The following is a 56,549-nucleotide window of genomic DNA, read 5'->3' as shown; positions in this document are numbered from 1 at the left end:
AGCCGGTCTTCTTCGTTCGTCGTTTTCTTCGCGTCTTCGCTCAAAAGCTGCGAAAATCCGAGGATGGTCCGCACCGGCCCCGCAAGGTCGTGCGACACGATGTAGGCGAAATCGCGAAATTCTTCGGCCGGGTCAGCTTGCGCTTGCGCGGTGACCTGCTTGGTTTCCTGCATTTCTTTTCTCCGCCGCTCAGTCATAGGCCGCCACCGGCAATACAGCCAGTTCCAGATAGAAACGTTCGATAATGTCTATGGCGGTCCGATACTGAGTAAGGTCTCCAGGTTTGATCAGGTAGGCGTTCGCATAGTTGCGGTAACATGTCATGATGGTGTCCGATGCGCCCGTACCCGACATTACAATTACCGGTATATGCTTGAAGCGAGGATCGCCCTTGATGAGATTTAAGACGTCCATGCCACTCATACGCGGAAGTCTAAGATCCAGAAGGATAATATCCGGTAACACAGAGTCGCTATATTCACCCTGACGGCGTAAAATATCCATCGCCATTTCGCCAGTTGACGCAATTGTCACCACGGCGTCCATCCGGCTCTCGCCCAGCGCCTTGCGCGCCAGCATCGCATCACCGCGACTATCGTCAATCAGGAGAATGTTGGCCGCCCGGCCAAGTCGCCCTGCGACGCCCTTCCCTGGCGATAAATTGGCGCCCGAGTCCGCCGGTTCCTGCAAAACATGGGGTTGTTCCATGGAAACCTCATCCGCCGGCCCTGACCCGGCGCCTCGCCCGGACGACTCGTCCGGGCTACCCATGGTAGCATCCTCAATCCCGCCCTGCCATCGTAAAGCGATTTTGCAAAAACGATATGGCGAAAAGGCGTCAGGCGCCGTCAAAGCTGTGAGATGTTTTTGGCTGCCCGTCCGCGATCATCCGCAGGCGACGGACTTGATGATGCCCGTATCTGTATCGAAAACGATCGTCTGGCGGTCGGCACGGTATTCCTGGGTGACGACGCAAGACGAACAGACCACACGGCGGCGGTCCGGATAGAGCGGCACAGGAATATCGGTACGCGGCTTGCCGACCAGGCGCTGCAACTGTTGCGCGCCGCAGGTGTCGTTGGCCAGTGGCTTATACTCCGGTGCGCGCGGCGGCGCCGGACGGGGCGCGGGCACCGGCGTCGGGGATGGCACGGCGACGGCAGGCGGCGTGGTCCGTGCCGGCGGCTTCGGAGCCTCTTCAGGACCCGAAGCGCAACCATAAAGCCCGGCTGTAATCAAACCGAGCGCCACTACTTTCTTCAGCGTCATTGCATCTTCTCCCAACGTCCGGTGTCCGACTGCTTCCAATAGGCCAGGGACAGTCCTTCACCCTTCAGTTTTTTCCATTGCGCCCGTGCCCACGACAGGTGCTCCGCGTCCCGGTCCTCGAAGACGATCAGGGCGCGTTCGGCGCCACCGAGGTCCGGAATATCGGTGGGGCTGACCGAGACATAGACCTGGGCGCCGTTGACCCGGTTACCGCTCTTGCCGAGCAGGATGGGCTGGCGTTCGGCGAACGGCTCGTCCTCACGGCCATGGGCCAGGAAGGATGTCGGGCTGTAACTCCACAGGTGCGAGTCTAACCCGGCAATCGTGTCATCCTCAAGACCGTGGACATAGGCGCGCCAGCCCCGGCCCATCACCTTTTCGAGCAGTTCCGGCAGGGCCTGCTCCAGCGACGTGCGCTCAAGATGATAGAACCAGATATCGGTCATCGGTTACTGTTCGTAGAACTTCGAAACCAGGGCATCGAGCGTGCGCACGCCAAAGCCGGTAGCGCCCTCCGGCACGGACGGAATGCGCTGCTCGGTCGTCCAGGCGGTCGGTGCGATGTCGAGGTGCGCCCACGGAACATTATTGACGAAGCGTTGCAGGAACAGGGCGGCGGTGATCGACCCCGCCGGACGGCCGCCGATATTGCGGATATCCGCGATCTTCGAGTCGATCTGCTTTTCGTACTGTGCCGGCAGAGGCATGCGCCACAGGTTCTCGGAGACCGACTTCGATGCTTCACCCAGACGTTCAGAAAGTTCGTCGTTATTGCTGAAAACACCGGCATAATCCATGCCGAGCGCGATGATCATGGCGCCGGTCAGGGTGGCCAGATCGACCATGAACTGTGGCTTGAAGCGATCCTGGCAGTACCAGAGCGCGTCGGCCAGGACCAGGCGGCCCTCGGCGTCGGTATTGATGACCTCGATCGTCGTGCCCGACATCGCCTTGACGACGTCGCCGGGGCGCTGGGCGTTACCGTCTGGCATGTTTTCAACCAGGCCGACGATGCCGACAGCATTGACCTTCGCCTTGCGCGTAGCCAGTGCGATCATGGCGCCGACGACCGCAGCCGAACCGCCCATGTCGAACTTCATGTCCTCCATGCCTTCGGCCGGCTTGATCGAGATGCCGCCCGTGTCGAAGGTCACGCCCTTGCCGACAAAAGCAACGGGCTGGGCGTCGGCGGCCGCGCCATTCCATTGCATGATGACGAGCTGGGACTCTTTGCGCGATCCCAGGCCCACGCCCAGCAGCGAATGCATGCCAAGCTCGGCCATTTCCTTTTCGCCCAGCACCTCGACCTTGAGGCCGGTACCGGTCAGGCCCCGGATGCGTTCGGCATAGGATTCCGGATAGAGCACATTGGCGGGCTCCGACACTAGATCGCGGGCGAACAGCACGCCGTCGCGGATGGCCGAAAGCGGCTGCCAGGCGGCCTCGGCAGCGGCGACCTTGTCGCAGACGACAGTGATGCTTTTAAGCGTCGGCGCCTTGTCGGCCTTGGCCGGGCCGAAATATTTGGCAAAGCGGTAGGAGGCCAGGTGCAGGCCCAGCAGCGCCCGCGCCACCAGTTCGGGGCCATAGCCCGTCAGATCCAGGCTCAAGGCTTCGATACCGGCGGATTTTACCGCATGATAAAGCGTAGCGGCGGCGTGTTCGATGCCGGCGGCATCCAGGGCATTGAGATCACCAACGCCGACAAAGGCCAGTGCCGCGCCATCAAAGCCCGTGGGGGCCGCGACGATCTGGGTCTTGCCCTTGGCTGCCTTGAAGCCGGTGACGCCCAACGCCCGGCGGACGTGGTCGGCGACCGCCGCATCGAAGGCATCAAAGCCCGGGCTCGCCGCATCTCCTTCGCCGAGGATCACGGCATGGATGGCGTTGGCGGGGGCTTGGGCTGCGAGTTCGATCTGCATGGAGGTCTCCGGTAAAGCACTCAGATAGGCACTTGGGCACAGGTATGCGACCCGATCTATGCGCTTTTTCGCCCGACGCAATACGCTTTTTTCGCAAGGCCGGTGTTATGCGCCATATTTTGCCGTAAAGGCCGCTTAGTTACTTGTAATTAACCGTCTATGCGGTCAAAAGGAAGCGATGAAACCGGTGGGTTTGGCGCCCCGCCCTTGCCCAAAACGGACAGCCTCCCCGACCGCATGCGCATTCTCGACCGTTATATATTCCGCCAGTTGATCGTACCGGTGCTGGGCGCCGTTGCGGCGCTCACGGCGATCGCGCTGCTCAGCCAGTCGCTCAGCCAGTTCGACCTGATCGTGGAACGCGGTCAGAGCGCGTGGACCTTTCTCCGCGTCACGCTCCTGTCCCTGCCTCAGCTGGCCGGGCTGATCTTCCCAATCGCGATCTTCGTCGGCTCTTTGATTGCGCTGACGCGCCTGCAGGGCGAACACGAAATCACCGCGATGCGGGCGTCGGGCATGTCGCTGATGCGCCTGGCCTCGCCGATGATTCGCATCGGTGTCTGGTTCGCGCTGATCAGCCTGATGTCCAACCTGTTCCTGCAACCGCTGACGGCGCGCGCCATGCGTGGCGAGATGTTTCGCATCCGCAATGACCTGATTTCCAGCCTGGTCAAGGAAGGCGCGTTTTCGACCGCGTCGTCGGGGCTGACCATCTACGTCCAGCGCATCGACCAGAACGGCCTGCTGCGCCAGATATTCATTCGCACGCCCGAGACCAACGGCAAGGACCGGACTTACGTCGCCAGTGAAGGCCGCATTCGCAATATCGATGGCGCCAACATCCTGGTCATGCGCCGGGGCTCGACCCAGCAGGTAAACGACGACGGCGCCGTGACCAATGCGACCTTCGATGAGACCAGTTTCGATGTCTCGCGCTATTTCTCCAACGACGACTTCCTGCAATTCAAGGAAAGCGACCGCTATATCCACGAGCTGTTCTTCCCGAACATGGCGCTCGACTGGGAACGCGGCAGCTGGCAAAAGCTCCAGGCCGAGGGGCACGCGCGCATAGCCGGGCCGCTGTACAGCCTGACCTTCATGCTGCTGGCTATCGTCGCCGTTCTGGGCGGGCAGTTCAGCCGTGGCGGCTACGGCCGGCGCATAGCCACGGTCGCCGGCATCGCCGCCATTGTGCGCATCCTCGGGATAGCCGCGGAAACGGCCTCTGCCGGAAGCGTCTTCATGAACATCTTCCAATACGCCGTGCCGCTTGTGCCGATCGTCATCTGCCTGCGCCTGATCTACAAGCGCGACAGCAAGCGTGGCGCAACGACCAGCAATATCGTATCGCGGCTCGAGCCTCTGAGGCCCGTCGCATGACCTGGCTAAACGCACTCAGCTATCTCAATCCGTGGCGCCGCAGCCGTATCGAAACCTATGTGCTCAAGGCGTGCATCTCGATGTTCGCCTCTGCCCTGGTGGTCGTGTCCAGCCTGATCCTCCTGATGGACTATATCGGCGTGTCCAAGCTGGGCGCCGAGGGCGACCTGTCCGGTGTCGATGTCCTGCTGCTGATCCTGCAGAAGTCGCCCAGCCTGATCCTTGTGCTTCTGCCCTTCGCGTTCCTGTTTGGCGCGATCTTCGCCTTTATCGGACTGAACCGCCGCAGCGAACTGATCGCCATGCGCGCTGCCGGCATGTCGGCGTGGCGCTTTGTGACGCCCGCTGCGGCCACAGCCTTCGGCTTCGGTTTGCTGACCATCACCGCCTTCAATCCGATAGCGTCGCAGATGCAGGAAAACTATGACCGCAAGGTGCTGAGCATCCAGCAGGCTGCGCCCGACGCCGAACCCGGAGGCATCTATATCCGCCAGGGCGGCAGCCGCAAGCAGACCGTGATCCGTGCCGAGGAAGGCTCCCCGGCCGAGGGACGTCTGCAGAAGGCGACCTTCTGGACCTATGAACTGGATGCGCGCGACGTGCCCGTTTTCGCCAGCCGGGTCGATGCCCAGTCCGCCGTGCTTATTCCGGGCTTCTGGCAGCTACGCAATGCGCGTGAAACCAAGCCGGGCGAACCGCCGCTTTATTACGAACGCCTGTCGATCCCATCGAATCTCGACGCGCAGGCGGCCTTCCGCAAGCGCGCCTCGACCCAGTCCGTGCCCTTCTGGGAGTTGCCTGGCCTGATCCGGCGCAATGCCATTGCCGGCCTGCCGACGACCGTCTATCGCCTCAAGCTGCACCAGCTCCTGTCGACGCCCCTGATGTTCGCAGCCATGACCATGCTGGGGGCGGTGTTCTCGCTCAGGCTGATGCGGCTGGGCGGGTTGACGGCCCTGGTCGTCTCGGGCGTCAGCCTGGGATTCGTCATCTTCTTCGTCAACCAGTTGTTTTCCAGCCTGGGCATGGCGGACCTGATCCCGGTCGAGCTGGCCGGCTGGTCGCCGGCGGTGCTGGCCATGCTGGGCGCCATGACCCTGCTTGTTTATACAGAGGACGGCTAAGGGGGGATGTAAGGATTGTTCCGGGGGTGGCCGGGACAAATTTTGTGCTATAGAACCGTGACTGCGAACAATAAGGCCGTGATGAATCGCAATTCTTTCAAGCTGGGTGTTGGACTGATGTCCCTGGCCATCGGCGCCGGGATCGGACCGGTCGCGGGTGCGCAGGGCCGCGAGTCTTCGCCTGCGCGCATGGCTACCGGATCACAGCTGGCTTTTGAACTGGCCATGGCCCAGGTGGGAGCTGCCCAGGCTGCCGCTGCACCGCAGCCGGCGGCATCCGTGGCCACCGAGACGACTCCTGGGCCCGACGGCCTGACCAAGGACGCGGCCTTTATCCAGTCCGAAACCCTGACGACGACAGATAAGGACACGATCGTTGCCCGCGGCAATGTCGAAATGCGCCAGAACGACCGGCTCATCCGCGCCGAAACGGTCACGCACAATTCCAGGACCGGGGTGACGACCGCCGAAGGCCATACCCAGACGATCAACGCCGACGGTTCGGTGCAATATTCCGACCGCATAACCTATGACGACGAAAACCAGTCTGGCGTCAGCGAGAACTTCGCCGCGATCGCCTCCGACAACACCAAGGTGTTCGCGCGGCGTGTTGAGCGCGTAAACGATTTCACGACGCGTCTGACCAATATCATCTATACGCCCTGCCAGCTGTGCCAGAAGAATGGCGTCACACAGGCGCCGTCGTGGTCGATCCAGGCCAGTGAGATCACGCAGCGCAAAGACAAGAAGATGGTGTACTACAACAACGCCGTCGTGAAGCTGAAGGGCGTGCCGGTCCTGTACATGCCCTATATGTGGTCGCCGGACCCGGAGCTTGAGCGTGCCTCCGGCTTCCTGCAGCCCGACGTCCAGTTTACGCGCAAGCGTGGCGGATTTTCGTACCAGCAACCCTATCTGTGGTCGATCTCGCCCTCGTCCTACCTCATCGTTAGTCCGCAACTGAATGCCGGCATCAATCCGCTTATCGCCCTGGAATACGCACGACACTTCTATTCCGGAAAGCTGCGCGCCCGCTTCGGTTTCACCAACGAAGCCTTTTTCGACAATGCCGGCGAACGTATCGGCGACGCCGAGACGCGTGACTACCTGATGGCCGACGGGGAGTTCACCATCAACCCCGACTGGCGCTGGAATTTCACGGCCCAGCACGTCAAGGACAAGAGCGGGTTCGTTGACGGTAACGGCCGTCCCTACGATAACGCCAACTTCTTCGAGCGTTACAATGTCGATGACGTGTATGAGGAGAATGTTGGTGAATGGCAGGCCGAGCACCGGCAACTGGTCAACCAGGCGCACCTGATCCGCCAGACGCCGAACAGCTACCTCCAGTTCTCGATCGCCAACTATCAGAGCCTGGCGGTAGGCGGCTATATCGACCCGATAACCGGCGGGACGCCCGATCCGGTGCGCTATCCCAACGGCATCAGCGACTATCCCATTGCGGTCAATTCAGACTTCTACCCCGCCATCGCTCCCATGCTTCAGGGCTATTGGTCGCCCGGACAGCGGGTCCTGGGTGGCCAGCTGACGCTCAGCGTCAACGCCCTGGCGCTGCAGCACAAGCTGTATACCGGCGCCGGCGCACCGGCCTTCTTCCAGCAGCCCGGCGTCCTGCCTGCGCCTTACGATACTGCCCGCGTCAGCGGCGGTGCGTCGTGGTATGGCAATATGACGACGCGCGGCGGATTGCGCTGGGGACCGTTCTTCGACTACCGGCACGACCAATACACGGTTTCGCATCTGGACGCCGCCGGCCGCGAGGAATCGATCTCGCGCGATCTCGGCACGGTCGGCTTCAACTTCAGCTACCCCATGGTGCGCAAGTTCGAGCACTTTACCGCCGTGCTGGAACCTGTCGCGCAACTGGCTGCCTCACCTGAGCACCAGACCAGCCCTTACCTGCCCAGCGAGGACAGCCAGTCGTTCGAATTCGACGCGACGACGCTTTTACAGGCCAACAAGTCGCCGGGTTTCGACGTCTATGAGGGCGGTACCCGCCTCAGCCTGGGACTGCGTTCGCAGTTGCAGTTCAGCTCGGGCTTCAAGGCCCAGGCCATGGTTGGGCGCGTCCTGCGCGACGCGCCGGAAAACCAGTTCCTTAATACGGTCCAGGCGAGGTTCAACGGCACGACCAATGCCTACGAACAATACAGCTACTTCAACGGCGTGCCGGAAGCCGCGCCGCCGGCCGGCTATATCCAGCGCAGCTATGACATATCCGGCCTGGGCAGCAAGTCGTCCGACTGGGTGGTCGATGCCAGCTTCGATACCAGCAAGGGCATGTATGGCTATACGCGTCTGCGGCTGGATACCGACAGTTTCCGTCTCGCCCAGGGCGAAGTCGGCCTGAGCGCCTTTACGACCAATACCACGGCCACCCTGCGCTATGTCTTCAATGACGTCATGATCCAGCCGACCCTGGACGCCGACGGCAAGCTCAAGCGCTTTGGTGACAACTATCGTAACCTGCAACTCTACGCCCGCCACTTCTTCACCAAGAACTGGGGCGTGGCGGCGCGGCTCGATCGCGACCTGGTCGAAAACCAGTGGCGGCGTTCGACCGTCAGCGCCATCTATCGCGACGACTGTATCTGGTATGAGCTGGTCTACCAGCGCAACGATACGGTCCTGACGCGATTGAACGGCAAGCCGCAATCTTCGTTATTCTTCCGCCTTAACCTTGCCACATTGGGAAAGTCTGGTGCAGACTTCTCCAATGTCCGCTAATCACCGGGTTCTTAGTCCATCCATGCCGATCATGTCCTCGTTCCGAACCGCGCTGAAACTCCATACGGCGGTGGCCTGTCTTGGTTTTGCGGCGCTCGTTGGCCCTGCTTTTGCGCAGGAAGCCCGGCCCGACACGGGGGATGCGGCACTGGCTTCCGCCCCGGCGCTCGGTCATGACGCACAGGCGCCGCAACTGCCGGCGCTGGGTGAAGGCATCCTCATGTCCGTCAACAAGGACATGATCACATCCTACGACCTCAAGCAGCGCATGCTGTTGCTGATGGTCACGTCAGGCGTCCAGGTTACCCAGGAAAACTATAGCTCCTTCCAGCAGCAGGCCGTGACCTCGCTCGTGGAAGAGCGCCTGCAAAAGCAGGAAATGGAGCACTGGAAGGTCAAGGTCGAGGACAAGGAAATCGACGAGGAACTCGAGCGCATGGGCCGCCAGAGCGGCATGAACGGCACGCAGTTGCTGGCCGAGCTGAAGAAGCTGGGCATCGAGCCCCAGACCCTGCGCGACCAGATCAAGGCGCAGACCGGCTGGAGCATGCTGGTTGGCGGCCGTTACCGCTCCAACGCCGCCGTCGGCAAGGCCCAGGTCGAAGCCACCATGGACAAGGTCGTCGCCGACGGCCAGAAGCCGCAGTACTACGTCGCCGAAATCATGATCGATCCGGCCCAGGCCGGCAGCCTGGCCAATGCCCAGGCCGGCGCCCAGCAACTGTATCAGCAGATGCAGGCCAAGGTCGCGCCCTTCCAGGCCGTGGCGCGCCAGTTCTCGCACGCCCCGTCGGCTGCCCAGGGCGGTGACGCCGGCTGGCTGGTGTCTGGCAATATCGACCCGCAGGTCGAAGCCGCCCTAGCCGCCGCCAGCCCCGGTGACATGATCCCGCCGATCACCACCAAGGACGGCGTATTCATCTACATGCTGCGCCAGAAGTCGGAAGGAAACGCCGACATGGTGTTCCATGTCCGCCAGGCTGCTGTGCCGCTGGCGCCCAACGCTTCGGCCGCCGATGTCAGTCGCGCCCAGGCCGCCCTCAACAATGTCCGCGCCAAGGCCAAGACCTGCGATGCCGTCGACGAACTGAAGGTGTCGGGTGTCGAGATCACCAATCTCGGCGAAGCCCAGCTCAGCATGCTGAAGCCATCCTATGCCGACGCCCTGCGTCCGCTCAAGGCAAACCAGGCGACCGAACCGATGCGCAACGACCAGAACATGAACGTCCTGTTCGTCTGCGACCGTCAGTTGGCGGGCGATAACGCCGTGACACGCGACCAGATCCAGAGCAGCCTGGTCAGTGAGCGTATTGCGATGCTGGGCAAGCGCTATCTGCGCCAGATCCGCGCCGGCGCGACCATCGAGAACCATCAGTAGGTTTTGCGCTTGACGGTGGCGGCGGCTAAGCCTAGCTGCGGGGCATGAGCTCCCTGCTTCCCCTTGTCGTCAGCCTTGGCGATCCATGCGGAATCGGCCCCGAAATCGTGGCTGCTGCCTGGCGGGCCGTGCGCGATACGCCTGAGCTTGCCTTTTGCGTCATTGGCGACGTCGGTGTTCTGGCCGCGCAAGGTGTAGCGGTGCGGGCTGTAACACATCCGTCGGACGCCCTGGCTGCGTTTGGTGACGCCCTGCCGGTTATCGATCAATCATTGACCGTTCGCCCCGTTGCTGGACAGCCGGACAGCGTCCACGCCCCGCACATCATCGGCTGGATCAAGGCGGGCGTGGATGTCTGTCTCTCGGGCGCCGCGCGCGGACTTGTGACCGCGCCGATCGCCAAGTCGGTGCTCTATGCGTCCGGCTTCAGCTTTCCGGGCCACACCGAATATCTCGCCGAACTGTGCCGCCACGGCGATGCGCCCGCGCCCATGCCAGTCATGATGCTGGCGGCGAAGGACCTGCGCGTCGTGCTGGCGACCATCCATACGCCGCTGAGTGAGATCGCCGCGCACCTTTCACGTGAAGATCTGGCGCAATTAACGCGCATCACCCATGCGGCCCTGATCCGCGACTTCGGCATCGATGCGCCGCGTCTGGTCATGGCGGGGCTGAACCCGCACGCCGGTGAAGACGGCACGATCGGCCGCGAGGAGATCGATCTTCTGGCGCCGCTGGCGGCATCGTTGCGGGCCGAAGGGATCGATATTCGCGGCCCCTACCCGGCCGACACCCTGTTCCACGACGAAGCGCGTCAGGGTTACGATGCGGCGGTGTGCATGTATCACGACCAGGGGCTGATCCCATTGAAGACGCTGGATTTCTGGGGCGGGGTCAATATCACCCTGGGCCTGCCGATCGTGCGCACGTCGCCTGATCACGGCACGGGCTTTGCCATCGCCGGCAAGGGCGTGGCGCGCGCCGACAGTTTCATCAATGCATTGCATATGGCGGACGAGATCGCTCGCCAACGGGGCCTGACATGAGCGATCTTTCAACCTTGCGCGAAAGCCTGGAACAGCACGGCCTGATGGCCAGGAAGTCGTTCGGCCAGCACTTTCTGCTCGACCTCAATATCACGCGCAAGATCGTGCGCCTGGGCGGGCCTTACGATGGCGATGTGGTGATCGAGGTTGGTCCCGGACCCGGCGGCCTGACGCGCGCCCTGCTGGAGAGCGAAGCTTCGAAAGTGATCGCGGTCGAAAAGGACGCGCGGTTTATTGAGCTGCTGGGGGAACTGAACGCCGTCTATGGCGAGCGGTTCCATGTTATCGAGAATGACGCCCTGAAGGTCGCTGAGGCCGATCTGGCGCCCGCCGCCCATATCGTGTCGAACCTGCCCTACAATGTCGGCACGCCGCTGCTGATCAAGTGGCTGACGGGGCCGTGGCGGCCGCTGTCGATGACGCTGATGTTCCAGCTTGAGGTCGCCTTGCGGATCGTTGCGCCTGTGGATGACGACGATTACGGCCGGCTGAGCGTTCTGGCGCAGGTCTTGTGCGACTGTGAGAAGATCATGGACCTGCCGGCGCGCGCCTTTACACCGCCGCCCAAGGTCGACAGTGCCGTCGTCAGGCTGGTGCCGAAAGCCGAACGGCCGGATGCGCGGATCATCCGCAATCTGGAAAAGCTCACCGCCGCTGCGTTTGGCCAGCGCCGCAAGATGCTGCGCGCGTCGCTGAAGCAGCTTGGCGGCGAGGCTTTGCTTGAGAAGGTTGGGATTGAGCCGACTGCGCGTGCTGAAGTGGTGTCGCCTGAGGACTTCCTGCGGTTGGCGGAAGTGCTGTGACGTAATACATATGGGGTGTGGGGTCCGCGACCCCACAGACTTTCCCCTGATATCAAAGAAAAAACCCGGCCTTAAGAGCCGGGCTATTTCTTTGATTTAGAAGACGTGGGGTCGCGGACCCCACACCCCATTAGATCTTCTCGGCCATCAGTTCATCGACGAACGGCGAGATCCACAAGCCGCGCGAACGGCGTGAAATCTCGGCATGGTAGATGTGGACCAGTTCGGCATACGAGCGGTCGAAGTCGTCGTTCAGAATGACATAGTCGTATTCCGCCCAGTGCGAAATCTCGCTCTTGGCGCGCTGGATGCGGCGGGCGATCACATCCTCGTCGTCCTGGGCGCGGGCATTCAGACGACGGTTCAGCTCAGCGATCGACGGCGGCAGGATAAACACCCGCACCACGTCCGAAGGCGCGCGCGCCGAAATCCGCTGGGCGCCCTGCCAGTCGATGTCGAACAGGACGTTGTGACCCTGGCTCAGCGCCTTTTCGACCGGATCGCGCGGCGAGCCATAACGCGCATCGTGGACCGATGCGTATTCGAGCAGCGCCTGATCCTTGATCAGGGTGTCCATCTCGGCGTCGTCGATAAAGTGGTATTCGCGACCATCGCGCTCACCCGGACGCGGCCCGCGCGTCGTCACCGAAACCGACAGTTCCAAATCCGAATGATCGGCCACCAGACGGCGGCACAGCGACGTTTTGCCCGCACCCGATGGCGCAGCGACGATCATCATCAAACCGCGGCGTATGCGCTCGAAACTGGCGTGGGGGTTGGGCGACATCGGTTACTCCAAATTCTCAGACTGTACGGGTTATCGCAAAAGTCTGAAGAAACTATTCTACGTTCTGAACCTGTTCGCGGAACTGGTCGATTACCGCCTTCAGCTCCAGGCCGGTCTGCGTCAGCTCAATGAACGCGGCTTTGGAACACAGCGTATTGGCCTCGCGCATGAATTCCTGCGACAGGAAATCCAGCTTGCGGCCGGGCGCCACCTCCCCGTCGATCAGCGCGTGCGCCTGATCGAGGTGCGACGACAAACGGTCGAGTTCTTCGCGGACATCGGCCTTGGCGGCCAGAAGCGCAGCCTCCTGCAGGATACGCTCCTCAAGGCTGTCCCGGGAACTGTCCGGCAGAATTTCGTCGAGGCGGCGGGTAAAGCGTTCGCGGATGACCTCGGTCTGTTGACCGGCAACAGCTTTGGCGCGTTCAACCGCTGCGCCGATGCTGACCAGATGGCCCTTGAGTACGGCTTCGATGGCGCGGCCTTCGCTGTCGCGCGCGGCCTTGAGGCGGTCGAAGGCCTCAGCCAGCGTCGCAGCCAAGGCCGCCTCGCCGTCCTCGGCCAGGCCGGTACGTTCCTCGCTGGCGGCTTCGATGACGCCACGCAGGGACAACAAACCGTCCGATGCCGGCATGACCGCCTGGCCATCGGCGAGCAAACGGTTGCTGGCCGCAAGATAAACCGCCAGGACGTCTTCGTTGATTGAAACACCTGCCGTCGAACCCGGCGTCGAGACCGACAGGGTCAGGTTCATCTGGCCGCGCTGGAACCGCGACTTGCTAAGGTCGCGCCCCAGCCGCTCGGCGGCTTCATAGCCCGGCGGAAAGCGGTATTTGATATCGAGGTTGCGGCCGTTGACGCTGCGGACTTCGATCGTCCAGCTAACGTCCCCGGAACCGCCATCGGCGCGGGCAAAGCCCGTCATGGAGGACAGGGGCATGGATCAGTTCTTGCCTTTCACAGCGGCGGCGACGGGCTGGCCGGCATTGGGTGCCACAGCGGACGCATCGACAGCGGCATCGAAGGCCGGCGTCGAATACATGCTGACCTCGGCTTCGACCTTGCGCCACTTGGCGACATTGGCCAGGTGCTCTTCGTAAGTGGCGGCGAAGACGTGGCCGCCCGTCCCGTCGGCGACGAAGAAGATGTCCTCGGTCTTTGCCGGGTTGAGCACGGCGCGCAAAGCGGCTCGGCCTGGATTGCCGATCGGCGTGACCGGCAGGCCGTCGATCGCGTAGGTGTTCCAAGGTGTCTTCTTGTCGAGTTCCGAACGCAGCAGGCCACGGCCCAAGGGCTCCCCATTGCTGATACCGTAGATGACGGTCGGATCGGATTCGAGACGCATGCCCTTGCGCAGGCGGTTGACGAAGACGGCGGCGACGCGCGGACGTTCCGACGCGATGCCGGTTTCCTTTTCGACGACCGAAGCGAGGATCAGCGCCTCTTCCTTGGTTTTGACCGGCAGGTTCGGCTGGCGCTTGGCCCATTCTTCGTCGAGTGCCTTACGGCCGGCGTCCAGCATGCGATCGAGCACGGCCTGCCGCGTCTCACCGCGTTGATAATCATAGGTTTCCGGCAGGATCGAGCCTTCCGGCGGCACGTCGATATCGCCGGTCAGATCGGTCACGGCCTTGAGGATGCGCACGGTCTGGCGCGATGTGCGGCCTTCGGGGATGGTCACGAAGCTGCGGATGACGCGGCCGTCCTCGATCTGGTGCAGGACCGTCATCAGCGAAGCGCCGGCCGGGAACTGATAGGTGCCCGCCTTGAAGCGGTTGGCCTTGCCGCCAAAGCGTGCGGCGACGCGGAAGGCCAGACTTGAGCGGATAATTTTCTTGTCGTGAAGCTGGCGCGCCATGGCGGCAACGCTGGTGCCGGGCGCGAAACTGATCTCGGTCTGCTCAGCCGGGCCCGCGCCATACAGCGTCGACCAGGCAAACAGGAGCGCGGCCAGGAACAGCAGCAGAATGCCAATGCCAAGCCCCGCCAGAGGGCCTTTCAGCCCCTTGCGTGCGACCGGCGGTTCGGCACCCGGCTGCATTCGGATCATGGTTCAACCTGGCCGAGGATGAGCGCTGCGTTGGTGCCGCCAAAGCCGAACGAGTTCGACATGACGGTCTTGACGGTCATCTTCTTGGCCTTGTGCGGAACCAGGTCGATGGTCGTTTCAACATCCGGGTTATCGAGGTTGAGCGTCGGCGGGACGATCTGGTCGCGGATGGCCAAGGCGCAGAATATGGCTTCGACAGCGCCGGCGCCGCCCAGCAGGTGGCCGATGGCCGACTTGGTCGACGACACGGTACCGGTCTTGGCGCGTTCGCCCAGGAACTTTTCGATGGCCTTCAGTTCGATGCCGTCGGCCATGGTCGATGTGCCGTGGCTGTTGACGTAGTCGATCGTGGCCGGGTCGATGCCGGCATCCTTGGCGGCCGCGACCATGGCGCGATAGCCGCCGTCGCCGTCTTCCGAAGGGGCCGTGATGTGGTAGGCGTCGCCCGACAGGGCATAGCCCAGGACTTCGGCATAGATTTTCGCGCCGCGCGCCTTGGCGTGCTCATATTCTTCCAGAACGACGACGCCCGCGCCCTCGCCCATCACGAAGCCGTCGCGGTCCTTGTCGTAGGGGCGCGAAGCCTTGGTTGGTTCGTCGTTGAAGGCGGTGCACAGGGCGCGGCAGGCGATGAAGCCGGCAATGCCGATCGGCACAATGGCCGATTCCGCGCCGCCGGCGACCATGACATCGGCGTCGCCGTGGGCGATCAGCCGGGACGCGTCACCGATGGCGTGGGCGCCGGTCGCGCAGGCCGTGACGACCGAGTGATTCGGGCCCTTGAGGCCGTGGCGGATCGACACCTGGCCGGAAGCCAGATTGATCAGCGACGACGGAATAAAGAAGGGCGATATGCGCTTGGGGCCCTTGTCGCGCAGTTCCAGAGCGGTATCGGCGATGATGCCGAGCCCGCCGATGCCGGAGCCGATCATGACGCCGGTGCGGATCTTGTCTTCTTCGGATTCGGGATGCCAGTTGGCGTCGTTGAGCGCTTCGTCGGCGGCGGCAATGCCGTAGAGGATGAAGTCGTCGACCTTGCGGCGTTCCTTGTTCGACAAGACCTTGGACGGGTCGAAAGAGCCTTCGACGTCGGGCCCGCCGCCACCGCGGCCATCGACCGTCGGAATTTCACAGGCGACCGTACAGGCATAGTCCGTGGTGTCGAAAGCGGTAATCTTGCCCGCGCCGGATTCGCCGTTCAGAAGGCGCTTCCACGTAATATCGACCCCGGCGCCCAGCGGCGAAATCAGACCCAGACCTGTAATGACAACGCGACGAACCATGTAGTCTCCACCCTGACAGCGTACAGCACTCAAAAAGATGCGCGGTCGCCGTCCTGCCCCTGGCTATCCGCGCGTCCCGGCACGGCGCTTATTTAGCTATAGTCTGCCGCATTTGCCATGCGGGTAACCATTTTTGGCCGCATTTTCCGCGGCGAGCAAACCCTTTTCTTCGGGAAGTGCCTGCCGTTACGGAAAATGCGCGCCTGAAACGAAAAGAAGCGCGGCCAAACCCCTGTAACCAGGGCCTGAGAACCGCGCTCCGCAAAAAGCCGTTTCCCGGCCTTAAGCCGCCAGCTTTTCCTGAATGTAGTTGACGGCGTCGCCAACAGTCAGGATGTGTTCGGCCGAATCGTCGGGGATTTCGATATCGAATTCCTCTTCGAAAGCCATGACCAGCTCGACGATGTCGAGGCTGTCGGCTTCCAGATCGTCGATGAAGCTCGCCTTTTCCGTGACCTTGTCCGGATCAGCATCCAGGTGGTCGATCACAATCTTGCGAACACGTTCAAGAACTTCAGACATTTAGCGTCCCTTCAGAGGTTTAGACATTCGGATACCTCGTGAGGCATACGCCAGCGGGGATCAGAATCCGGGTTTGACTTTTATTCACACAATCAGCGCGATTCAAGCGATTTCACGCCTTCTTTAACCAACAGTCCATTGCGCCGCAAGATATCCCGCGTTTATCCGTACGGATCGGTATTACAGACGAACTAGATCATGGCCATGCCGCCGTTCACATGCAAGGTCTGGCCCGTCACGTAATTGGCTTCATTGCTGGAAAGATAGACGGCGGCAGCGGCGATGTCCGTGCCCTTGCCGAGGTCGCCCGCCGGGATTTTGGCCAGGATCGTCGCGCGCTGGGCTTCGTTCAGTTCGTCCGTCATTGGCGACGCGATAAAGCCCGGCGCGATGCAGTTGACCGTAATGCCGCGCGAACCGACTTCCTGCGCCAGCGCTTTCGAGAAGCCGATCATGCCGGCCTTCGAGGCGGCATAGTTGGTCTGGCCCGGATTGCCGGTGACGCCGACGATAGAGGTGATGCCGATGATGCGGCCGTGACGACGCTTCATCATGCCCTTGGTGGCGGCGCGGGCCAGGCGGAAATAGGCTTCCAGGTTGACCTTGATGACCGTGTCCCAGTCCTCGTCCTTCATGCGCAGGATCAGGCCGTCGCGCGTAATGCCGGCATTGGCGATCAGAATGTCGAGACCCGAGCCTGCGGCTTCTTCGGCGCGTGCGACCAGGCCGTCGACCGAGGCGGCGTCCGACAGGTTGGCAGGCGCGACAAAGGCGTTATCGCCGAGTTCGTTTGCGAGGTCGCTCAGCACGTTTTCGCGGGTGCCGGACAGGACGACCTTGGCGCCTTGCTTGTGCAGCGCGCGGGCGATTTCGGCGCCGAGGCCACCTGTGGCGCCGGTGACAAGGGCGGTCTTGCCGGTCAGTTCAAACATGTGATCTCCCGCGATGGCGTGTTTTCAGTCGTCGCGCCTTACGCGATGAGACGCGAAGGATCAAGCAGCTATTCGTCTGTTTCTACCTTCCAGTTCAACCGCTACTTCACTTCGCCCTCCCCATTCATGGGGAGGGGGGACCGTTGGCGGAGCCAATGGTGGGCGGGGCCTGCACAGCTTCGTACAATTCCATAGCCAGATTGAGTACTCCATTGGCGGTCTCGTCCGGATCGGCCAGAAGATCGACGGCATTGATTCGATAGATATAAATGCCCTGCTCGTTAAGCCATTGGTCGCGCTTTTCGTCATGCGCGCGCTGGTGGTCACGGGTATGAACTTCGCCATCAACCTCGATACATAACTTCGCCCTTGGACAATAGAAGTCGAGCACATACGTGCCCATCGGATGTTGATTGCGAAAAACAAGCTCTCTGGTTCGCTCTTTCAACCGCAGCCAAAGCCATAGCTCCGGCTTCGTCAGTTGTTTCCGGAACCGCCGAGCCGTTTTGTTTACAGTTCCCTGCCTCAGTGTGCGTTTCATCGTTCAAAGGCCCCGCCCACCATCTGCTCCGCAGATGGTCCCCCCTCCCCATAAATGGGGAGGGCGAAATGCTGTGATTCAGCTTACTCAAAAGCGCGCAGAATTATGGACGCCGCATCAGCTTCCGCCTGATGGACAACGCCGTCTGCATCGATCACGCGTCGAAGGCTTCTTTGCAAAGCTCTGCGACGCTCTTCGTTGACAGCGTTAAGTCTCTTAACCGCGGATCGAAAGGCTTTTTCGTCGGGCGCAATCGAGGCTACGCGCATACGGATGAATTGCTCATCCAACGGCTCGTCGGAGCTATAGCAGACGTGTTTGACGACCTCGTCCTTTTCTTCCGGGCAGAACAGGCCATCACAGTTTCCGATAAAAGCCAGAACGGCCAGTTCATCGCTGCATAATCTTAGCGCTTTTGCCTCCGGTGTTTCAGGCCTTAGCGCGCCGCACCCGGAGAGAAAAATACGGGCATCTTCGAAAACTTCGCCCGTTGAGATGTCACTGATCTCTACGATTCTCGACAGGAGAAAAGAACGATATGCCTCGCGATGATAACACCAGGCGGACATGCGGATATCGCGTTCAATATCACTAAGTTTCAACAGTCGAATGACGCGATCGGATGCCACGCCCGTTGATGAAAGATACGAGATGCGGAACACCATTGGCGCAACGTAGTCATCGTCCGTCTCATCTTGAAGGTTTTCTTCGTCATCGGCCGGCAAAGCAATTCCGTTTGACAGAATTGCCTTTACGCGCCCATCGCTCAACGATTGATGGCGAAAAATGATCTCATCCAAGTCACTCATGCAAGCCTCCCCATTTACCCTGAGAATTAACCCCAGGTTGAGAGTTTGCAAGAGTAAATTGAAACTAGCCTTTTAGCGACTGCGCGAAAGCCTCAAAGTCGGCAGCGGAGTTGAGCGCAATAGCCGTGGCTTCGGGGGCGATGCGCTTGATCATGCCCGTCAGCACCTTGCCGGCGCCCAGTTCGGCGATCGTCGTTGCCCCACCCTCGCCCGCCAGCCACTGGACGCTCTCGCGCCAGCGCACGCGGCCGGTCACCTGTTGCACCAAAAGGTCGGCGATCTCGGACTTGCCGCCGATCGGGCGCGCCGTGACATTGGCGACCAAAGTCGAGACCGGCTCGTTGATCGTGGCGTTCGACAACGCAATGCGCATTTCCTCAGCCGCAGGCACCATCAGCGGCGAGTGAAACGGCGCCGATACGTTCAGCAGCATACCCTTGGCGCCCAGCTCCTTGGCCTTTTCGATGGCCAGCTCAACCGCAGGCTTGACGCCGGAAATGACGATCTGGCCGGCATTGTTGTCATTGGCGACGACGACGACGCCCGCGCTCGACGCCGCTTCACAGGCCTTTTCGGCCAGTTCCAGGTCCGCCTTGCCGATCAGGGCCGCCATGGCGCCGACGCCGACCGGGGCGGCGCGTTGCATCGCCTGGCCGCGCAGCTTGAGCAGACGTGCCGTCTCGGCCAGCGAGAAGGTCCCCGCCGCCGCGTGCGCCGAATATTCACCGAGGGAGTGCCCCGCGACGTACTTGGCTGCCGAACACGCGATACCGAAGTCGCCTTCCAGTACCCTCGCGACCGCCAGGGACACCGCCATGATGGCCGGCTGAGCGTTCTCGGTCAGGGTCAGTTGGTCCTCAGGCCCGTCCTTCATCAGTTGGAACAGCTTTTGGCCCAGCGCTTCGTCGACGGCGTCGAACACTTCGCGGGCGCGGGGGAAGGTGTCGTAAAGCTCTGCGCCCATGCCGACGCTCTGTGAGCCCTGACCGGGAAATACGAAAGCCAAGGTCATGACGCTGTCTCCGGAATCTGTGGTTTGGCGGCCTGACTAGGCCAAACTTCCGGGCGCGGCAAGCGCAAAGCGCCACCTGGTGCCTCCGCAAGACGCTTGCCGATTGCATTAATGCAATTTACTTTAATCATAGACAGGCCCCTGTTGCAGGGCGCTGTCGGGGGAAGTCCGGGGGCAGAAAATGACCAAATCCACAAATCCATCGCGCCGGGCCGTTATGGCAGGCCTCACCGCTGGCGGTGCGCTCATGGCGGCCAGGCCGTCGCTGGCCCAGGCCCCTGCGCCGCCCCCGCTCACCCTGTGGGGCAAGCTGCCGGCGGTCGAAGCCGTCGCGCTGTCGCCCGGCGGCACGCGCGTTGCCATGGTCATGGACAAGGGCGGCGAACGCGCCATCGTCGATTATGAGTTGGCCACCGGCAAGGCGTCGGCGGCCATTATCGCGGGCGATAAGCTGCGCGACCTGATGTGGGTCGATGACGAATATGTCGCCATTGTTTCGTCCAACATCATGAAGGATGTCGGCAGGCAGTGGGAACAATGGTTCGGCCTAATGATGGACGTCCCCGCCGGCAAGCGCCACATCATGTACGACGGCGTCGGCGGCGTGAACAGCACGGTGATTTCCGGCAATATCTACCGCATCAAGACCAACGACGGTTACCGCATTACCGCGTCGAGCTGGAAGGTGCCGGAAGGCGTCAACATGGTCAACAGCGACGGTGGCGGCAATTCCTATTCGGAAACCTATACCGAGTGTCTCTACTACTTCAATCCGGCCACCGGGCGCGGCTTCAAGCTGGATGAGGATTCGCGCAATATCGACAACTGGGTCGTCAAGGCAGACGGCCGCCTGGCCGCGCGGTCGGAATACAATGATGACCAGGGCCGCAACTTCATCGTCCGCATGAAGACCGACAAGGGCTGGAACGAGGTTTACCGCGTCAAGGCCGACATGGACCGCCCAAGCCTGATGGGCCTTGGCAGGGACGGTGAATCCGTCCTGGTCGGCGTCCAGGCCGGTCCGAAGGCTGACACCTATTTCGAACTGGACGCGACGGGCAAGATCACGCCGCTGGAGGCCCAGGGCGTCGGCCACTACCCGATCTTCCACCCGGCGACGCGGGCTTTGGCCGGCTTCGGCAATGCCGGACCGATCGACACCTACACCTTCTATGATCCGGTCATGCAGCGCCTGCCCAAGCTGATCAACAGCGCCCTGCCCGACAGCATCAACGATCTGGTCTCCATCGGCGAAAACCCGCGCCAGGTCGTGGTCCGCAGCGAAAGTGTCGAGGACGCCGGCACCTACTTCTATTTCAACTTCACGACCGGCGATTTCAAGGAGATCGGCTCCAGCCATCCCGGCCTGACCGCCGAATGGATCGCGCCCAAGTCCTACATCACCTACAAGGCCGCCGATGGGCTTGAGATCGGCGCTTGGCTGACCTTGCCGCCGGGAAGGGAGCCCAAGAACCTGGCCCTGGTCGTCCTGCCGCATGGCGGGCCGGAAGCGTTCGACGATGCACGCTTCGACTGGATATCGCAGGCCATCGCCTCGCGCGGCTATGCGGTGCTGCAGCCGAACTTTCGTGGCTCGTCCGGGCACGGCAAGACCTTTACCGAAGCCGGCTATGGCGAGTTCGGCCGCAAGATGCAGACCGACCTGTCCGACGGCGTCGCCCACCTGGTCAAGCAGGGCACGGTCAATGCCAAACGTGTCGCCATCGCCGGAGCCTCCTATGGCGGCTATGCGGCTCTGGCGGGTGTCTCCCTGCAAAAGGGCATCTATAACTGCGCCGTGTCGATCGCCGGCCTGTCGGACCTCAAAAGCTTCAATGCCTATCTAAGCGAATGGAGCAATTTCGACGGCAACTCCTACACCATGCGCTACTGGAAGCGGTTCACCGGCGAAGGCGGTCTCGACGAGATTTCGCCCATCCGCCACGTCGACGCCATCAACGTGCCGGTGATGCTGATCCACGGCAAGGACGATATCGTCGTGCCGTACCAGCAGACGGAACTGATCAATGACGCCTTGACCAAGGCCGGAAAGCCCGTCGAACTTGTCGTGCTGAATGGCGAGGATCATTGGCTGTCGCGCGAACCCAGCCGCGTCCAGACGCTGGAAAGCATGGTCAACTTCCTGCTCAAGCACAACCCGCCCGTTTAGACCGTCAACCATGGCCAGTCTGCTTGACGGCCAGTGTTGGTTCGCATTTCTAGGGCCTCAACTTGTGCCGACGCCACAGTCCTACAATTAATGCCATGACTGCCGTCAACGCTATCGCGCAGGCTAGCGCGATTAGGCTTACGATAGCCAATTCCAGAATTTCCTGTTGGTCGACATTTCTGGCGCCAGTAAGCCTGGCAAAAGTATCCCGTATGCGCGGCAGGCCGCCGAGAAAATCCGGAAAGCGATAAAATAAGCGGATGAATATAAGGCTTAAAGCGCCAACCCAGAGCAGGATGATGAAATATCCTATCCCGCGCTTCATATAGTCACCAAGACGGTCCCGTACGACTTTAGCTTGCCGCCGTCGATCATTTTAGTCTCGCCATCTTTCAGGGCTCGACTGATCTTTGTGAAATCATCGCCGCTTTCGATTGTAATGCACCCCTTGCTAATCCCCATGGGCCCCTTGGGATGCAGGCGGAACATGCCCCTGGCCACCTTATTGCAGAAGGTAACGTCGTCAATCTTGCCATCGTCGGCATACAGGGCGAACCAGTCGGAGCGGCCGGTAATCGCGCTCTTGATACTGCCCCAAAGTCCGCCTTCCTGACGGTCGACAATGTGATACAGGCCTGCCGGAATAGGGCCCTGTTCCGGCAGACATGCGTATGCTAGCTTGTTCGTGTAGGGGCCGGTACCGGAAAACGCTGGATAGGAAACAGCGCCGATCTTGAAGGCGCTCATTGCCTTGTTGTTCAGAGCAAACGTACACTTCATGGCGCTAAACCCCATACTGGCTGATACCTGCCAGGGTATATCATTCCACACTAATCGCCACAACGTTGTGTAACGGTGTCATGCGAATTTGCTGGCGCCATGGCCAGTTTATCACGCAGAATGCGATCGAACACGTTATCCGTGGGACGACAACACCGTGATAAAGCCATTTTTCAGCCGCCGCGCCGTGCTGGGCTCTGCTACCGCTTTCTGGGGCGCGCTGATCGCCGGGCGGGTGGACGCCCAGACCTTCCGGACGGCCGACGCCAGCCTGAGCGGCACGCCGCAGGATCCGGTGATCATCCCTGCCCCGCCGGAACCCGCCGGTCTACTGTCATCAGAGGTCGTTGCGTTATGGCCCGCCGGCAAGGCGCCCGGCGCGGACAGTGTCAACGTCACGCGCCAGGTGCTGGAGCGCGGTTCGCCGACCGCCCATGACCGCGCCGTCATGCGCGTGTCAAAGCCGATCCTCGAAGTCTTCCGCCCTGAAAAGCCGAATGGCGCGGCGATGATTCTGCTGCCGGGCGGCGGCTATGTCCGCCTGGCCGTCGACAAGGAAGGCGCCGGCGGTGCGCGGCGGCTGATGCAGGACGGCGTCACATGCTTCGTGCTCAACTATCGCCTGCCGGTCGATCGCTGGGCCGATGGCTACGACGTGGCCCTTCAGGACGTCCAGCGCGCCGTGCGGCTGGTTCGCGCCAACGCGGCAGCTTACGGTGTTGATCCGAAGCGCATCGGCGTCATGGGCTTTTCGGCCGGAGGACATCTGGCAGCGGCGGCGCTGACACGCTTTGATGCCAGGGTTTATGCACCGGTCGACGCAATTGACGGGGTGTCGGCGCGGCCGGGTGTGGTCATGATGGGCTACGCCTTCATCGACCTCGGCAAGCGGCCGTTGAACGGCCTGCCGCCCTTGCCCGAGGCTGCAAAGCCTTTGAATGAGCGGGTGCGAGCGGGGTTACCGCCGGTCTTCCTGCTCCACGCCGCCGATGACACGTCGGTGCCGGTGGCCAACAGCCTGATCATGTACCAGGCCCTGAAGGCCGCCGACGTGCCGGTCGAAATGCACCTTTACCAAACTGGCGGCCATGGTTTCGGCTTCAACCTGCCGGCCAGCCACCCGACGTCGCGCTGGCCGGACGCGTTTGTGATGTGGTTGAGGACGGGCGGGTTTATATAAGCGCCACGTAACTTGCCCCTCACCGCATTCAGGCCTATCGTTTCGCCTGTCCGGTGATTTGCGCCGCCTGGAGATCGTTATGAAAATTGTGCTCGCTGCTGTGGTTGCCGCGTCTGTGGCGCTGGCCTCGCCTGCCCTTGCTGCGCTGAAGGTCGGTGACAAGGCGCCCGATTTCACGCTCAAGGCGGCAACCAATGGCGCCGTGTCGGATTTTTCGCTGAAGCAGGCGCTGAAATCAGGCCCGGTTGTCGTCTACTTCTACCCAAAGGCCTTCACGGGCGGCTGCTCGCTGGAGGCGCATCAGTTTTCCGTTGCAATCGACAAGTTTGCCGCGAAGAAGGCTCGCGTCGTGGGGGTGTCGACCGACGATATCGACACGCTGAAGAAGTTCTCGACCGCCGATTGCCAGGGCAAGTTCCCGGTCGCGGCAGACACTTCGGCCAGCGTCGCGAAGGATTACGACGCCAAGCTGCCGATGGTCGACATGGCCGGGCGCGTGTCCTATGTCATCGGCAAGGACGGCCGCATTGCCTTTGTCCACGACAGCGGCGACGCTGCGACGCATGTGCCGGCATTGTTGGCGGCGATTAGCGCGAAATAGACGATTTCAGAGTTTGCGGGGCGCTGGCGGAATACCCCTCCACCGCCGTCGGCGGTCCCCATCCCCACTTCGTCGGGCGGAAGGAGGTTGCTGATCCGCCTCAGGCCAACGGACTCCCTCCTCCCCATAACAATGGGTGTCAGCGAGCGGAGCGAAGGTGACGGAGGGGTATGGCGCAGGTGGTAATGCCAGCGCACGGGTTCCACCGCCCCTACCCCTCCGGCTTCAGCTTGCGATTGAAGAAGTCGAGGTAGAGCCTGTAACGCTGCAGGTTCTTCGCATTGCCGCGCACGCCATGACGCTCGCCCGGGTACAACATCAGCTCGAACGGAATGCTTTTCTTCTGCAAGGCAGCCATGACGCGCGTCGAGTTCGACAGCATGACATTGTCGTCCGCCATGCCGTGCATCAACAACAATGCGCCCGGCTTCAGGTTGTCCAGCCGGCCCAGGGCGTCCGATTTCGCATATCCGTCGACATTCTCCTCAGGCTTCATCATGTAGCGTTCGGTGTAGGCGGTGTCGTACAGGCTCCACTGCGTCGGAGGCGCACCGGCAGCGGCGGCGGCAAACGGCGTATCCTTGGCCATTATCGCCATCATCGACACGAAGCCCCCGTACGACCAGCCCATGATGCCGATATGCGCCGCGTCAACGTAAGGCTGGGCCTGAAGCCACTTCGCGCCCTTGATCTGATCATCAATATCGACCTGCCCCATTGATTTGTAGATGGCGCGGCCGAATTTGACCGAGCGGTTGGGCGTGCCGCGGTTGTCGAGCGAAAAGACGATATAGCCCGCGTCCTGGAACAGGCGGTCCGACGCCGTGACCCACGCCTTCTGCACCGTCGATTTGCCCGGCCCCCCGTAGATCGAGACGACAACCGGATATGTCTTCGCCGGATCGAAACCCTTGGGCTTCAGCATCGACCAATGCAGCGCCTGGCCGTCGTCCGCTGTGATGGTGCCGAATTCAGGCGCCGGGTACTGATCCTTGTACGGGAACCATGGATGGTTTTCGTCGACGCGGTTCTCCTCGATCCAGCGCAGGCGCTTTCCCCCACCGTCATAGAGCGCGGTGTTTTCAGGCGTCATCGGGTCGGAATAGCTGCCGATAAAGGCCGAACCATTGCCGGTCACGCTGGCCTTCCACCAGCCGCCGGCGGGCGTCAGGGCCACGGGCGCCGCCGGCCTGGTATAGCTTGCCTTATACAAGCGGTGCTCCAGCGGCGTGTCCTTGCCGGCGGTGAACCACAGCTCGCCCGTCTTTTCGTTGACGTCATTAGCGTGGTTGGCGCCGGCCAGGCTGTCGACCGGCCAGTCGCCCTTGGTGATCTGGCGCGCCAGGCGTCCCAGCGAGTCGTAGAGATAGAGGTGCTTATTGCCGTCGCGTTCGGACGCCCAGATGAAACCGCCCGACTTCAGCGGCCTGAAGTCGTCGTTCAGCTCGACCCAGGTATCCGAGTTTTCCGACAGGAGGATCTTGGACGCTCCCGTGGCCGGATCGACCGAGAGCAGATCGAGCGTATGCTGATTGCGGCTGAGGCGCTGGACGTAGAGGATCTTGCCGTCGTGGCTCCAGTTGACGCGCGCCAGATAAAAGTCCGGGTCATTGCCGAGATCGACCTTGACCGCCTCGCCGCCACCTAAGGTCTTGACGTAGAGTTCGACGACGGCATTGGGCGTGCCGGCGTACGGATAGCGTTGCTTGACGATCTTGACATCGTCGCCATTGATTTCGACGCGTTCGGCGATCTTCACGCCGCTTTCGTCGGTCTTCTGATAGGCGATCCGCCTGGCGGTCGGGCTCCACCAATAGCCCTGGTGGCGGTCCAGTTCCTCTTCGGCGATGAATTCGGCCGTGCCATAGGTGATGGTGTCGGCGCCCTGAGGCGTCACGGCGGTTTCCGTGCCCGTCTTGACGTTGCGGACAAACAGGGTCTGGTCGCGGACAAAGGAAACCGAAGCGTTATCGGGCGACAGGCGGGCGTCGACCTCATCGCCTTCGGTGTCGGTCAGGCGCGTGACGGCCTTTGAGGCGCGGTCCCACATGAAGACGTCGCCGTCGAGCGGCACCAGGATCGACTGGCTGTCTTCGGCCCAGTTGAATGCGACGACGCCACGTACCGAGACGCGCATCCGCTCACGGCGCGACTTTTCGGCTTCGGAGAGGACTTTGGAACTGTCGGACAGCTTGTCGGCATCGACCAGGATGAAGGGCTCGCCGCCCTTAACCGGCACAGCCCACAGGTCCTGGACATCGCTCTTGTCCCTCTTGGGCTGGAGATAGGCCAGCAACTGGCCGTCGGGCGACAGCTTGACTGTGGCGGCCTTGGGACCGGTAATGGCCGGGTCGGAAAATACGCGTTCGGGTGTGAGGGGTGTCAGGGCAAAGGCCGTCAGGCTGGTGGTCGAAAGCAGGAGCGCACCGAACACGACGGCGGACAGGCGGGTCAGTTTCATCGCGGAATTCCCCTCACGGCCGCAACACGCGCGGACGGTATAAGACGTTTGCGTGACGCTATCCCTGTGGCGCCGTGCGCGTCAAGCCTGTTGCCGGTGAAACGATGTTACGGCTTTCTCAGAGGGCGCAGGTCTGGTCGTCCCGCGATTTATCAATCGTCCCAGAAGCCGTCGTTTTGCAGCGGGCGCAGGTCGGACTCCAGTCCTGCGTCGATCAAAAGCTCGCGCGCCTTGGCGAAGTGCTCCGCAGCCACCAGGACGCGGCGCGGAAACAGGCCGATCGAGCCTTCGGCCGCGCTCACCGCCTGATCGGCGACGAAATAGCGGATATTGAGGTCCTTTAGCAGCGCCTCGACAAAGGAGATCAGGACGGGATTGTTGGTGCGCAGCATCTCCTTCATTCGGACGGCCGCGTCAGGATGAAGATGGCGCATAAGGCGCATACCGCGCCCGGCACATAGGCCCACACGCCGCGCAGCAAAAAGAACGACACGACGGAAGAGAGGGTCATGGCGCTGACAGCGGCGATCTTGGCGCGCTTGCCGATGGCGCCGCGCTCACGGAAAGCCTTGATGGGCGGGCCGAGCCTGGGGTGATTCATGATCCGGGCTTCCCATGCCGGGTTCGACTTGGCGAAACAGACGGCTGCGATCAGGAAAAAGACGACGGTCGGCATGACCGGCACGAACATGCCGACAATGCCCAACCCCACGCACAAAAGTCCCGCCAGCATGAGAATTATTCGCATGACGGCAGACTACAGGGAGAATGCGGGATTGGCTACTGGAGAGTGCATCCCGCCAGGTTTCGACCGTCCGGGCGCGCGATAGCAGTCATTACGGAAAGGTAACCGTCAGGTATGCACTGCCCGTTCCGCCCTGGCCGTCCGAAACCGTATAGGCCACGTAAACGGTTTGGCCGCGGTTGATGGTAACACTGGTGCTGGAAGGTGAAACCAACGAAAGCGTTCCGCCATCGCCGTCGCTGCAATGGGCGATAAAGTCGTTGACGGCTGGGCTGATCGTCGCGGTATTGGTGCCGTAGGGCGGATAGGGAATGTTCAGACTGATGGACCAGTTGGTGCAGGTCGGTGACTGGTTACTGTTTGGCACCGGCGGCATGTTCAGTACGCCATTCAGCGCGGTCTGGGTCACGGCGCGATTATTGGCCTTGTCGTATCCATAGCCGGACTTTGCTCCAGACGGGTGTGTGACGGTCGTTACGCGGCCGAGTTCGTCATAGCTATAGGCTGTCACGTCTTGTGCCGATGCTGGCATAAATCCAGCCAGCAATAGTGCCGCGCCAAATGCCGCGATAAGCCGCATGTCCGCCCCCCTTTTTTTAATCTGACGACCTTCCGATTACATCGTTATTCGAATGTTGACAACCGTTAATATGCATAATATCGATACGGCACAATCAAGGGGGGAAATATGTCCGGACGGCTTTCGAACGTTGTCGTGTCAGCTTGCCTGGCAATTGGAGTCACGCTCGGTTTCGGCGCTCAACCGTCGGCCGCGCAAAGCGTGGTCCAACCCCCGCCCGTCGCGCGTTCGGTCGACGTAAACGGTGTCGACCTCGTCAGCGGCGAGTTCCAGACCGCGCTTCCCGAATTGTCCACGTCCGGAATATCCTACAGCCGTAATGCCTGGCGGGAAAATTTCGCGGGCACGCTGAATACCGCGTCGGACTCCGGCGGAACCTATCTTGTCGTTTCGATCGGCGGTTCCAGCGAGAAGTTCAAATCGCTTGGCGGTGGCAGCTACACGCCTATCCTGGGCGGAACGAACACACTCAATTGCGCCTCGTCTCTGTGCCAGTACACACTGAAGGACGGAACGGTCGCGATTTTCAACCAGTCGATAACCGCCGTCTCGGGCCTGCGGGCCGATGCCGGCACCCTGACTCAGATCGTGAAGGCCGACGGCGAGGTTCTCGATTTTTATTACAAGACCCAAACCTTTACAGCGCCGGCCTCGGGCCCCCCGGTGACTTATGTGCAGAGGGTGCTTCTGTCGGTGACCAGCACCCTCGGTTGGATGGTGAAGTATGAAAGCTCGCCAAACAGTTACGATCTGCAGACAACGAAAATCTACATCATCAACACGGCCGTGGATTACTGCAGTCCGTGGGCGAACTCGTGCACCTCCGCGAATTCCGGCAACTGGCCGACCCTCAATATCGGCAGCTATGGCGCAAGCTATAGCGATGTAAATGGAGCGACTCTGCTAACGGCTACGGCCGGTTCGGTTGTTCTTCCGTCCGGCTTAACCAAGACGATTACCAGGTCCGGCGCGCAGGTCAGCAAGGTCCAGATCGGCTCGGTCTACTGGACGTATAGCTATGCATTGTCCGGAAACATTCAAACGACCACTGTATATGATTCGAATGGTGGCTCGCGCGCCGTGACTGCGGACGTCACCAAGGCGCAGGTGCTGTCGGACCGTGACGAACTGAACCGGACGACGCGTTACACCTACGATACGAACGGCCGTATCTGGCAAATCATAAGTCCGGACGCGACCTATTCCGGCGCCACCGTTACCGGCGGCTACACGCAGTACGCCTATGACGCGCGCGGGAACGTGACGAGTATCAGCGTCTACCCGAAGAACGGTGGCACGCCGCTGGTCCAGAGTGCATCCTACCCGGCAAGCTGCGCGAACCCGAAAACCTGCAACAAGCCCGACTATGTCATCGACGAGAACGGCGTGCGGATCGATTATACCTATGACGCGACTCACGGCGGGGTACTGACCGAAACCGGGACGGCGGTCAACGGCGTGCAGTCGCAGAAGCGCTACGGCTACATTCAGGTCACGCCGCAGATCAGGAACAGCGCCAATGTTCTGATTGCAGGCACACCTGTCTGGCGGCAGACCACGACTTCGACCTGCCGAACCGCGAATCTGGCAGCCTGTGTCAGCGGTACGGACGAACTCAAGACAACGATCGCCTATTCGCCGATCAACGCCTTGCCGGTGAGCATAACCGAGGCGCTTGGCAACGGTACGCTGCCCCAGGTCACGACCCAGGACTACGACAGCCGTGGCAACGTCACACATAGTGTGACGCCCGGAAAAACGGATGGCGCCTATTCCTTCTATGACATTCAGAACCGTGAGATCGCCACCGTCAGCGCCGACCCCGATGGCGCTGGTCCCCGCCCCCGCCTGGCGAGCCGGACCTATTTCGACGGCGACGGCCGGACAAGCAAGGTCGAAATCGGCACGGCGACGGGAACGGCATGGTCCGATGTACTGGCGATGACGGTTACGTCCTACGAAACGACGGAGTACAGCACTGCTTCGGGACTGCCGGTTGTCGCGCGGCGTTACGACGGCGGCACCCTGGTTCAGCTCACGCAGACATCCTACGACAATCTATATCGGGTAAAGTGCGTGGCTGAACGCCTAAACCCGGCCATATTCGCCACGGTTACGGCAACCGACGGCTGCACCCTGGCCGCAGCCGGGCCGGACGGAAATGACCGTATCACCCGCAATACCTACGACGCCACCGGCGCGCTCCTTTCCAGCACCAGCGGATACGCCTCACCCAATCAGCAGATCGACTTCACGAAACAGTTCGATACTGCCAGCGGTCTGCTGATCAGCGAAGCGGACGGCAAGGGCAACAAGACCGGCTACTATTACGATGCCTTCAACCGGCACTTCAAAACCTGTTTTCCTACCGGTAGCAGCGGGGCCACTCCCAATACCGGCGACTGCGAGGTGAAACAGTACACCGCGAATCGCGTTTCGCAGGTTACGCTGAGAAGCGGTGAGGTGATTTCCTTCGGACACGACGCGCGCGGCCGGCTGTCATCGAAATCCGGCGCGGTTTCGGAAACCTTGACTTACGACAATTTTGACAATGCCCTAAGCCGGACGAACAACGGACATACGTCTACCTATCAATTCAATGCACACGGCTGGCTCCAGAGCGAGGTCAATACCTCCGTCGGTGGCGCGGTTATTGGCTACGGGTACGACGACTACGGCAGCCAGACCAGCCTGACCTATCCAGATGGCTTCTATGTCACCTACGCCTATAACCAGGGCGATGAGCTCCTTTCGATAAAGGAGAACGGCGCGGCGACGCTGATAAGCTTCGACTATGACAACCTGGGGCGGCGCGCGCACCTTTACCGCGCCAATGGCGAAACAACGACATATAACTATGATACGTCATCCCGCCTTTCCGGGCTTTCCCACCCGTCGATCTCATACGGCTTTACCTATACCCAGGCCAGCCAGTTGAAGACCCGCACACAGAGCAATTCACTGTTCCGATATACGCCATCGGCCGACAGAACCCTCACCTATCAGATCAATGGCCTGAACCAGATCGCTAACATTAACGGTACGAGCCTGAGCTACGACTCGCGTGGCAACCTGACCGGTGACGCCGGAGGAACCTATACCTACAACGCCAATAACCAATTGATCTCGGCGACGCAGTCAGGGGTAACGACAACGCTTGCCTACGACGCCGAAAACAGACTGTACAACGTCACCAAGAACAGCGTGTCCACGCGCTTCATCTACGACCACGGAAACCTGCTGGGTGAATGGTCCGGCGCCGGCGTACTGTTGCGGCGATACATTCACGGCCTGGGCGACGATGAGCCCCTGGTGGTATACGACTACACTCAGGGTGGCGTTAAGCAGTACCTGTATGCCGATAACCAAGGCTCCATCGTCCAGTTTGGCTCGGCCATATTGTCTTACGATGAATATGGCATGCCTGGCGCTGGCAACGGGGGCCGTTTCCAGTATACGGGCCAGATGTGGATTCCGGAAATCGGGATGTATTATTACAAGGCGCGCTTCTATAATCCGGTCATCGGAAGGTTCATGCAGACCGACCCGTTGGGCTACGGCGACGGAATGAACTGGTACGCCTACGTCGGGAATGATCCGGTGAATGCAAAGGACCCCACGGGCGCATTCGCTGAAGAAATCATCTACATTTTCGCGCGGCCTGAGGCGTTGCTGAATCCCGTCACCGCTACCATCGCGGCTGTAGCCACCTTCTTCACCCTTTTCAGTCCCAAGCCGAAGCCTAAGATCAAGGCCAAGAAGGAACCGAAGAAAGAGGAAACCAAAAAGGACCAGAAAGCCGAGGAAAAAAGATGTCCTGTCGACAAGCCCGGGACAGTTACTGAAGATTACGGACCGCGAACGAATCCAAAGACCGGCGCCCGCGAAGTCCACCGCGCTCTTGACTTCCGTGCGCGCCAGGGAGCAAATATCTATTCAAGCCAGGCTGGCAAGGTTCGGAGTACCTATTTCGACAAGAAATGGGGCGGAGGTAACACCATCATCGTCGATAACAACGATGGCAGCGTGTCCGGATATGCGCACACCGGGGCAAAGGTCAAGGCAGGCCAGGCCGTACAGGCCGGTGATCTTATCGGAGCGTCGGACGGCAGCGGGCGGGCTACGGCACCTCACCTGCACTACACCTACAGGAAGAGCCGGGGCGCGGCCAAATCGAACCCACGCGATCAGTTGGGCGACAGCTGCAGTAAATAGGGGAATGTGGTCGTGTTAGAACTTATTGCGATGAGCCAGGTTTATTGCTCGAACTCGACGATCGAAGGCGCTGCGAAGATGGCTCTGGATGCTATCCGGACAAACGGCTTCGAATGCGTTCGGCAAAATATCGAAGACCCTGAAATGAAATTTCCCGGTGGGGAGATTTCACCGGCGGTGGCCGACGGCCTCGTCTTCAGGACTGGAGGCAAGAAGAGCTACCGGGACATTGCTCGTCAGCCGGTATACACGCACATTGAGCAGCAGGGTGGCTCTGCAATGGCCTTCTACATGGTTCGAAGCCAGAAGGACTATTTGCTGAAAAGCCGCGCAAACCTGAACGACGACACCTATATGAAGTACTACTTCACTTGCGCCTTCGTTCACGTCGGCGGCAAATGGATACTAACGCGCGACTTCTGTAATACGGAAGGTGGCTACTAGCCATGTGGCCTTGCCACTGGCTTCGGCTGGCGCCAGTGTCCTGCCCAGGCGTACGATCTTGATACCGCCGCGAGAGGCTGCGCAGTAAACATGCCATCATCCTGTGATTTACCGCAGATGGGGCGTCACGCGCGCCTTAAGGAGGGTGATGAGTTCGGGCTGCATGTATTCGAAGTCGTCAGGAATATTCAGGCAGATGACCGGCGCCGATTTCAGGTGTGACTTGAACTTTTTGCTCAGCTTGTTGCGGTGCGTGCGCTCCATGACAAAGACAATGTCGATGTCTTCCAGGTGTTCGGCCGTCAGCGGATCGGCCGCGTCGTGGTTGAGGCCGGCCGACGTGGCTTCGACGTCGGGATATTCCGAAAACACCTGTTCGGCGGTTGGTGAGCGCAGCTTGTTCGCCGAGCAGATAAACAGCAGTCTTTGCATGACCGCAGGCTAACCGACCTTGGTTACTTTGGCCAGATCAGGCTGACAAAGCCATTGCCGGGGCTTCGAAAGCGCGGGCGCCGTCGCCGGCCTTATGCGTCCGGAAGCGCGGTGGTGTGGTGCCGCTACTAGCCGTGATATCGGGCAGCGCCCTGCCCCCTTTCGTGAGCAGACGGGTATGGGCGGGATAGGCCGCCGGGCCTTTCAGCGCCAGGTACAGGCTGTCGCCAGCGGAAATCAACAGCGGGCTATCCCCGCGATATTCCCCTCAAGTGCTTCACTGATGGACGCAACTGCGCCACCATGCCTACAGGACGTATAGACCGGTTTACAAAACAAACCAGTCCATGTACTGAGCATGTCAATCGGGCGATCAAGCTCGTGTGAGACAGGCGCTCATGTTGATGCAAAAAGTGGCGACCACTTTTTGGCATGAGGCTAAGGGAGAAGCATCATGTCCACGTCCAATCCACTATCCGGTGAGCGCTGGCACGGCCTGGACGCCGTGCGCGCCTTCGCCCTGCTGCTGGGGATCGTCCTTCATGGCATCATGTCGTTCATGACGCCGCGTGTCTGGCTGGTCTGGGACAGCACACCCGAGGTCGGCTTCAATGTCGCCTTCTACGTCATACACATGTTCCGGATGATCACCTTCTTCGTCCTGGCGGGGTTTTTCGCCAGGCTGCTGATGCAGAAGCGTGGCCTGGGCGGCTTCATTGGCAACCGGCTGAAGCGTGTCGGCGTGCCCTTCCTCATCTTCTGGCCGCTGATGAGCATTGCCATCCTCGCCGTCATGATCGGCGCCAACATGCCGGCGGCCGGCGCAGTGGCCGGAGCGCGAGCGGCCCCGCCGACACCGCCGTCCTTCGACGCCAGCAATATCCCTTTGATGCACCTGTGGTTCCTGTATGTCCTGCTGCTGCTGTGCATGGGGGCTGCGTTGCTCAAGTTCGTGACCGATGTCACCCGCGTCGGTGGCGTGCTGGGCCGGCTGCTCGACCCGGTCATCCGCGTGCTCACCCGCTTCGACCTGATTACCATTGTCCTGGCGGCGCCGATCGCCGCGGGCTTCTGGGCAAATCCGGCGTGGCTGATGTGGTTCGGCATCCAGACGCCGGACATGGGTCTGTTCCCCAGCCTGATGGCCGTGGCCGGTTTCGTGACGGCGTTCACCTTCGGATGGTGGCTGCATCGCAATCCGGAGCTGCTCGATCACATGGCTTCGCGCTTCTGGGTGCACGGCATTGCGGCTGTTGGCGGTACCTGGTGGTGCCTCACCCAGGTCGGCCCCAGTCCGGTCATGGTGCCCGCGCCCGGCGCCGAACATCCGCTGTATTGCCTGACCTATCCGCTGACGGCGTGGTCGTGGGCTGTCTTCCTGATCGGCGGCGGACATGCGCTGATCAGGCGCGAAAACCCCCTGGTCCGCTTTGTTTCTGACGCGTCCTACTGGATCTATATCGTTCACCTGCCTCTGGTCATGCTGATGCAGTGGTGGGTCAAGACCATGCCGGTCGGGGTTGGGCTCAAGGCGGCGATCGTCGTCCTCGGCGCCTTTGCCATGGGGCTGTTGAGCTATGCGCTTTTCGTGCGCTACACTTTCATCGGTTCGATTCTCAACGGCCGCCGGCGCCGGAAGGCGAAGGACGCGCCGATCTCTGTGGACGCAACGGCATGACCCCTGACAAAGACGTCGCGCACGACGTCTCCGCCAACCTCGCCTTTGTTCGCGCGCTCGTCTCCGAAGGGGGACGGGCGCAAATGTCGGGTGGCCTCCTGTTCTTCGTTGGGGGCGTCATCTTCGGCCTGCAATGTTTTGGGCAATGGGCGGCCATGGTCGGCCTGGTCGCGTTTGGCTATGTCGGCAACTACGTCGTCGCACTGGTGCCGATGGCCATCATGGTGGCCGTTATCGCCTGGGTCTGGTGGCAGGGCCGCAAGTCGGAACCGAAGGGCGTGGCGACGCGCGCCGTCAATGCCGCCTTCATCGGCGCGGGCCTGGCCAACATCTTCATGGTCTTCTTCTTCGGCTATAATGCCCGCAGCCATCACGACGTCCATATCTGGCTGTATTACCCGGCCGTGGTCAGCGCGCTTCAGGGGGCGGCGTGGTGTGTCGCCTACCAGATCCGCCGCCAGCTGTGGCTGGCCGGCGTGTCGGCCGGATGGTTCCTGACCACCTTCGCCCTGACCTTCCAGATCGACAGTCCGACCTATGTCCTGATCCTGGCGCTGGCCCTCTTCTTCCTGATGGGCGGCTCAGGCCTCATCATGATGCGGATGGCGAAAAGTCAGGGCTAGAGCATGCTCCGAAAAAGTGGAACCCGGTTTTTCGGGCCAGGCATGCGACAAGCAAGGACTCTCGACTGTGCTGCGTTTCCGTCAAAACGGAGCACAGTCTAGTCATGGGCGACGGCTTCGACACTGAGCGGCTCGACGACGCGTTCAACGGGCGCGTGCGGCTTGGAATCATGGCCTACCTGATGGACGTCCACGTGGCGGACTTCACCGAGCTCAAGGCCGTACTGGAAGCGACACAGGGCAATCTGTCGGCCCACCTGCGCAGGCTGGAAGAAGCCGGCTATATCGAGATCGTCAAAAGGTTTCAGGACCGCAAGTCGTTGACGCGCGCCCATATCACGCCGGCAGGTCGCAAGGCGTTTGCCAGCTATCTCGATGCCCTGGCAAAACTGGTTGAAAAGCGCCCCTGAACCTCGCCACCTTACAATAGCCGCGATACACCTGACCGGCTTGATTACTCTGGCCAGCTCAGGCTGACAAAGCCGTTGGCGGGGGCCTCAAAAGCGCGGGCGCCGTCGCCGGCCTTGTGTGTCCGGAAGCGCGACGGCGCGGTGCCGCCGCTATGGGCCGTGATATCGGGCAGCGCCCTGCCCGGTTTCGGCAGCAGACGGATATGGGCCGGATAGTCCGCCGGGCCTTTCAGCGCAAGGTGCAGGCTGTTTCCGTTCAGCACCACCGTGTACGGATAGTCGGCAAAGATGCGGAACGGGATGTCGCGCTCATAGAAGCCGCGTGCCGCGATAATGAACGCGCCGCCGCAGCCGTAGATTTCCTGGCCGACCTGGCCGCCCGGCTGGCCATCGCCATAAAGGTCTTCGAGCGGAAAGGACAGGTTGCGGTCGATATGGCCGTTGCGGATATTGTCCTTGGCCACGGCGTCTTCCGGCAAGGCGTCGGGGTAGTAGGACCAACTGCGGTCGAAGGCGAAGCGCCGGAACTCGGCCAGCAACAGTTTCATCTTGGGTGGCAGGTCTTCGGCAGCCAGGTGCAGAACCTCATCGAAGGCCGAGAAGCTTTCGAAGCATTCGTAAGCGGCCATATAGGGCGCGTCGTGCAGGCAGGTCGCGCCGAAGAAGTTGTTGAAATGGCGGGCGTGGCCTATCTGCGACTCCCACAGTTCGCAATTGTGGACGAAGCTGGCCAGGAAGACCTCGGCCTGGGACAGGTAGCGTTCGTTTTCCTCGATCTTCCACAGCTTGACGCAGGCGGCGACGCCCCAGGCCGACAGGTTGGTCTGGTAGACCAGCTCGAAGCGCATGTCCTCGCACGCCTTCATGGCGGCCATGGCTTCTTCGACATATTTGCGCTCGCCGGTCAGCTCATAGGCCTGGAGCATGATGTAGGCGTAGAGGCCGGCGACGTCGGTCTGGCCGAAGCCGTCGCCGCGCGTTTTGACGATGACTTTGAAGTTGCGGACATCGTACTGGACGGGCCAGATGTAGTCGAAATGGCGGGCGGCGCGGATGGCGTAGTCGAGCGAACCAGTGAACAGCCTGCGCGCCTTTGCGTCGCCCTTGAGGGCCAGCCGCGCCAGGTTCATCAGCGGGTGATAGAGGTACCAGGCGTCGACGGCGTCGGCGTTCTTGTCGTCACCGACATTGGGCAGGTAGCGCCGGATGGTGCCGAGCTTCTTGTCGAAGAAGCGCCCCATGCCGGCCATCAGCGTGTCTTTGAACGCCACCTTTTCGCCGGTCAGCATTTCGTATTCGTCCAGCGACGACGCCACGCTCATCTGGACCATCGCATCGGGATATTCGGCGGCCGTGTAGGGATGCAGATAGAGATGGCCGTAATGTTCGATGTGCGCGTCCTTGGCGGTTTTGAGGTCGTGCAGTGTCCTGGTCGCGCGCGCTGGCCAGTCGTGAAAGCGCGGTTGCGGCTGGTCGAGGTGCGGATAGACGTCCGCCATCATGTCGATGAAGCGCCGCGCCTGGCCCAGCTCATCATTGGCCCATTCCTGACGGAAACACAGGAAGGCGTCGGACACGACGTATTCCGTTGCGGCCTTGAGCGGCGATGTCGGCGGCGAGTTGCCATTGGGCGACGCCGGTGGCTGATAGCCCAGCTCTGGCCACTCGCCGCCCACGACGCCGTCGGGCCTGGTGCCCGTGGCGGCGAAGTACGGATTGAGCGCGGTGAAATTCTGCAGATAGAGGACGGTGCCGAAGGCGGGCTCATCGAGATGGAAGTAGCACAGGCCGGTATTGAAGCCGCGCTGGCTGGCCTCGACATTGCCTTTCGCGCCCAAGGGATCGTTGTCGGCGTCGAGGACATAGAGGTCGCGCGGCCAGAACGGGATCAGCAGGTCCACCGAGGGCGTAAGCAGGACGCGCACACGCGCCATTTGTTCATCCAGCATGCGGAATTCGACCCGCCACGCGCCGGATTCGCTGTCGATGGCGGCATCAAAGCCCTGGGGCGTACGGTCAAGCGACTTGAGGCTGTAGGGACCGGCGCAGAAGGCTGTGCGCAGGGCGATGCCGCCCGCCTCCCCGCGCGTGAACCTGAGCCACAGGGTGTCGCGGCCTTCGCAGGCTTCGACGGTCAGCGCGCCGAGGCTGAATGAGGCGCGCGGCTTTTTGCAGGCCTGCAGGTCTGTTCTCACCCGAAGCGTTTCCTGGGTAAAGCCTGAAACGGCGCTCGCCATTGTATCTGCCATGACCTACTCCCTTATGCAGCGAGGCTGGACTTTCGTTCGCCTGACGATAAGCGGACCACAGGGATCGGTGCGCGGGTTTGCAAGCACGGTGTAAGGCCGCTGGCATATTGACAGGTTGCGCTCGATACGACCTAAAATGGTTGCGCTGAAGGCGTATCGGATGCGGAATGCAAGTCAGGCGACAGAGGCTTGCATATGAAAAGGGGTGTTCTGTGACCAGATTTTTCGGTGCCGTGGCGGCGCTTCTTGTGATGGCGTGGGCGCCCGTTCAGGCGGCCGAAGCGCCCGATGCGGCGGCCAAGGCGACTCTGCGGCAGGCGCTGGGGGCGATTTCCCAGGCCGACGGCGTAACGGCGCAAAAGCTGATCGGTTCGATCCATGTGGCGGACCTGCCCGATGATCAGAAGGCTTTGGCCGGCTGCATTGCTGACCGGCTGACCGCGCCGGTCGCTGCGTCTCAAAGCGATGCCTTGCTGTCCTACCGGCGCTACTGGCAGGACGTGGCAATGGGCCGGCAGACGGTGGAACAGGCCGAAGACAATCTGCGCAAGGTCCTGGTGAGCGCCTACAAGCTGCCTGCGGACGCCGACTGGGACAAGATCGAAGCCGCGCTTGAAGCCGGCTTCAAGGCAAAGGGTTATGGCGTGCTGCTGGGCCGGACGGGCCGCCTGCGCGAACTGATGGTATGGACGTCGGAAAAGACCGAACGGCGCGATGTGACCCTGCCCGAAGGCGCGTTCAATGTCTCGGTCACCTATCTGGACGCCTTCACCAGCATGGGCTGGTTGCGCTATCTGACGTGCGACAAGATCGGCACGGGCGGCTGGGCCAAGCCTGAGGGGCTCTACGCGGTCGTGCCGGCCTATCCGTCGCTGGACGACGAACTGTTCCGGCTGAGTTTCCTTGGGCACGAAACCCAGCACTTCTCCGACTACAAGCGCTTTCCCGACCTCAAGCCGTGGGAACTGGAATACCGCGCCAAGCTGGTCGAGCTGCATTTCGCCCAGCGGATATCGCCCATGTTGCTCAAGGGGTTTGCCAGCTCCATTGGTCAGGACCCGGCGGACTCGCATGCCTACGCCAATGGTCGCGTCATCGAAGCCCTGAAGACGCGGCTGGGCACGGCGGATATCACCACCGTGCCCTTGGCCGATATTCAGCGCGCCGCACTGGAGGCGCTGCTGGCGGACTCGGCAGCGCGGGTTAAGCCGCCTGCCTGAAACCGTCCATCTGGGCCTGCATGGCACGCTGGAAGGCCGGGCGGGCTTCGCAGCGCAGCTTGTAGGCCTTGAGCTTCGGGAACGCATCGATCAGGTGCGTACCGTCGATGATGCGCAAAACGTCGGACATCATCAGGTCGCCGACCGTAAAGCCGCCTTCGAGATAGTCCTTGTCGCCCAGGGCTTCCTCGACCGAGGCCAGCCGGCGGCGGACAAAGCTTTCGACCTGGGGCCGGCGCTCCTTCGCCCAGTCGGCGTCCTTATGAAAGAAGGTAATCTCGCCCAATTGCTGGACGGCCGTTTCGACCGAGTTGAGCGCGGCGAACACCCAGGCCGTGGCGCGCATCCGGCCGATCTCGTCACGCGGCATCAGCGCCTCGCTCTTCTCGGCGATATAGAGGGCGATGGCGCCGCTTTCGAACAGGGTCAGGCCGTCCGCCTCGATCGCCGGCGCCTGGCCGAAGGGCTGACGCGCCAGGTGTTCGGGCGAGGTCTGCTCCGGGCCGAGCGCGACGTGACGGACATTGTACGGCAGGCCTGCCTCCTCAAGCGCCCAGCGGACGCGGAAGGCGCGCATCAAGGGTGCTGCGAAATCGGGCACCCAGGCATAGGTGGTGAGCGTGATCATTGGCTGGCCCTTTCGACGACGGCGAAGTTTTCGACGTAAACCTGTTGTTTGGTGATGAGCGAGTTCCAGCCGCCGACGTGCATGTCGCGGATCTCGACGGTCGTGAACGGCGTCTGGTGAAAGCTCTGGACCGTCATGCCATTGACCTCGGTGAAGGTAACGGTGACGACGGTGTCCTGGTCGAAGCCGGACTCCTTGGCCCAGGCAAAGGTGAAGACGATGCGTTCGTTGGGTACGACTTCCTGGATGACACCGCCCATGTGGGAGATCTTGCGGTTGAACGCCTTGGAGGCCATGACGGCGCTCCACCGGTGGCCAGGCGTCAGCGCCCAGTCGAGCTCTATGCAGGTGAAGATTTCCGGTCCCCACCACCGGATCATATGGTTGCGGTCTGCCCACATGCGCCAGACCAGCGCCAGCGGGGCATCAAAGGTGCGGTCGAGGCGCAGATCGTCGTCGCGGGTGGCGAGGTTGCGCAGTTCGGGCTCTATCAAGCCGGCGGAATCGGCGGTCATTGCGGATCTCCTGTCGTGTCGGGTTTCTGCTGGATAAGTTTGAGATAGGCGTCCATGCGGTTGAACGAGCCGTCCCAGAAGCGGCGATAGTCACCGAGCCAGCTATCGACGGCCTCGAGCGGCGCGGTTTCGAGATGGCACGGGCGCCACTGGGCCTCACGCCCGCGCGAGATCAGGCCGGCGGCTTCCAGCACCTTGAGATGGCGCGAAATGGCCGGCAGCGAGATGTCGAACGGCTTGGCCAGATCGTTGACCGTGGCTTCGCCCTGGCTGAGTTGCGCCAGGATCGCCCGCCGGGTGGGATCGGCCAGGGCCGAAAGGGTCTGAGAAAGTGTGTCCATGGACTATATTTAACATATATGTTAATTAACGCAAGCGTTAAATAAAGGGCAGCAAAAAGGCCGGGTGCGTGCCCGGCCCTTGTTTTTGTTCGCCAGCCCGTAATGGCTGGCGCGGTGCGCGTCAGGACACGGGCGCCTTTTTCGGGAACAGCAATTCGCCGAGATTGAGCCGGGCGCCCTCGACCTTGCCGGGTGCCTTGACGCTGCTCTTGCATGCTGCTGCGTTGCCAAGTTTGCAGGCCAGTTTGTAGTAGCGCGTAGCCTCGGCGGTATTGGCGCCCTTCTCGTACATCATCCCCAGGGCATGACAGCCCGCACCATTGCCGAGATCGCAGGACTGTTTGAATGTCCGGGCGGCAGCGGGTTCGTCCTTGGCCGCGATGGTGCCGGTGACGTACATCCGCCCCAGGATCAGGCAGGCATTGGCGTCCTTGTTGGTACAGCCCGTGCGGGCGTCGGCAAGGATGATGGCGTCGGCTGTGCTGGCAGCCGAAGCCGCGGCCTGGGGTTTTACCGGGGCTGGCGTGGCGGCAGGCGTTTGGGGCTTTACGACCGTCGCGGGCTTTGCCGGAGCGGGTTTGACGGGCTTGGCCGCTGCTTGGGCCGATGTCTGGGGCAGTATCCTGGGCGCCGGTTTCGCGACAGGCGCAGCCTTCACGGCGGTAGCGGCCTTTTTGACCGCTGTGGACCTGGCGGGCATCCTGGACTTGGCGGCAGGCTTGACGGTGGCCTTGGCTGCCTTGGGAGATGGCTTCGCCTTGACCGGCGGCGCAGTCCTGGCCTCTTCGGTGTCATCGGCGACCGTCCAGACCGCACCCAAAGGTCCCGGGTCCTTGCGCACGGAAGCGTCGCGTTTGGCGGCCGGCCAGTAGGGTCCGGTCTCGCGCGCGCCAACGGGCATCGCGGCCGAAAAGCTCGCGATAACCAACAGAAATATTCCGAAAGTCGCTGGTTTCATTGTTTCATTGTCCCATGACAGCAGTCTGCCGGACGCGAACGTGAAACCCCCCAATTACGCTTGGCGATACACCTGGACACACGCGGATAACCTGCTCGCGATCGCCGGAATGGCGCCGTGAGATCGTGTCAGTAGTTCATTCTGCAGCGCACAATGCAAGTTTAAACTTGAGACGCGCGAGTCACGCGCCGCGCGCAACCTCTAGCGGCGAGTTGGGTGCAGCACTGCACCCTGACATTGGCGGGTCAGCCGGGGCGGCGGACTTCGAAATAGGTCTTGCCGCCACGCTGGAAGCCCGCGCCTTCGTAGAAGCGCAGGGTGCTTTCGACCTGAGACCCCGTCGCCAGCACCACCTTGTAGCAAACGGCCTGCCAGGCGCGTTCAAGCGCGTGGGCAAGAACCTGCCGGCCGAGCCCGCGCTGGCGGTAGTCGGCGTCGGTGACGACATTCTCGATCACGCCATACGACCTGCCGCCGCGCGACAGGTTGGGCACGATGGCCAGGGTGCAGGACGAGACAAGCCGATCGTCGCACTGCGCCACAATCACGGTCGTGAAGCCAGAGGTCAGCAGATGCGACCACACCGCCTGGGCCTTTGCCGCCTCCATATGTTCGTCGGGATGAAGGTGGCGATAAAGGGCGATCACGCCCGCCAGGTCGGACTCCGCCGCCGGGCGGATAAGGGCGTCGCTCATGATGGCCACATTAAATCCCCCAAAATCAGCCGCGCCGGGTCAGCCGCACGGCTTTTGCTCTCCCCACAAAGGCCTGCCGAAAACGCGTCCCTGGATCAGTGTCACAAGGAAATGTATCGCGAAAAACCCAGCCGTCACGAGTGAGAGAAAGACCAGATCGCCGATCAAATGGAAAAATATAACCATAGCCGTCGTCCAGAAAATGGCTATGAACGCACTCTGCAATAGCGCCAGCAGGATCATTGCACGGCTCCCGTAAGGTACGGCACGAAGCTATCGCGCGTCGTCATGTGTGTCAAACGTCGGCCAGGACCGGTGCAAGGCCGGAACGAGCAGCAGCCGTGAAGCGCGCCAGAGTGTCGGTCTCGTTCAGCAGCCGCGACATCAGTTCGTGGCTGATGTCCAGCTCGACGCCGCGTGCGCGCAGGCCGCGATTGCAGATATTGTCGGGATGCTTGGCGCGGCTATGTTCGGGGCCGTCGTGGACTACGAAACGGCTGGCCGACAGTGTGTCTTCGATCGATGTGATCAGGTCCGCGTCCAGTCCATCGACACAGACCTCACCCAGGGCGTCGTGACAGGCGTGACGGCCGCGAATGCTGATCACGGTCTGGCACATTTCCGCCAGGGCGATGCCGTCGGGGTGGTTGTGCAAAGGCCTTGGCGCCATACGGGCCTCGCCGTCGTCGGCCGCCCAGACGGCACGGCACGACACCACCGTGTGGCTGCTCAGGTCGTCGCCGGCGATGCGCGTGGCGCAGATATCGGTGCCCGGTTCCGCCAGCCCGCCGTACTGGGCAAAGATCGCCACCTTGAGACTGGCCGTGCGCGTATGGACAGCGAACTGGGCCGGGCTGCTGAAGGCAACCGTCTGGACGGGCTTTTCGAGTAGTAACCCCGCAGGCATTTTGAAATCTCCAAAACCCCTAGCCAGGCCATTATAGGCCCGCGTGACTAACAAGGTTTCAACAAATGCCTCTTCCCAAAGTTGTGATCGGCACAAGCAAAAGGGGAGCGTCCTGCAGCCGCTCCCCGTGAGATTATTGCGCGACTCTTTTGTTATAGGCCGGGATTCAGCACTCCGGCAGAACCGTTGCGAAGCCATGGCGGACGGCTGCGGCGAAGTGCGCCATCATGCCGGCGTCATTCAGCAGGCGCGACATCAGTTCATGGCTGATATCCAGTTCGACGCCACGCAGGCGCTGGCCGCGGTTGCAGATGTCGTCGGGCTGTTGCGCCGGGCTTTCGGGCGGTGCGTCGTGCACGACAAAGCCCGCGGCAGCGAGAGATTCGTTGAGCGACGCGACCAGGGCGCTGTCCAATCCATCGACGCAGACCTCGCCTGTGCGGTTATGGCAGGCGTGGCGGCCGCGAATACTGATGATCGTCTGGCACTTTCGGGCCAGGATGATGCTGTCCGGGTGATGGTGCACGGGGCTGGGGATCAGCCGGCCGCCTTCCTTTTCGACTTCCCAGACGGCACGGCAGGACACAACGGTATGAAAGCTCAGGTCGTTTCCGGCGATGTGGGCCGCACAGATATCCGTGCCCGGCTCGACCATGCCGCCATGCTGCGCGAAGACCGCCAGGCGCAGGCTGGCTGTGCGTGTTTCGACCCAGAACTGGGCCGGGTTGCCGTACGAGACACCTTCGGTGGACCTGCGGGACGCTAACCCTGTAAGCATTTTTGCTTTCTCCGTTCCCCTAGCCACACAACCATAGCGAATATGGACTAATAAATTTTGAAGGAATCCAACCTCTCAAAGTTGTGATAACGTCGTTATAGTTACGGTGTGGTTAGGCATCTCGCAGGGGCGAGAAGGCTATAGCGCGCAAGGGTTTTTTGTGATCACAAATTGCCCAAAAAACAGGGCACGGAGGGTGTCCGCGCCCTGCAAATTATCAGGATTCAATAACCATTCAGACCTTGATAACGATCTTTCTGGTGTGCAGAATCCACGCAAACAGCCAGCAAACGAGCATGTAGAGCACGGCGAATAGCAAGGCTCCAGGGGCGCCAGGGACGTAGGCCTGAAGGCTGCCGGACACCCAGCCCAGGGCGGATTTGCCGCCGATATCGAACTGCCACGATATCACCGCCAGAAGTTCGGAGAACAGGTAGACGATCAAGGGATTCTTGCCGAAGATCTCGAAGAACCTGACGCCGAATGTCTGTTTGGCCTGGTCGATCCAGGCGATCAGCCCGGCCAGGACGATAAGGTCGATGCCGACGGTCAGCAGCACGAAACTGGACGTCCACAGCTTCTTGCCGATCGGGAAGGCTGTCCCCCAGGCCAGGGCCGCCAGGATCAGTACGACGCCCGCGCCGATAAAGCGGATCATGACAAAATGCCCGGGCGTGTGCTTGCGGATATAGAGGCCGGCCAGATACCCCAGAATGACATTGACGGTCGCCGGGATGGTCCCAAGGATGCCTTCGGGTTCAAAACCCTCATCCCACGGATAGAGGTGCGACTTGCCGAGGATCAGTTGGTCGACATAGTTGCCGATATTGCCGGTCTTGGTCAGGGCCAGTTCGGGCGGCGCCGAAGCCAGCAATATCCCCCAATAGCCAAGGAGCAGGACGGCCGAGAGCAAGAGAAGCCCGCGCACACCGAGGTAACGCGCGGCGATGGCAGCGAAACCGTAGCACAGGGCCAGGCGTTGCAGCACGCCCATGATGCGCGTCTCCTCGATCGGCTTCATGACCCAGCCGGCGTCGGTGTGCTTGAAGAAGGGGAACCAGTAGAGGAGATAGCCGAGGGCGAAGATGATGGCGACGCGGCGCAGGGTCTTGAGCCAGAACGCGCCGGCCGGCAGGTCCGCCTTGCCGAACGCCAACGCATTGCCCATGGCGAACAGGAAGGACGGAAAGACGATATCCGCCACCGTAAAGCCGAACCAGTCGGCGTGGCCGAGGATCGGATAGGCGCCCTCACCCTGCATGTTGACGACGATCATCAGGCAGATCGTCAGGCCGCGAAAGACGTCGAGCGACGTAAAGCGTATGCGTTCCATGGGTTAGCCCTCCCTTTTTCGGCAAGTCTCCGCCAAACAGGCCCCATACGCAAGCAGACCAATTTTATTTTGTCGGACGCGCGGCAAATCGGATAAACGTGAACCATGACCGAAGTTCCCGTCGCCGATGTCCGTCTGAACACGAATGCCCGCGTGAAGCTGCGCACTATCGGTGTCGAGCGGAATCCGGTTCTGGTCATCGATGATGTGCTCGAAGACCCCGAAGCGATGGTCGATGCCGCGGCGCGTGCGTCCTGGTCGCCGCCCAACGGCACCTTCTATCCGGGGGTGAATGCCGACCTGCCGGTGGGATATCTTCGGGCATTGCTGCCGGTGCTTAAGCCGTCGTTCGAACGCGCTTTTGGCTTGCCGCAGGATCAGGCGCTGGTCGCCTATGGCTTTTATGCGCTGGCGACCTGGGGGCTTGAGCGCTTTGGGCCGTTGCAGCGCATTCCGCACTTCGACCAACCCAATCCGATGAGCCTGGCCATGGTCCATTATCTCTGCAAGGACCAGCCGGGCGGCACAGCCTTCTTCCGCCATCGCTTAAGCGGGTTTGAGTCGGTCCACAATGATCGCCGCGACAGCTATATGCAGGCGGTCGCGCACGAGATCGACCGCGACGGCGAGCGATTGACGGGGTTTGCCGGGCCGGACACGCCCAATTACGACATGATCGATCACGTTGGGATGCAGTTCAACCGCCTGGTCATCTATCGCAGCAACGTCCTGCATTGCGCCTTGTTCGATGGCACGAACCTGAGCGACGATCCGAGGACCGGTCGGCTGACGGCCAACAGCTTCTTCAGTCCCAAGGTGTAGCGGCGCGGATGCAGGCCCTCACTTGGCGCGCGGGCTGAGCCAGCCTTCAGACATGATCCAGTCGGTGATCGCGCCTTGCCAGGTGTCACGCGGCAACAGAGGGAAGCCGTGCTGGCCTTTGGCGAAGAAGCGCGCGTCCACCGGCACGTCCGCATGGCGCAGCGCATTGAAATAGACGATGCTGTTGTCGATATCGACCAGTTGATCGTCAGCAGCATGCAGGATCAGGGTCGGCGGCGTGTCACGTGTGACGTGCTGCTCGTTCGAAAATTCCCTGACCAGGGCATCCGAAGGCGACTGGCCCAGAAGCGCGGTCCGCGAGCCCCCGTGCGTGGTCTTGGGATCCATTGTGATAACGGGATAGACAAGCACGACAAAGTCGGGACGCAGGCTTATCGACTCTGGGTTGGCGATGTAGGATTTCTGGAAATGCGTCGCCATCGTTGACGCAAGGTGCCCGCCCGCCGAATAGCCGACCACGCCGACGCGCGACGCATCGAGGTTCCATTCCTTTGCGTGCAGCCGGATGAGGCGCAGCCCCTGCTGGGCGTCCTGGAGTGGCCCGACGGACTTGTCCGGCATGGTCGCGTCGCTCGGGAGCCGGTATTTCAGGACGATGGCGGCAATACCATGGTCGACGAAGTACTGCGCCTGCTGGACGCCTTCGTAGTCGAAGGTCAGGCCGGCATAGCCGCCACCCGGTATGACGAGGACGCTCGCCCCCGTGGCCTTTGCCTTGGAAGGCAAATAGACCTGGATGGTGGGACGGGAGACATTCTGGATCCAGCCCTTGTCGGCGCCGGTTTCCTTATCGGGACCAGGTATGGAATTGGGAATGGCTGCGTCACCGTAAAGCGGAAACGCCTGCATCTTGGGCGGGAAGGCAGATGCCGGATCGAGCGGCGCCGCTGTAGCCGGCATTGCAAAGACGGCCACAGCCATGATCAAAAACGCGATTTTCAACGGCATGATCTTCCGGTCCCTTCGATTAACGGCGCGGTACACTGATACGGGATATAGGGTATCCTATCAAGGAGATGATCACGCCAGGCTATCGCCCCACCGGTCAGAAGACAGGCGATTTGCAAGGCGCTTCTCACTTTCGCCTTGCAAGCGAATGTGTCACCCAATCAGCATATATTAAGATTTATGCTTTCCATTTGGCGAATGCGGATGACTTTGGCCCTCGTTTTTCGTAATCGAGGCGAAAGTCATTAACCGTATTTCGGCCAGAATCTGCCGTTAAGCCTCTACTATTCGCACTATCCGGGCGCCTTTCGTTTCAGCCCACCGCCTGTCACCCGTATGATTTCCACTAATGATGCCCGTTGGATTGCCGGCCCTCGCCGTGATCCACAGGAGGCTGCCGCCGGGGGGCGGAACCATGGTTGACTATTATATCTCGCCGACCGGCAGCGGGCTTCAAAGCGGCGCTGGCATCAGGAACGCTGCGACGCTCAGCCAGCTCGATCTTCTGATCGACAAGGCCCGGCCCGGCGATCGCATCCTGCTGTTGGCCGACAAAGGTGATTACAACATCACCCGCTCGGTCAACCTGTCGCACGGCGGCAGCGCGGCAGCCGATATCCTTATCAAGGGCGTGTCGTCGTCGGGCGCCGACATGGACGCGACCTTCGTCTCCAATCGCGCCGCCAATTACTCGCCGAAAGCCTTGCAGGGCCAGGAGGTGTTTCGCCTGCTGGACGGCGCCAACCATCTGCGCTTCGAGAACATGGCCTTCGAAGACGTAAAGACAGTGTTCCGTCTGGCCGGCGAGATCCGCGACATCACGCTCAGCCATATGACGGCCGAGAATATCGACCGCTTCGTCTATAATTTCGCGACCGGCGACGCTGATCAGGCCAGCGTCTCGGGCCTGGTCATCCGCGATGTCGATGTGGTGGGTTTCGCCAAGGGCGTCGTCTCGCTGCGCTACGACACCAACAATGTGCTGATCGAGGATGTGTCGGGCGACAGCCGCCACATCGACGGCGGCAACTTCGCCACCGGTATCCAGCTGGAAGGCACGGTCCATGCGGTTGTCATCAAGGACACGCAGATGGGCAATATCACCGATACGCTCAACGACTACCGCAACGGCGATGGCTTCGCGACCGAGGAAAACGTCTACGATGTCGCCTTCATCAACACGCTGGCCTATAATAATACCGACGCCGGTTATGACCTGAAGTCGTCGAAGACCACCCTTATCAATGCCGTCGCCGACGGCAATACGCGCAATTTCCGCCTGTGGGCCAAGGATACGGTGCTGGAGAATGTGTCGGGGATCGACCCGACCTATCACGGCGGCATGTCAACCAATCCCGCCAATATCTGGCTGGGGGCCAATGCCCGCGTGACGATCCAGGATTCCGAATTCACCGACGCGTCGGGCCGTTCACTGCTGTTCGACCTCAAGGACAATGGTGCAGTCCTGACCATCGACAACGTCGTAAGCGACCAGACCGACCTTGGCGATATCACCAGGTCCCTGACCTCCAGACTGATCGGTACTGTCAAGGCGATTGCCGCCCTGCCCTCGCCGGTCAATGGCAGCGAGCGCGACGACGTCCTGACCGGCAGCGCCGGTAACGACATCATCAGCGGCAAGGGTGGCCGCGACGTGTTGTGGGGCGGAAAAGGCGACGACGTGCTGCACGGCGGGGCGGGCAATGACGTCTTCGTCGTCGAGGGCAAGGGATTCGGCAAGGACGTCATCAACGACTTCGGCCGGGTCGCGGGCAATGACGACCGCATCGACCTCAGCCGCATGAAGGTGGCCTTTGCCGACCTGGAACAGAAGATCGTCGGCAAGGACACGGTCATTACCTTCGCCGGCGGCGACACGCTGACGATCAGGAATGTCCAGGGCCTGACGCCGGACGATGTCATCGTGGCGCCACCTCCCCCGCCGTCGCGGTATTTCGAAAAGCTGGTCGGCGCCAGCATTGAAACCAATAAGCCGACCTATATTCTGGCCGCCGGCCGCAAGGACCTGACCTACGCTGGCGACGAAACCTTCCGGGGCGTCGGCAACGCGTCCGACAACATCGTTTCCGGCGGCAAGGCTCAGGACACGCTGGAGGGCTCGGGCGGCAATGATAAACTCTACGGCATGGCAGGGGATGACAAGCTCTATGGCGGCCTTGGCAACGACACCCTTTATGGCCGCCAGGACAACGACACGCTTTATGGTGAAGACGGCGCGGACAACCTGATGGGCGATGGCGGCCGTGACGCGCTGATCGGCGGGCACGGCAATGACATGCTGGCTGGCGGCGCCGGCGCCGACCGCTTCATCTTTGGCGTTGGCGATGGCAAGGACGTCATTGCCGACTTTGGCGCCGAAGATGTGCTCGACTTTTCGGCCGACGGCCTGACACGGGCGGACGTCAAGGTGACGCACGTCGCCGAAGGGCTCCTGATCCGTTATGGCGACGACGGCGTACTGAACGACAGTGTGTTGCTGAAGGGCGTCAGGACGATCGACGCCGACCAGTTCATCTTCGATAACTGAGGTCTGCAGCGTAAAATCCGCGGCGTTGCTGTCGTCGGTCGCAATGCACTTTACCCGCGCCACGCGCGCCGGTATCTTCCGGGGATGCATAGCGCAAACATCCCGGCCCGGCGCACGCCCGCACAACACCGTTCACGCCAAACCGTCGAAGCCGTCCTGGCGGCGGTCCCCGTGGTTCTAAAGCGGCATGGCGCGGCTTCGATCACCACGAACCGCATCGCCGAGGTGGCCGGCGTCAGCATCGGTTCCCTTTATCAGTATTTCCCCGACAAGCGGTCGATCTTCAGCGCTCTGCAAGAGCGCCATGTCGCGGACGTGCGGAGCGTCTTCGAGCGCCACACAGCAGCCTGCAGGTCGTCATCGTTCAATGCCTTCGTGGTCGGTCTCGTTGAAGACCTGGTCGATCTTCATTCCATCGACGCGGAATTGCACCAGGTCATCGCCGACGCCTTAAATGAAGGACCGGAGCATTTTCGCGCTGCGTTGCGCATGGTGTTTGCTGAGGCCATCGCAGCCGACGCCAAAAACATGGACCGCATTCTGTTCGTATTGCCAAATCTGATCGAGGGCGTCGTGCATGGGATAGCGCATTCCTCCCTCACCTGCCGCGATGCCAAAAGCGAGGCGATGAGGGCGACGCTGGCCTATCTGACGGCCCACCCCGAACTGGCCTGAGCGCTCGCCCTCAGGCGCAGTCCGCCCAGACGCGAAGGACCTCCAGGGCGATGCGCTGCTGCCCGGCCTTGGTGAAATGAAGCCCGTCCTCCATCAGTATATCGGGCGAGGACGTGTCGAACCGTTCAAAGAGATCGACAACAGGATCGCCGAACCCGCGCATGATCTGTGCGACCTCGGCGATATCGTCATTGCGGAAACGCACGCCGAAGCGGGAAAACGCCCAATGACGCGACACCTGGTCTTCGTTCACCGCCACGGGCGTGATCCAGAGGCACCGCGCCCGGGTTTCCCTCGTGACCCGCGACCGAAGCTCGGCGAGGTTCCGCGCCGTCTCTTCGCGGTGGACGATGGTCTTGGTGGGCGCGTTGCCTTGCGTTCGCGCATCATTCATGCCGACAAAGCAGAGGACCCAGTCCGGATCGCCGGCCAGCACTTCCCGGATGCGGATCAGGGCGTGCGTTGTCGTGTCGCCGCTGACGGCACTGGCCACAATCGATATGTCGTCGGCGGGCCGTCGCGCCACAAACATCTCCTGCAGAATGACCGCCCAAGATTGCGGATCCGACGTCCGACTGTCGCCCACGGCAAAGACTCTGGCGCCAGCGCGCAAAGGCACCTGGTCGACCATCGCTGCGACCTCAGGGTCCGCCAGCAAATCCTGGGCGGCAGTCCTGGCTTCGGCTGCGAGCCTCGCAAGTTCGGCGGAATAATAGTCGGCATCGAGCCCCAGCAAGGCCGCGCACGCTGCGCCGGTAAGCGACGCCGCCCCGGGCAGCGAGGCAACCGTCTTCTCCGGCTGAAATACCTTCACCATCCAGTGCAATTGTTCTTCGGACATGTTCATAACGCGCGTCTCCCAGGAGCCTTGATAGCCGGGAAACTAGGGTGTCGGTTGCGCGATGGTCAACTCGCGTTCAGGCGCATCTAGGTCACTGAAATATCGAGCTTTATGTCCAGGCTACTCAGTTTTTATCCCCGCTCTGTCATCTTTGCTGATCGATGCCTTATGCCCGACCTATCTCCGCCAGTATCGCTTCCAGCCGGCGCGGGTCGGCGGGTTTGACCAGATGGTGGTCGAAACCGGCGGCCTTGGATTCCTCGCGGTCGCTGGCCTGGCCGTAGCCGGTGAGTGCGATCAGCGTCGCGGCAGCAAGCTTCGGCATGGCCCTCAGGCGTCGCGCCAGGTCATGGCCCGTCATGTCCGGCAGGCCGATATCGAGGATGAACACGTCCGGCAGCAGTTTCGGCGCGGCATCCAGCGCCGCCCGCGCGTGGTCGAACACCGTCACAGTATGGCCGCTGGCCTCAAGCAGCATGGCCAGGGACTGCGCCGCATCGATATTGTCATCGACAACGACGATACGATGGGCCGATGCCTCGGTCGCGGTTGCCTGAGCGATAACATCAGGGCTTTTGGCGACGGCATCGAGCGGCAGGACGACGGTGAAGGTCGTCCCCTGTCCGGCCCCGTCACTTCTGGCTTCGACCGTGCCGTCGTGCATCTCCACCAGGCTTTTGACCAGGGCCAGACCTATGCCGAGCCCGCCTTGCGAGCGGTCGAGCGTGCGTGTCCCTTGTGTGAACAGGTCGAAGACGAACGGCATCAGGTCGGGCGCTATGCCTTCGCCGGAATCGCGGATCGTCACCACCGCTTCGCCGTCGCGCAAACCGACATCCAGGCTGATCTCACCACCCGGCGGGGTATATTTGGCGGCGTTATTGAGCAGGTTCGACAGGATCTGCACCAGGCGCGTGCGGTCGCCCGAAACCCGGACGGGACCGGCTTCCATGTGGGTCTTGAGCGCGTGATTGCGCGTCTCGATGAGCGGCCGGACCTGTTCGACGGCAGTGACGGCGAGCGCCTTGAGGTCGTGCGGCTGGCGATCGAGCTGGACCAGGCCGCGCGTCACCCGAGACACGTCCATCAGGTCGTCAATCAGCTTGGTCATGTGGGCGACCTGACGGGAAATCACCTCGGCGGTCTGGCGCACCCGCTTTTCATCGAATTTCGGCAGGCGCAGCAGGTCGGCCGACATGGCGATCGGCGCCAGAGGATTGCGCAGTTCATGCGCCAGCATGGCCAGGAACTCGTCCTTTCGGCGGCTGCCGTCGCGCAAGGATTCTTCGGCGGTCTTGTGGGCGTCGATATTCAGCACCGCCCCGATCAGCCGCTGGCCGCCGTCGGGGCCTTCGGGTTCGACCCTGGCCCAGGTCGCCAGCCAGCGGATGCCACCGCCCGGCAGGACAGCGCGGAACTCAAGTGAAAAGCCGCTGTTGTCGGCCAGCGCCGTCTCGACGCTGCTCCACAGGGTCGGCAGGTCTTCGGGATGGATCAGCGCCGTATAGTTTTCGACATTGAGTACGAAGGTTTTGCGATCGACGCCGTGGATGTCGTAGATGCGGTCCGACCAGATGATCTTGCCCGACGCCGTATCCCACTCCCAGATGCCGATATCGCCGGCTTCGGTGGCCAGGCGCAGGCGCTCTTCGGCGACGCGCAGGTCCTTCTGCGCGGCGTGGATGCCGGAAATGTCGGTGGCAGTGCCGAACCAGTGGCGGACCTGGCCGGTCGCGTCCTTCAGCGGGGCAATCAGGATCAGGAACGGGCGGTAAACGTCGTCCCAGCCCTTGAGATTGGCGGTGATGTGCACGCGATCCCCGGTGACGACTGAGCGTTCACGCAAGGTCTGCATCCATTCGATTTCATCCGGATGGGCGATGCGGCGCCAGCTGTAGCCATCCTCACTGTCGGGATCGATACCGGTATAGTCGTAATACTGGCCATTGTACCACATGACCCGGCCATCGGCTTCGGACATCCAGGCCGGTTGCGGAATGCTGTCAGCCAGCTGGCGCAGCCGATCCTCGCCGTAGCGCAGCGCCTCCTCGGACTCGACCTGGGCGGTGACGTCCTCGTGGATCAGCATGACTTCGTAGACGGCGCCGGATGTATCGCGGATGGGATTGGCCGTGGCCTTGACCCAGCGCGGTCGTCCCGGCAGGCCCGTGTCGGCGGGATCGTAGCAGATGGCCGGGATCTCGACGGACTCACCGGCAAAGGCGCGGCGCAGGTAGGGCGTTATGCCCTTGGCCTCAAGCTGCGGATCGGTCAGGACGTTATAGCCGTCGAGCACCAGCGCCTTCATGCGGTGCTCGCCTTGCGCGTCCCACATGGCTTCCCAGGCGTGGTTGACAGCCAGGGTCCGGCCGTCGGCGGCAAGGAGCTGGACGCTAAAGGGCGCCTGCTCGAAGAGGGTGCGGAAGCGGAGATCGCTGTCGGGCGTCAAACGTGTGTCATTTTCCGACGCCATCTCTATGAAATTCCCGCATTTTTTGTTGGTGGGAATCTAACGTGGTTCGAAAATGCGTCAAGCCTGCTTACCACTGTTGCCGGTGGCTTGGCGTTGTGGCCTACTGAAGGCATTACGGGGGATGATATGAAACGCCTTGCCGCCGCCGTTATCGGGTTTTGTCTTGTTTGCGCGGCTCCGGCGGATGCCCTCAGATTGCGCCACTACGTGCGCGATGACGTAATCGAACTGCAAGCCGCCGCGAAAACGGGCGATGTAGAGGCCATGATCACCCTGGGAAATGCCTATGCCTCGGGACGGGTTCCAGGGGGAGCTGATAAAGCATCCGCGATCTACTGGCTGCGTACAGCCGCCGATCTTGGCAGCGCCGAAGCGCAGAGGGATCTGGGGTATTTCTACGATAGTGCTGACTATCCCGGCCATCGCCGGGACGAGACGCGCGCCTTCCTGTGGTTCAAACGCGCCGCTGAAAAGGGGGATGTCTTCGCGCAGGGCCGTCTCGCCGGGATTTACGAAACCTCAGCGACGCTCAGAGACTACCGCAAGGGCTATCAGTGGAACCTTAAAGCAGCGCTCCAGGGCGACCCTACGGCTGCCGATCGAATCCGGACCCTATATGTGTACAAGGACGAGGTCACAAGCTTCGACGCCGCAGTCGAGAGGTTGTCCGCAGCCGCCGACGCGGGCGACAAAACTGCGCAATGGAGGCTGGCGACGGTGCTTATGGCTGCCATGGCCACGCCCGAGGAAGGCGACCGCGCCCGGGACGTGGCGGAAAAATCGGCATTGCAGGATAGTCCGGAGGGCCTGTACCTGCTGGCCAATTACCTGCCGCCCGGCACGTCCGGCTTCAGTGAGGCAGCACGGGTGACGCGCTTGGCATGGCTCCGAAAGGCGGCGGACATGGGCTACGTCCCGGCACAGCTCGAATGGATCAGCGATTACGAGACCCCGGCCGGCATCGATCCGACTCAGGACCCAAATGAGCGCTTGATTTTCGACTGGTATGCGGCAGCGGCCGAAAAAGGCTGGCCGGTCGCCCAAAATGCACTGCGTCACTATTATGCCCGCGGCCTGTTCGTTCCACAGGACGGAGCCGAGGCGCGCAAATGGCTGCTGTTGGCGCACCACCTTCCTTATTATCGCGAAGGATTCTTGAGCGCCGCTAACCCGTGGCGTGAACCTGTCGAAGAGGACTGGCAGGCCGAGGGCCGCCGCCGCGCTGAGGCTTGGCTCAAGGCGCATCCGAAGCTTTACTGGCAGGACGAGGAATAGCGCACATGTCTTTGAACATATTACCTATTGGCTAGACATAAGTCGTTCCGTTTCCTCCTCTGTGTCGCGAAGCTTGCCTGCCGGCGCGGCCGGGTAGGTGGATATGAGCGCAAGCAACGCGACAGAAGGGTACGGCGCAGAGCTTCCGGACACTTATCAGGTGGTGCGGCCTGAGACGTACCCCTCCACCGCCTTCGGCGGTCCCCCTCCCCACTCCGTGGGGCGGAGAAAGTGCGTTGTCATCGGCACAAACAAAAGCCCCTCCGGTTTGCACCGGAGGGGTTCTGTTTTTTAGACTGTCCCGTTGTCACTTGAGCGCGTTCAGCACTGTCGCGATTCCGGGTCCAGGGTCCGCGACCCTGGTTACTCGACGATCTTCGAGACGACGCCGGCGCCGACGGTGCGGCCACCTTCACGGATAGCGAAGCGCAGCTTCTCTTCCATGGCGATCGGGGTGATCAGTTCGACGTCCAGCTCGGCGTTGTCGCCCGGCATGATCATTTCCACGCCTTCCTTCAGCTTCACGATGCCCGTCACGTCCGTCGTACGGAAGTAGAACTGCGGACGGTAGTTSGTGAAGAACGGSGTRTGGCGGCCGCCTTCTTCCTTGGTCAGGATGTAGGCTTCAGCGATRAACTTGGTGTGCGGCGTGATCGAACCCGGCTTGCAGAGAACCTGGCCGCGCTCGACGTCTTCACGCTTGGTGCCGCGCAGCAGCACGCCGACGTTGTCGCCAGCTTGACCTTGGTCCAGCAGCTTGCGGAACATTTCGACGCCCGTGCAGGTCGTCTTCTGAACCGGACGGATGCCGACGATTTCGACTTCTTCGCCGACCTTCACGATGCCGCGTTCGACACGGCCGGTGACGACCGTACCACGACCCGAGATCGAGAACACGTCTTCGACCGGCATCAGGAACGGCAGGTCGATCGGGCGCTCAGGCTGCGGGATGTATTCGTCAACCGTCTGCATCAGGGCCAGGATCTGGTTTTCACCGATGTCCGGGTTGACGCCGTCGGTCGCGGCCTTGGCCGAGCCCTTGGTGATGGGGATATCGTCGCCCGGGAACTGGTAGGACGACAGAAGTTCACGGACTTCCATTTCGACCAGTTCGATCAGTTCTTCGTCGTCGACCAGGTCGACCTTGTTCATGAACACGACCAGGGCCGGAACGCCGACCTGACGGGCCAGCAGGATGTGCTCGCGCGTTTGCGGCATCGGACCGTCGGCAGCCGAAACGACCAGGATCGCGCCGTCCATCTGGGCAGCACCGGTGATCATGTTCTTCACGTAGTCGGCGTGGCCCGGGCAGTCGACGTGCGCATAGTGACGGTTGGCCGTCTCATATTCGACGTGCGCCGTGTTGATCGTGATGCCGCCGTGTTGATCGTGATGCC

At 61.6% G+C, this 56,549-nt stretch carries 54 protein-coding genes (1 of these 54 running past the window's edge); 19 read left to right on the top strand and 35 right to left on the bottom strand.

Going from position 1 to position 56,549, the window contains the following annotated elements; genetic code table 11:
- From AC1DON_RS14965 to AC1DON_RS14945, 5 genes are all read right to left on the bottom strand, one after another.
- Positions 1–173, bottom strand: the 5' end (the start) of a protein-coding gene (locus tag AC1DON_RS14965; RefSeq protein WP_476935619.1) for a sensor histidine kinase. It extends 559 nt beyond the left edge of the window; the window shows 173 of its 732 coding nt (coding positions 1–173); the start codon lies at positions 171–173; its stop codon lies beyond the left edge, outside the window.
- Between the two features lie 16 nt (positions 174–189).
- Complete coding sequence (locus AC1DON_RS14960) at positions 190–708, bottom strand: response regulator (RefSeq protein WP_476935618.1); 519 nt, start codon at positions 706–708, stop codon at positions 190–192.
- A 177-nt stretch (positions 709–885) separates the two neighbouring features.
- Positions 886–1,269, bottom strand: coding sequence for an I78 family peptidase inhibitor (locus AC1DON_RS14955; protein WP_476935617.1), 384 nt, complete (start codon positions 1,267–1,269; stop codon positions 886–888).
- A complete protein-coding gene (locus tag AC1DON_RS14950; RefSeq protein ID WP_476935616.1) occupies positions 1,266–1,715 on the bottom strand; it encodes a DNA polymerase III subunit chi in 450 nt (149 codons plus the stop codon). The genes AC1DON_RS14955 and AC1DON_RS14950 overlap by 4 nt, the downstream gene beginning before the upstream one ends.
- A gap of 3 nt (positions 1,716–1,718) precedes the next feature.
- The gene (locus AC1DON_RS14945; RefSeq protein WP_476935615.1) at positions 1,719–3,191 is read right to left on the bottom strand and encodes a leucyl aminopeptidase; all 1,473 of its coding nucleotides are present in this window, start codon (positions 3,189–3,191) and stop codon (positions 1,719–1,721) included.
- 159 nt (positions 3,192–3,350) lie between these two features.
- Between AC1DON_RS14945 and AC1DON_RS14940 the strand changes: the two genes are divergently transcribed.
- The 6 genes from AC1DON_RS14940 to rsmA all read left to right on the top strand — a co-directional run bounded on the left by AC1DON_RS14940 (position 3,351) and on the right by rsmA (position 11,670).
- The gene (locus tag AC1DON_RS14940; protein ID WP_476935614.1) at positions 3,351–4,571 is read left to right on the top strand and encodes an LptF/LptG family permease; all 1,221 of its coding nucleotides are present in this window, start codon (positions 3,351–3,353) and stop codon (positions 4,569–4,571) included.
- Entirely contained in the window at positions 4,568–5,695 is a 1,128-nt protein-coding gene (locus AC1DON_RS14935) for an LptF/LptG family permease (RefSeq protein ID WP_476935613.1), read from the top strand. Before AC1DON_RS14940 ends, AC1DON_RS14935 begins: the two co-directional genes overlap by 4 nt.
- Before the next feature lie 81 nt (positions 5,696–5,776).
- A complete protein-coding gene (locus AC1DON_RS14930) occupies positions 5,777–8,443 on the top strand; it encodes an LPS-assembly protein LptD (RefSeq protein ID WP_476935612.1) in 2,667 nt (888 codons plus the stop codon).
- A 31-nt stretch (positions 8,444–8,474) separates the two neighbouring features.
- Positions 8,475–9,821, top strand: coding sequence for a foldase protein PrsA (locus AC1DON_RS14925; protein WP_476935611.1), 1,347 nt, complete (start codon positions 8,475–8,477; stop codon positions 9,819–9,821).
- A gap of 44 nt (positions 9,822–9,865) precedes the next feature.
- Positions 9,866–10,867 carry a 4-hydroxythreonine-4-phosphate dehydrogenase PdxA gene (pdxA, locus tag AC1DON_RS14920; protein ID WP_476935610.1) on the top strand — a complete coding sequence of 334 codons (1,002 nt, stop codon included), beginning with the start codon at positions 9,866–9,868 and terminating at the stop codon, positions 10,865–10,867.
- On the top strand, positions 10,864–11,670 hold the full coding sequence (gene rsmA, locus AC1DON_RS14915; RefSeq protein WP_476935609.1) for a 16S rRNA (adenine(1518)-N(6)/adenine(1519)-N(6))-dimethyltransferase RsmA: 807 nt from the start codon (positions 10,864–10,866) through the stop codon (positions 11,668–11,670). The genes pdxA and rsmA overlap by 4 nt, the downstream gene beginning before the upstream one ends.
- A gap of 130 nt (positions 11,671–11,800) precedes the next feature.
- Here the strand turns inward: rsmA and gmk are convergent, their stop codons facing one another.
- From gmk to fabD, 9 genes are all read right to left on the bottom strand, one after another.
- Positions 11,801–12,457: a guanylate kinase gene (gene gmk / locus AC1DON_RS14910; protein ID WP_476935608.1), complete on the bottom strand. Its 657-nt coding sequence runs from the start codon at positions 12,455–12,457 to the stop codon at positions 11,801–11,803.
- A 52-nt stretch (positions 12,458–12,509) separates the two neighbouring features.
- Positions 12,510–13,397 (bottom strand): YicC/YloC family endoribonuclease, encoded by an 888-nt coding sequence (locus tag AC1DON_RS14905; protein ID WP_476935607.1) that lies wholly within the window; start codon positions 13,395–13,397, stop codon positions 12,510–12,512.
- 3 nt (positions 13,398–13,400) lie between these two features.
- Positions 13,401–14,507, bottom strand: a complete 1,107-nt coding sequence (gene mltG / locus AC1DON_RS14900; RefSeq protein ID WP_476935606.1) for an endolytic transglycosylase MltG — start codon at positions 14,505–14,507, stop codon at positions 13,401–13,403.
- On the bottom strand, positions 14,504–15,790 hold the full coding sequence (gene fabF, locus AC1DON_RS14895; RefSeq protein ID WP_476935605.1) for a beta-ketoacyl-ACP synthase II: 1,287 nt from the start codon (positions 15,788–15,790) through the stop codon (positions 14,504–14,506). The genes mltG and fabF overlap by 4 nt, the downstream gene beginning before the upstream one ends.
- A 282-nt stretch (positions 15,791–16,072) precedes the next feature.
- On the bottom strand, positions 16,073–16,312 hold the full coding sequence (locus tag AC1DON_RS14890; RefSeq protein ID WP_192620312.1) for an acyl carrier protein: 240 nt from the start codon (positions 16,310–16,312) through the stop codon (positions 16,073–16,075).
- A gap of 191 nt (positions 16,313–16,503) precedes the next feature.
- Positions 16,504–17,244, bottom strand: a complete 741-nt coding sequence (gene fabG, locus AC1DON_RS14885) for a 3-oxoacyl-[acyl-carrier-protein] reductase (RefSeq protein WP_476935604.1) — start codon at positions 17,242–17,244, stop codon at positions 16,504–16,506.
- A gap of 124 nt (positions 17,245–17,368) precedes the next feature.
- The gene (locus AC1DON_RS14880) at positions 17,369–17,785 is read right to left on the bottom strand and encodes an endonuclease domain-containing protein (protein WP_476935603.1); all 417 of its coding nucleotides are present in this window, start codon (positions 17,783–17,785) and stop codon (positions 17,369–17,371) included.
- Positions 17,786–17,868: 83 nt separating this feature from the next.
- A complete protein-coding gene (locus tag AC1DON_RS14875) occupies positions 17,869–18,594 on the bottom strand; it encodes a hypothetical protein (protein WP_476935602.1) in 726 nt (241 codons plus the stop codon).
- A gap of 64 nt (positions 18,595–18,658) precedes the next feature.
- Positions 18,659–19,606 (bottom strand): ACP S-malonyltransferase, encoded by a 948-nt coding sequence (gene fabD, locus AC1DON_RS14870; RefSeq protein WP_476935601.1) that lies wholly within the window; start codon positions 19,604–19,606, stop codon positions 18,659–18,661.
- A 181-nt stretch (positions 19,607–19,787) separates the two neighbouring features.
- On the opposite strand from fabD, the gene AC1DON_RS14865 reads away from it, so the two are divergent.
- Positions 19,788–21,776 carry an alpha/beta hydrolase family protein gene (locus tag AC1DON_RS14865; protein ID WP_476935600.1) on the top strand — a complete coding sequence of 663 codons (1,989 nt, stop codon included), beginning with the start codon at positions 19,788–19,790 and terminating at the stop codon, positions 21,774–21,776.
- Positions 21,777–22,097: 321 nt separating this feature from the next.
- Here the strand turns inward: AC1DON_RS14865 and AC1DON_RS14860 are convergent, their stop codons facing one another.
- Entirely contained in the window at positions 22,098–22,556 is a 459-nt protein-coding gene (locus tag AC1DON_RS14860; protein ID WP_476935599.1) for a DUF2778 domain-containing protein, read from the bottom strand.
- Positions 22,557–22,713: 157 nt separating this feature from the next.
- On the opposite strand from AC1DON_RS14860, the gene AC1DON_RS14855 reads away from it, so the two are divergent.
- Together AC1DON_RS14855 and AC1DON_RS14850 are read left to right on the top strand one after the other, a co-directional pair.
- Positions 22,714–23,736 carry an alpha/beta hydrolase gene (locus AC1DON_RS14855; RefSeq protein ID WP_476935598.1) on the top strand — a complete coding sequence of 341 codons (1,023 nt, stop codon included), beginning with the start codon at positions 22,714–22,716 and terminating at the stop codon, positions 23,734–23,736.
- Between the two features lie 79 nt (positions 23,737–23,815).
- Positions 23,816–24,337: a peroxiredoxin gene (locus AC1DON_RS14850; RefSeq protein ID WP_476935597.1), complete on the top strand. Its 522-nt coding sequence runs from the start codon at positions 23,816–23,818 to the stop codon at positions 24,335–24,337.
- A gap of 211 nt (positions 24,338–24,548) precedes the next feature.
- Here AC1DON_RS14850 and AC1DON_RS14845 read toward each other — a convergent pair whose 3' ends face one another.
- From AC1DON_RS14845 to AC1DON_RS14830, 4 genes are all read right to left on the bottom strand, one after another.
- Entirely contained in the window at positions 24,549–26,798 is a 2,250-nt protein-coding gene (locus AC1DON_RS14845) for a S9 family peptidase (RefSeq protein ID WP_476935596.1), read from the bottom strand.
- Between the two features lie 152 nt (positions 26,799–26,950).
- Positions 26,951–27,199, bottom strand: a complete 249-nt coding sequence (locus tag AC1DON_RS14840) for a putative signal transducing protein (protein WP_476935595.1) — start codon at positions 27,197–27,199, stop codon at positions 26,951–26,953.
- Positions 27,196–27,546 (bottom strand): YbaN family protein, encoded by a 351-nt coding sequence (locus tag AC1DON_RS14835; protein WP_476935594.1) that lies wholly within the window; start codon positions 27,544–27,546, stop codon positions 27,196–27,198. Before AC1DON_RS14835 ends, AC1DON_RS14840 begins: the two co-directional genes overlap by 4 nt.
- Before the next feature lie 88 nt (positions 27,547–27,634).
- A complete protein-coding gene (locus tag AC1DON_RS14830; protein WP_476935593.1) occupies positions 27,635–28,123 on the bottom strand; it encodes an RHS repeat domain-containing protein in 489 nt (162 codons plus the stop codon).
- Between the two features lie 108 nt (positions 28,124–28,231).
- On the opposite strand from AC1DON_RS14830, the gene AC1DON_RS14825 reads away from it, so the two are divergent.
- Together AC1DON_RS14825 and AC1DON_RS14820 are read left to right on the top strand one after the other, a co-directional pair.
- Positions 28,232–32,338 (top strand): peptidoglycan DD-metalloendopeptidase family protein, encoded by a 4,107-nt coding sequence (locus tag AC1DON_RS14825; RefSeq protein WP_476935592.1) that lies wholly within the window; start codon positions 28,232–28,234, stop codon positions 32,336–32,338.
- A gap of 12 nt (positions 32,339–32,350) precedes the next feature.
- Positions 32,351–32,782, top strand: a complete 432-nt coding sequence (locus AC1DON_RS14820) for a hypothetical protein (RefSeq protein WP_476935591.1) — start codon at positions 32,351–32,353, stop codon at positions 32,780–32,782.
- A 108-nt stretch (positions 32,783–32,890) separates the two neighbouring features.
- Here AC1DON_RS14820 and AC1DON_RS14815 read toward each other — a convergent pair whose 3' ends face one another.
- Positions 32,891–33,214: a low molecular weight protein tyrosine phosphatase family protein gene (locus tag AC1DON_RS14815; RefSeq protein ID WP_476935590.1), complete on the bottom strand. Its 324-nt coding sequence runs from the start codon at positions 33,212–33,214 to the stop codon at positions 32,891–32,893.
- Positions 33,215–33,251: 37 nt separating this feature from the next.
- Positions 33,252–33,455: a hypothetical protein gene (locus AC1DON_RS14810; protein WP_476935589.1), complete on the bottom strand. Its 204-nt coding sequence runs from the start codon at positions 33,453–33,455 to the stop codon at positions 33,252–33,254.
- A gap of 213 nt (positions 33,456–33,668) precedes the next feature.
- Between AC1DON_RS14810 and AC1DON_RS14805 the strand changes: the two genes are divergently transcribed.
- The 3 genes from AC1DON_RS14805 (at position 33,669) to AC1DON_RS14795 (ending at position 35,925) form a co-directional block, all read left to right on the top strand.
- The gene (locus AC1DON_RS14805) at positions 33,669–34,892 is read left to right on the top strand and encodes an acyltransferase family protein (protein ID WP_476935588.1); all 1,224 of its coding nucleotides are present in this window, start codon (positions 33,669–33,671) and stop codon (positions 34,890–34,892) included.
- Positions 34,889–35,515 (top strand): hypothetical protein, encoded by a 627-nt coding sequence (locus tag AC1DON_RS14800; protein ID WP_476935587.1) that lies wholly within the window; start codon positions 34,889–34,891, stop codon positions 35,513–35,515. The genes AC1DON_RS14805 and AC1DON_RS14800 overlap by 4 nt, the downstream gene beginning before the upstream one ends.
- A 104-nt stretch (positions 35,516–35,619) precedes the next feature.
- Entirely contained in the window at positions 35,620–35,925 is a 306-nt protein-coding gene (locus AC1DON_RS14795) for a winged helix-turn-helix domain-containing protein (RefSeq protein WP_476935586.1), read from the top strand.
- 44 nt (positions 35,926–35,969) lie between these two features.
- Here AC1DON_RS14795 and AC1DON_RS14790 read toward each other — a convergent pair whose 3' ends face one another.
- Positions 35,970–38,174, bottom strand: a complete 2,205-nt coding sequence (locus tag AC1DON_RS14790) for a hypothetical protein (RefSeq protein WP_476935585.1) — start codon at positions 38,172–38,174, stop codon at positions 35,970–35,972.
- A gap of 212 nt (positions 38,175–38,386) precedes the next feature.
- On the opposite strand from AC1DON_RS14790, the gene AC1DON_RS14785 reads away from it, so the two are divergent.
- Positions 38,387–39,394 carry a hypothetical protein gene (locus AC1DON_RS14785; protein ID WP_476935584.1) on the top strand — a complete coding sequence of 336 codons (1,008 nt, stop codon included), beginning with the start codon at positions 38,387–38,389 and terminating at the stop codon, positions 39,392–39,394.
- On the opposite strand, the gene AC1DON_RS14780 is transcribed toward AC1DON_RS14785, so the two are convergent.
- From AC1DON_RS14780 to AC1DON_RS14740, 9 genes are all read right to left on the bottom strand, one after another.
- Positions 39,378–40,022 (bottom strand): glutathione S-transferase family protein, encoded by a 645-nt coding sequence (locus tag AC1DON_RS14780; protein ID WP_476935583.1) that lies wholly within the window; start codon positions 40,020–40,022, stop codon positions 39,378–39,380. The genes AC1DON_RS14785 and AC1DON_RS14780 overlap by 17 nt on opposite strands.
- Positions 40,019–40,537 carry an SRPBCC family protein gene (locus AC1DON_RS14775; RefSeq protein WP_476935582.1) on the bottom strand — a complete coding sequence of 173 codons (519 nt, stop codon included), beginning with the start codon at positions 40,535–40,537 and terminating at the stop codon, positions 40,019–40,021. Before AC1DON_RS14775 ends, AC1DON_RS14780 begins: the two co-directional genes overlap by 4 nt.
- Positions 40,534–40,878: an ArsR/SmtB family transcription factor gene (locus tag AC1DON_RS14770; RefSeq protein ID WP_476935581.1), complete on the bottom strand. Its 345-nt coding sequence runs from the start codon at positions 40,876–40,878 to the stop codon at positions 40,534–40,536. The genes AC1DON_RS14775 and AC1DON_RS14770 overlap by 4 nt, the downstream gene beginning before the upstream one ends.
- Positions 40,879–40,999: 121 nt before the next feature.
- Complete coding sequence (locus AC1DON_RS14765) at positions 41,000–41,836, bottom strand: tetratricopeptide repeat protein (RefSeq protein ID WP_476935580.1); 837 nt, start codon at positions 41,834–41,836, stop codon at positions 41,000–41,002.
- Between the two features lie 245 nt (positions 41,837–42,081).
- Entirely contained in the window at positions 42,082–42,531 is a 450-nt protein-coding gene (locus AC1DON_RS14760) for a GNAT family N-acetyltransferase (RefSeq protein ID WP_476935579.1), read from the bottom strand.
- Positions 42,532–42,570: 39 nt separating this feature from the next.
- Complete coding sequence (locus AC1DON_RS14755; RefSeq protein ID WP_476935578.1) at positions 42,571–42,774, bottom strand: hypothetical protein; 204 nt, start codon at positions 42,772–42,774, stop codon at positions 42,571–42,573.
- A gap of 52 nt (positions 42,775–42,826) precedes the next feature.
- Positions 42,827–43,438, bottom strand: a complete 612-nt coding sequence (locus tag AC1DON_RS14750) for a poly-gamma-glutamate hydrolase family protein (RefSeq protein WP_476935577.1) — start codon at positions 43,436–43,438, stop codon at positions 42,827–42,829.
- Positions 43,439–43,604: 166 nt separating this feature from the next.
- The gene (locus tag AC1DON_RS14745) at positions 43,605–44,216 is read right to left on the bottom strand and encodes a poly-gamma-glutamate hydrolase family protein (protein ID WP_476935576.1); all 612 of its coding nucleotides are present in this window, start codon (positions 44,214–44,216) and stop codon (positions 43,605–43,607) included.
- 235 nt (positions 44,217–44,451) lie between these two features.
- Positions 44,452–45,549, bottom strand: a complete 1,098-nt coding sequence (locus AC1DON_RS14740; RefSeq protein ID WP_476935575.1) for an acyltransferase family protein — start codon at positions 45,547–45,549, stop codon at positions 44,452–44,454.
- 105 nt (positions 45,550–45,654) lie between these two features.
- On the opposite strand from AC1DON_RS14740, the gene AC1DON_RS14735 reads away from it, so the two are divergent.
- Positions 45,655–46,371: a DUF6445 family protein gene (locus tag AC1DON_RS14735; protein WP_476935574.1), complete on the top strand. Its 717-nt coding sequence runs from the start codon at positions 45,655–45,657 to the stop codon at positions 46,369–46,371.
- An 18-nt stretch (positions 46,372–46,389) separates the two neighbouring features.
- On the opposite strand, the gene AC1DON_RS14730 is transcribed toward AC1DON_RS14735, so the two are convergent.
- Positions 46,390–47,340 (bottom strand): alpha/beta hydrolase, encoded by a 951-nt coding sequence (locus tag AC1DON_RS14730; protein ID WP_476935573.1) that lies wholly within the window; start codon positions 47,338–47,340, stop codon positions 46,390–46,392.
- A gap of 415 nt (positions 47,341–47,755) precedes the next feature.
- On the opposite strand from AC1DON_RS14730, the gene AC1DON_RS14725 reads away from it, so the two are divergent.
- Complete coding sequence (locus AC1DON_RS14725; protein WP_476935572.1) at positions 47,756–49,888, top strand: calcium-binding protein; 2,133 nt, start codon at positions 47,756–47,758, stop codon at positions 49,886–49,888.
- A gap of 84 nt (positions 49,889–49,972) precedes the next feature.
- Entirely contained in the window at positions 49,973–50,563 is a 591-nt protein-coding gene (locus AC1DON_RS14720) for a TetR/AcrR family transcriptional regulator (RefSeq protein WP_476935571.1), read from the top strand.
- Positions 50,564–50,573: 10 nt separating this feature from the next.
- On the opposite strand, the gene AC1DON_RS14715 is transcribed toward AC1DON_RS14720, so the two are convergent.
- Positions 50,574–51,410, bottom strand: a complete 837-nt coding sequence (locus AC1DON_RS14715) for an SGNH/GDSL hydrolase family protein (protein ID WP_476935570.1) — start codon at positions 51,408–51,410, stop codon at positions 50,574–50,576.
- A 160-nt stretch (positions 51,411–51,570) separates the two neighbouring features.
- The gene (locus AC1DON_RS14710; protein WP_476935569.1) at positions 51,571–53,877 is read right to left on the bottom strand and encodes a hybrid sensor histidine kinase/response regulator; all 2,307 of its coding nucleotides are present in this window, start codon (positions 53,875–53,877) and stop codon (positions 51,571–51,573) included.
- A 126-nt stretch (positions 53,878–54,003) separates the two neighbouring features.
- Here AC1DON_RS14710 and AC1DON_RS14705 point away from each other — a divergent pair, with 126 nt between their 5' ends.
- Positions 54,004–55,152, top strand: coding sequence for a tetratricopeptide repeat protein (locus AC1DON_RS14705; protein WP_476935568.1), 1,149 nt, complete (start codon positions 54,004–54,006; stop codon positions 55,150–55,152).
- Between the two features lie 363 nt (positions 55,153–55,515).
- Here AC1DON_RS14705 and tuf read toward each other — a convergent pair.
- Positions 55,516–56,549: elongation factor Tu (gene tuf / locus AC1DON_RS14700; protein ID WP_476935567.1), on the bottom strand; the 1,034-nt coding region annotated here is incomplete at its 5' end.

The sequence above is a fragment of the Asticcacaulis sp. P4_H10 genome (assembly GCF_056400965.1).
The sequence above is the reverse complement of the archived record's forward strand: the minus strand, read 5'-3'. Positions and strand labels throughout refer to the sequence as shown.

Excerpts from the sequence above, each read along its gene's own strand:
- AC1DON_RS14940 (WP_476935614.1), top strand. The coding sequence starts at position 3,351 with ATGCGGTCAAAAGGAAGCGATGAAACCGGTGGGTTTGGCGCCCCGCCC.
- AC1DON_RS14790 (WP_476935585.1), bottom strand. The coding sequence starts at position 38,174 with ATGGCAGATACAATGGCGAGCGCCGTTTCAGGCTTTACCCAGGAAACG.
- AC1DON_RS14760 (WP_476935579.1), bottom strand. The coding sequence starts at position 42,531 with ATGAGCGACGCCCTTATCCGCCCGGCGGCGGAGTCCGACCTGGCGGGC.
- AC1DON_RS14875 (WP_476935602.1), bottom strand. The coding sequence starts at position 18,594 with ATGAGTGACTTGGATGAGATCATTTTTCGCCATCAATCGTTGAGCGAT.
- AC1DON_RS14930 (WP_476935612.1), top strand. The coding sequence starts at position 5,777 with ATGAATCGCAATTCTTTCAAGCTGGGTGTTGGACTGATGTCCCTGGCC.
- AC1DON_RS14720 (WP_476935571.1), top strand. The coding sequence starts at position 49,973 with ATGCATAGCGCAAACATCCCGGCCCGGCGCACGCCCGCACAACACCGT.
- AC1DON_RS14955 (WP_476935617.1), bottom strand. The coding sequence starts at position 1,269 with ATGACGCTGAAGAAAGTAGTGGCGCTCGGTTTGATTACAGCCGGGCTT.
- AC1DON_RS14755 (WP_476935578.1), bottom strand. The coding sequence starts at position 42,774 with ATGATCCTGCTGGCGCTATTGCAGAGTGCGTTCATAGCCATTTTCTGG.
- fabG (WP_476935604.1), bottom strand. The coding sequence starts at position 17,244 with ATGTTTGAACTGACCGGCAAGACCGCCCTTGTCACCGGCGCCACAGGT.
- AC1DON_RS14745 (WP_476935576.1), bottom strand. The coding sequence starts at position 44,216 with ATGCTTACAGGGTTAGCGTCCCGCAGGTCCACCGAAGGTGTCTCGTAC.
- AC1DON_RS14830 (WP_476935593.1), bottom strand. The coding sequence starts at position 28,123 with ATGCGGCTTATCGCGGCATTTGGCGCGGCACTATTGCTGGCTGGATTT.
- AC1DON_RS14780 (WP_476935583.1), bottom strand. The coding sequence starts at position 40,022 with ATGATCACGCTCACCACCTATGCCTGGGTGCCCGATTTCGCAGCACCC.
- AC1DON_RS14800 (WP_476935587.1), top strand. The coding sequence starts at position 34,889 with ATGACCCCTGACAAAGACGTCGCGCACGACGTCTCCGCCAACCTCGCC.
- gmk (WP_476935608.1), bottom strand. The coding sequence starts at position 12,457 with ATGTCGCCCAACCCCCACGCCAGTTTCGAGCGCATACGCCGCGGTTTG.
- AC1DON_RS14840 (WP_476935595.1), bottom strand. The coding sequence starts at position 27,199 with ATGAAGGAGATGCTGCGCACCAACAATCCCGTCCTGATCTCCTTTGTC.
- AC1DON_RS14770 (WP_476935581.1), bottom strand. The coding sequence starts at position 40,878 with ATGGACACACTTTCTCAGACCCTTTCGGCCCTGGCCGATCCCACCCGG.
- AC1DON_RS14845 (WP_476935596.1), bottom strand. The coding sequence starts at position 26,798 with ATGAAACTGACCCGCCTGTCCGCCGTCGTGTTCGGTGCGCTCCTGCTT.
- AC1DON_RS14950 (WP_476935616.1), bottom strand. The coding sequence starts at position 1,715 with ATGACCGATATCTGGTTCTATCATCTTGAGCGCACGTCGCTGGAGCAG.
- AC1DON_RS14905 (WP_476935607.1), bottom strand. The coding sequence starts at position 13,397 with ATGCCCCTGTCCTCCATGACGGGCTTTGCCCGCGCCGATGGCGGTTCC.
- AC1DON_RS14775 (WP_476935582.1), bottom strand. The coding sequence starts at position 40,537 with ATGACCGCCGATTCCGCCGGCTTGATAGAGCCCGAACTGCGCAACCTC.
- AC1DON_RS14805 (WP_476935588.1), top strand. The coding sequence starts at position 33,669 with ATGTCCACGTCCAATCCACTATCCGGTGAGCGCTGGCACGGCCTGGAC.
- pdxA (WP_476935610.1), top strand. The coding sequence starts at position 9,866 with ATGAGCTCCCTGCTTCCCCTTGTCGTCAGCCTTGGCGATCCATGCGGA.
- AC1DON_RS14765 (WP_476935580.1), bottom strand. The coding sequence starts at position 41,836 with ATGAAACCAGCGACTTTCGGAATATTTCTGTTGGTTATCGCGAGCTTT.
- fabD (WP_476935601.1), bottom strand. The coding sequence starts at position 19,606 with ATGACCTTGGCTTTCGTATTTCCCGGTCAGGGCTCACAGAGCGTCGGC.
- AC1DON_RS14740 (WP_476935575.1), bottom strand. The coding sequence starts at position 45,549 with ATGGAACGCATACGCTTTACGTCGCTCGACGTCTTTCGCGGCCTGACG.
- AC1DON_RS14850 (WP_476935597.1), top strand. The coding sequence starts at position 23,816 with ATGAAAATTGTGCTCGCTGCTGTGGTTGCCGCGTCTGTGGCGCTGGCC.
- rsmA (WP_476935609.1), top strand. The coding sequence starts at position 10,864 with ATGAGCGATCTTTCAACCTTGCGCGAAAGCCTGGAACAGCACGGCCTG.
- AC1DON_RS14750 (WP_476935577.1), bottom strand. The coding sequence starts at position 43,438 with ATGCCTGCGGGGTTACTACTCGAAAAGCCCGTCCAGACGGTTGCCTTC.
- AC1DON_RS14730 (WP_476935573.1), bottom strand. The coding sequence starts at position 47,340 with ATGCCGTTGAAAATCGCGTTTTTGATCATGGCTGTGGCCGTCTTTGCA.
- AC1DON_RS14880 (WP_476935603.1), bottom strand. The coding sequence starts at position 17,785 with ATGAAACGCACACTGAGGCAGGGAACTGTAAACAAAACGGCTCGGCGG.
- fabF (WP_476935605.1), bottom strand. The coding sequence starts at position 15,790 with ATGGTTCGTCGCGTTGTCATTACAGGTCTGGGTCTGATTTCGCCGCTG.
- AC1DON_RS14815 (WP_476935590.1), bottom strand. The coding sequence starts at position 33,214 with ATGCAAAGACTGCTGTTTATCTGCTCGGCGAACAAGCTGCGCTCACCA.
- AC1DON_RS14715 (WP_476935570.1), bottom strand. The coding sequence starts at position 51,410 with ATGAACATGTCCGAAGAACAATTGCACTGGATGGTGAAGGTATTTCAG.
- AC1DON_RS14825 (WP_476935592.1), top strand. The coding sequence starts at position 28,232 with ATGTCCGGACGGCTTTCGAACGTTGTCGTGTCAGCTTGCCTGGCAATT.
- AC1DON_RS14710 (WP_476935569.1), bottom strand. The coding sequence starts at position 53,877 with ATGGCGTCGGAAAATGACACACGTTTGACGCCCGACAGCGATCTCCGC.
- AC1DON_RS14935 (WP_476935613.1), top strand. The coding sequence starts at position 4,568 with ATGACCTGGCTAAACGCACTCAGCTATCTCAATCCGTGGCGCCGCAGC.
- AC1DON_RS14925 (WP_476935611.1), top strand. The coding sequence starts at position 8,475 with ATGTCCTCGTTCCGAACCGCGCTGAAACTCCATACGGCGGTGGCCTGT.
- AC1DON_RS14890 (WP_192620312.1), bottom strand. The coding sequence starts at position 16,312 with ATGTCTGAAGTTCTTGAACGTGTTCGCAAGATTGTGATCGACCACCTG.
- AC1DON_RS14860 (WP_476935599.1), bottom strand. The coding sequence starts at position 22,556 with ATGAAGTGTACGTTTGCTCTGAACAACAAGGCAATGAGCGCCTTCAAG.
- mltG (WP_476935606.1), bottom strand. The coding sequence starts at position 14,507 with ATGATCCGAATGCAGCCGGGTGCCGAACCGCCGGTCGCACGCAAGGGG.
- AC1DON_RS14795 (WP_476935586.1), top strand. The coding sequence starts at position 35,620 with ATGGGCGACGGCTTCGACACTGAGCGGCTCGACGACGCGTTCAACGGG.
- AC1DON_RS14705 (WP_476935568.1), top strand. The coding sequence starts at position 54,004 with ATGAAACGCCTTGCCGCCGCCGTTATCGGGTTTTGTCTTGTTTGCGCG.
- AC1DON_RS14725 (WP_476935572.1), top strand. The coding sequence starts at position 47,756 with ATGGTTGACTATTATATCTCGCCGACCGGCAGCGGGCTTCAAAGCGGC.
- AC1DON_RS14960 (WP_476935618.1), bottom strand. The coding sequence starts at position 708 with ATGGAACAACCCCATGTTTTGCAGGAACCGGCGGACTCGGGCGCCAAT.
- AC1DON_RS14865 (WP_476935600.1), top strand. The coding sequence starts at position 19,788 with ATGACCAAATCCACAAATCCATCGCGCCGGGCCGTTATGGCAGGCCTC.
- AC1DON_RS14835 (WP_476935594.1), bottom strand. The coding sequence starts at position 27,546 with ATGCGAATAATTCTCATGCTGGCGGGACTTTTGTGCGTGGGGTTGGGC.
- AC1DON_RS14945 (WP_476935615.1), bottom strand. The coding sequence starts at position 3,191 with ATGCAGATCGAACTCGCAGCCCAAGCCCCCGCCAACGCCATCCATGCC.
- AC1DON_RS14735 (WP_476935574.1), top strand. The coding sequence starts at position 45,655 with ATGACCGAAGTTCCCGTCGCCGATGTCCGTCTGAACACGAATGCCCGC.